This window comes from Micrococcus sp. HMSC067E09, from assembly GCF_001812555.1.
In the GTDB taxonomy this organism is placed as follows: Bacteria; Actinomycetota; Actinomycetes; order Actinomycetales; family Micrococcaceae; genus Micrococcus; species Micrococcus lylae.
On record NZ_KV809438.1, the window covers coordinates 122,175 to 179,184 of the forward strand.

The following is a 57,010-nucleotide window of genomic DNA, read 5'->3' on the forward strand; positions in this document are numbered from 1 at the left end:
GGAGGTCCACCCCTCCGGAACGTCCGGGGCGACGGCGGGGACGCCCTCGGCGGCGCGGATCTGCTCGGCCGTCTCGGCCACGTCGATGCGGTCCTGGCGCTCCGGGGCCGGCGGAGGCGGGGCCAGCAGCAGGAAGGCGGCCACCACGGCCATGAGGAACAGGGTGGACAGCAGCATGGCCACGGAGCTGGAGGTCGCCCGCTTGGCCTGCTTCTCCGTCAGCACCGGACGCGGCGCCGCCTGGAGGCCGGCCTCCGAGGAGTCTGCGGGCGCCGCGGCGCGGCCGCCGTCCGGCCCTGCACCGCCTGCGGGCGCGGTGCGGGCGGGGACGGTCACGTCGGGATGGTTCTCGCTCGAGCTCACCCGTGCATTCTGCCACCCCGGGCACGGCAGGCCCGTAGGATGGAGGCGGGGCAGAGTGGCCCCGGCGCCGACCCGCGAGCAGGACCGGCGCACCGCGATCTGGATCGGAGAGACATGGGCACCGCGTCCACGCAGAACACCGGGTACGAGAACCACGTGCCGGACCGCAACCTCGCCATGGAGCTGGTGCGGGTGACCGAGGCCGCGGCGATCGCGGCCAGCCCCTGGGTCGGCTACGGGGACAAGAACAAGGCCGACGGCGCCGCCGTGGATGCGATGCGCTCCTTCATGGACACCGTCAACATGGACGGCGTGGTGGTGATCGGCGAGGGCGAGAAGGACGAGGCGCCCATGCTGTTCAACGGGGAGAAGGTCGGCGACGGCACCGGTGCCCCGGTGGACGTGGCCGTGGATCCGATCGACGGCACCCGCCTGACCGCCATGGGCTACAACAACGCCCTCTCCGTCTTCGCCGTGGCCGAGCGCGGCACCATGTTCGACCCGTCCGCCGTGTTCTACATGGACAAGCTCGTGGTGGGCCCGGAGGCCGCCGACTTCGTGGACATGCGCCTGCCGGTGAAGCAGAACGTGAACCTCGTGGCCAAGGCCCTGGACAAGCCGGTCTCCCAGGTGACCGTGTGCGTGCTGGACCGTCCCCGCCACGATGAGCTGGTCGCACAGATCCGCGAGGCCGGCGCACGGGTGAAGTTCATCCTGGACGGCGACGTGGCCGGCGCGATCGCGGCCGCCCGTCCGGGCACCGGCGTGGACATGATGATGGGCATCGGCGGCACCCCGGAGGGCATCGTCACCGCCTGCGCCATCAAGGCCACCGGCGGCGTCATCCAGGGCCGGCTGGCTCCCACCGACGATGCGGAGAAGCAGAAGGCGATCGACGCCGGCCTCGACCTCGACGCCGTGCTGACCACCGAAGAGCTCGTGACCTCCGAGCACTGCTACTTCGCCGCCACCGGCATCACCGACGGCGACCTGCTGCGCGGCGTCCGCTTCCAGGACGGCCGCGTGCACACCCAGTCGATCGTGATGCGCTCCAAGTCCGGCACCGTCCGGACCGTGGACGCCGAGCACGACGTGGCCAAGTGGTCCAAGTGGCTGCAGAACGCCCGCTGATCCACATCTGAACGGCTCCGCCGGCCGGATCACGACGACGGCCCGGTCCCCTTCGCGGGGACCGGGCCGTTGGTCTGTGCCCACCCCTTCTCAGACGGAGGCGGGCCGGGCGGGCGAGGGTGCGGGCCGTCGTCGGGAGGGAAAGAGGTCAGTCGGCCGGCATCGACGCGACGTAGACCGTGGTGTTCTCACCGTCGCCGGAGCGCACCTCGAACGGGGCGGCGGCGGTCTGCGCGGCGGAGAGGAACACGGCCTCCCCGGGGGCGAGCGTGGTGCGCTCGTCCCCGCAGCAGACCTCGGCGGTGCCCTTGGTTCCGACGGCGATGGCCGGGCCGTGCAGGACGGCGGGGGCAGGGGCGTCGGCCCCCTCGGCGGTGAGCTGGGTGAGGGCGAACTCCTCGAACGGCGGGCGGTAGCGCACCGTGCCCTGGCCCACCGGCTCCGGGTTCGTGTAGGGGACCGGCAGCGGGTCGAAGGTGACGATGCGGGTCAGCTCCGCGACGTCCACGTGCTTCGGTGTCAGGCCGCCGCGCAGGACGTTGTCCGACGCGGCCATGATCTCCACGCCCAGGCCGTGCAGGTAGGCGTGCACGTTGCCGGCCGGCAGGTGCACGGCCTGGCCCGGCATGAGGTCCACGCGGTTCAGCAGCAGGGTGACGAGCACGCCCGGGTCGTCCGGGAAGTGCTCGGCGGCCTCGAGGGCGGTGACGATGGCGTCGTCGTGCAGGATCAGGTCCTGCATGCCTGTGAGGGCCTCCACGAGTTCGGCGGTGCCGCCGCGGGACCAGATCGACTCGGGGTCGAGGATCTCGGCGAACGCGCCGGTCACGTCCCCGTCGGCGAGCAGCACGGCCAGGTGACGGGCGGCCAGGGCCACCTCGGTGGCGTTGCCGTCCGAGTACTCCGTCATCACCTGGGCGATGCGCTCGAACGTCAGCTGCGACTCCTCCGGACGGCGGAAGCCGCACAGCGCGGAGAACGGCGTCAGCGCCACGACCATCTCGGGCTTGTGATTGTCGTCCTTGTAGTTGCGCTCCGGGGCGTCGAGGGGTGTGCCGGCCGCCTCCTCGGCCGCGAAGCCCTCCCGGGCCTGCTCGAGGGTCGGATGCGCCTGGATGGACAGCGGGCGGCCTGCCGCCAGCAGCTTCATCAGGTACGGCAGGCGCCCGAAGCGGGCCGCCTCGCCCAGATGGCGCTCCGGGCCCTGGGCGATCAGACGGTCCAGGGTCACCCGCTCGCCTGTACCCGTCTCGACCTCGGACGGGGCCGCCGGGTGGGCGCCCAGCCACATCTCAGCCTCGGGTGCGCCCGAGGGCTCGCGGCCCTGGAGGGCGGCGAGCAGGGTGGTGGAGCCCCAGGCGTAGTCGCGGATGGGGGAGTGCAGTCGAAGCATGGTCCCCAGGGTAGCCGACGCCGCGTCGGGGGTCTCCGTGACCGCCGGGGCGCCGGGGCGCCGGGCCGCCGGGACCGGCGTGACCGCCGGGGCGCCGTCCGGGCGACCCGGAGCGGTCAGCGGCCGGGGGCGCACAGGTGGTTGGTCGAGGAGGCGTGGAGGAGCGCCTTCTCGAGGCCGGCGTCCTCCCACTGCATGAGGGTCTCCTCGGTGATCTCCATCCCCTCGTAGTCAGTGGGGGCGGCGGGCCAGGTGTCCGGGTCGTCCTCGTCCACCTCCGGGGCCACGGAGGGCTCCGGGGCGGTGCCGGTGAGCAGCGGCAGGGCGGCGCCGGCCGGAGACTGCGCCTCGGCGCCGGGCTCCACAGGAGTGCCGTCCTCCTCCATCATCTGCCCCACACGCTCATGGATCTGCTCGAAGTCCGGGAAGGTGGAGAACTTGTCTCCGGCGTCGCCGAAGTCCGGGGCGCCGATGGTGAGGCGCTGCATCTTCTTGCCCCGCGCCTTCTCGCCCAGGTCCACGAAGGTGCCGAGCTGGGACTGCGGCAGGTTCGTCTCCACGATCTGCTCGCCGGCGTCCATGATCTCCTCGAAACGGGCGAGGACGGTGCGGGGGGAGAACTGCTGGAGCATCGCCTGCTGCATGCACTGCTGGCGGCGGATGCGGGAGTAGTCGGTGGAGTATTTTCGGGAGCGGGCGAAGGCCAGGGCGTTCTTGCCGTCCAGCTCGTGCGTGCCCGGTGCCCACCAGGCGTTGCCCCACTGGCCGTCCGGGCGCTCGCCGCGGTGTGTGACCCAGCCGCCGGAGGTCAGGGTGATGCCGCCCATCGCGTCGATCAGCTGGGAGAAGCCGCCCATGTCCACGAGCACGTAGCCGGACATGTCCAGGCCGAGGATTCCGCCGGCGGCGTCCACCATCGCCTCGGCGCCGGGGTCCTCGGCGCCGGGGTAGAGGTCGCTGTGATTGTTCGTGACGTCCACGTAGAGGGCGTTGATGATGCACTCGTCGCCGCAGTTGTAGCCGTCCGGGTAGACGTCCCAGAGCGGCGAGTCCTCGGTGAACTGGGCGTTCTGGAAGTTGCGGGGGATGGAGAACAGCATGGTGGCGCCGGTCCGTGCGTTGATGGAGACCACGTGGATCGAGTCCGGGCGCAGCCCGACGCGGCCCTCGCCGGCGTCGCCGCCCATCACCAGGAAGTTGTAGCGGCCGTCCTGGGAAGGGACCTTCGGGCCGTCGCCGAAGATCTTGCCGGTCGAGGTGCGGCCTGCGTTCGTCAGGTAGGCGCCGTACGTCAGGCCGCCGGTGGTGACGACCAGCGCGAGGATCGTGGCGGCCACCGTCAGGATCTTCGCACCGGGGGCGAGCTGGCCCACCTTGAGCAGGCGGAACGTGTCCACCCAGAGCACCAGCCAGGCGAGGGCCAGGACCAGCAGCACCACGGCGAGGACGCCGAGGACCACAGAGTTCGCCAGCATGTTCAGCAGCCAGCCACGGGCCACGAAGGAGATCAGCAGGCAGACCAGCAGGGCCGCCCAGACCGTCATCGTCACGCGCAGTGCCGCACGCCCCAGCCGCCGGTTGCCTGCCACCACCTGGGCACCGCCCGGGACCAGCAACGTCAGCAGCAGGAGGATCGCGGAGCGCTTCGTGCGCTCCGGGGCGGTGGCCGTAAGGGGGTCGCGGACCGGGTCGCGGTCCGTCCCCAGGGTCTCGGGCCAGTCGGTCAGCTGCGCGTTCACGAGCCGGTCGCCACCTCGTCATGCAGGCGGGCGCCCTTCGCCTGCGCCTGGGCCTTCAGGTCCGCGGCGAAGGCCACCAGCCGCTCGCGCAGGGCGGCGGCCTCCTCGCCCTCGCCGGCCCCCAGCATGCGGGCGGCCAGCAGGCCTGCGTTCTTGGCGCCATCCACGGACACCGTGGCCACGGGGACCCCTGCGGGCATCTGCACGATCGACAGCAGGGAGTCCAGGCCGTCCAGGTTCTTCAGGCGCACCGGCACGCCGATCACCGGCAACGGTGTGACGGAGGCGAGCATGCCCGGCAGGTGGGCGGCTCCTCCGGCACCGGCGATGATCACACGAATGCCGCGCTGGTGCGCCGTCGCGCCGAACTCGACCATCTCATGGGGCATGCGATGGGCGGAGACCACGCCGACCTCCACCGGGACGCCCAGCTCGCCGAGCACGTCCGCGGCGGCGCGCATCACGGGCCAGTCCGAGTCCGATCCCATCACCACGGCCACCTGGGCCGGGGTCTCCTGCAGGGGACGGGTGTAGCTGTTCTCGGCGGCGGTCATGTCAGGCCTCCTGTGCTGCAACGGTCGAGGGGACGGACGGGGTGCCGGCGCCCGGGGTGCCGCCGTCACGGATCCGGGCGACGGCCGCCTCGGCGGCCTCCACGGCGTGCGGCAGGTCCGCGGCGGTGCGGACGACCACGTTCACGTGGCCGAGCTTGCGGCCCGGGCGGACGCCCTTGCCGTACAGGTGCACCTTGGCCTCCGGGAAGGAGCCCAGCGCGTGGGGCACCTCGGCATACAGGTCCTCGTTGGCGCCGCCGAGCAGGTTCTTCATCACCACGGCCTCGCCGTGGAGGGAGACGTCCCCCAGCGGCAGGTCCAGGACCGCGCGCACATGCTGCTCGAACTGGCCGGTGACGGCGCCGTCCATGGACCAGTGGCCGGAGTTGTGCGGGCGCATCGCCAGCTCGTTGACCTGGAAGCCGTCTGCGCCCTCGCCGGTCTGGAACATCTCCACGGCCAGCATGCCGGTCACGCCGAGTCGCTCGGCGATGGCCCTGGCGGCGGAGGCGGCGGCCTCGGCCAGCTCGTCGGAGAGGTCCTGGGCCGGGGCGGTGACCAGGTCGCAGACGCCGTTCGTCTGCACCGAGTCCACCACGGGGTAGGACCTGAGCTCGCCGGAGGGCGTACGGGCGACCTGGGCGGAGAGTTCGCGGGTGAAGGGGACGAACTCCTCGGCCAGCAGCGGGGCGATGCCGGCGCCGAGCCAGGTGCCCAGGGTCCCGTCCGCGGCGGAGGAGCGGACGTCCTCGGCGGAGTCGAGCCTGAGCACGCCCTTGCCGTCGTAGCCGCCGCGCGGGGCCTTCAGGATCATCGGCCAGCCGTGCTCGGCGCCGAACGCGAGGATCTCGTCCACGTCCGAGACCGGGGCCCAGGCCGGGTTCGGCAGGCCGAGCTCCTCGATCGCGGCGCGCATGGCCAGTTTGTCCTGCGCGTACTGCAGGGCGTCCGGCCCGGGGCGCACGGCGACGCCCTCCTTCTCGAGGGCGCGCAGGTGCTCGGTGGGGACGTGCTCATGGTCGAACGTGATCACGTCGACCGTCCGGGCGAAGGCGCGCAACGCCTCCAGGTCCGCGTGGTCGCCCACCGTGTGCGGGGCCACCTGGGCGGCGGAGGCGTCGGGGGCCTCGGCCAGGACGCTGAAGCGGACGCCGAGTTCGGCGGCCGGGCCGGCCATCATCCGCGCCAGCTGGCCGCCGCCGATCACACCGAGTCGAGGAGAAGTCGGAGAAGTCACGCCCCCCAGGCTAGCGGCGTCGGCTGGGAATCCGATCACAGCGACGGGGTCGGCTCCGGGTGTCCGGGACAGGCGGCACGGGCGGCACGGACGGAAGGCCGGCGGCCGTCGTCGTGACCTGGGGCGCGGTGCCGCGTGAGCGGCGTCGCGTGTTGTCTGCGGATGTGCTGGGAGTCTGCCCCCATGAAGGGCAGGTCATGCCCGCGCAGGTCCTTCGACGGCTTACACTCGTCCACACGCCCGCGACCGAACGGCCCTGCGCCGGATCGGCCAGAGCCCTGGCGGTGAGCGGGTGCGACGCGGAAGGGGCGTCGCCGGCCGAGGACCGACTCCGCCGACGGACACGCCCCACTGCGGAACACTGCTGTCGACCTGAGGACCCCTCCTTCCATGCTGACGAACCTGTGGCGCCGCTTCACCGGCCTTGTGTCCCTGCTCTGGCGCGAGGTCGCCAAGTTCGGCACGGTCGGCGCCGCCGCCTTCGTTGTGGACTCCGCCGTCTTCCTCTGGATGATGTCCGGCCCCCTGGAGGGCTCCAACGTCAAGGCCAAGATCGTGGCCGGCGTGGTCGCCACCCTGTTCAGCTGGGTGGCCAACCGCTTCTGGACCTTCCGCCACCGCCGCCAGAACAACGTGGTGCGTGAGCTCGTGATGTTCCTGATCATGAACGCGATCGGCCTCGGCATCCAGGCCGGCTGTGTGTTCATCGCGCAGTACGGCATGGGCCTGACGGACAGGACCAGCCTGTTCATCGCCGGCAACGTGGTGGGCCTGTTCTTCGGCACCGTCTTCCGCTACTTCGCCTACCGCTTCTGGGTGTTCCGCGAGGAGCTGGACACCGAGCCCGGCTACGAGCGCGACATCGCCGTCATCACCGGCCAGATGCCGTATGTGACCCAGCAGCCTGAGGACGTCCCGGCCGCGACCGCCGAGAACCCGCACGCCGTGGAGCGGGACCCCTCGCGGGCGACCGCGAACCGCCCCCAGCGCCCAGCGGCCTGAGCGGCGGGGCGGCTCAGGCCGAGAAGCCGGCCTCGCGGGCCGCGGCGGCGAGGTCACCGGCGCAGACCACCACGGCTCGGCCCTCGTCCCAGGCCTGCAGGGCGGCGGCCAGGTGACGGGCCTGGAGCGGGCCGCGGGCCAGCACGGCAGCGCCGGGCACGTGCAGGACGTCCTCGGCCTCGGCGGCGGGGCCCGCGAGGGACGTCGCAGCGGGCACCCGGGGTGTGTCCGCGAAGCGGTCCGCCTCGCCGAGCAGAGCCTCGGCCATGTCCACGTCCGCGGCGGACACCTCGTCCGGGTGCGCACGCACGGGGGAGAGATCGCGTGGCAGGGCCAGGCGCAGCCCGAGCGCACCGGCCGGCACCGGAGCGGCGGCGTCCTCGGCGACCACGGCGTCCACGTCCTCCGGGGCCTGGCCGTCGATGCCGGTGAAGGCCGGCTGAACGCCGGCGCAGACGGCGCCGAAGGCGACCGCCAGGGACATCCAGTGCACGGGCAGGTCCAGGCGGAGGCGGGTGCCGTCGTCGAGGTCCTCGGCGGCGCAGAGCGCGGCCGTCTTGGCGGCCCACGTCATCAGCACCGATCCGGAGACCTCGATGCGGGCATCCACACCGGAGTCCGCGTCGGCCGAGCCCGGAAGATGGATCAGCACCGGCCTGGCGGTGGCCTCCAGTCGACGGGCGAGCGGGGCGTTCGAATCGGGGCGTGACAAGGCGATCATGTGGCCAGTGTGGCATGTCCGGAAGGGTCCGCCACAGGGGTTCGGGGGTGCTGGTCGAGGCCCGGCCCCGGCTTGACGAACGGGGAGTTACACCGGTGTAATTGTGGACGTCGAGAGGCGATCCGGCCGGGTGTTCCCGGTGTCGATGCCGGCATGCAGATGCCGTGTGGTGGTCGCCCGCCAACCACACACGTGCAAGCCTCCGGGAGGGTCCTGTCATGGAGAACACGCAACGAGTCGAGGACGTCCGGCGCAGCGTCTCTGCGCCCGCCGCGTCCCCCGACCGGAGCGTCCCCGCTGACTGGTTCATCGACCCGGCGGATCCGCACGCCGCACGGTGGCAGGAGGCCTCGCTCGAGGACCAGGCCACCGCGTTCCTCACCGCCCACGGGCTGGACGAGGACGGCGAGGACGCGCAGCAGGGGCAGGAGCCGCAGGCCGGCACCGTCACTGCCCTGTTCCCGACTTCCGCCCCGCAGCAGCCGAAGGGCGCCCCGTCCCTGAAGGACGACCCGTGGCAGGTGCTGCCGCTGGCCATGGAGCCGGCCGAGATCGAGGGCGAGCTCGCCTGGCAGGTGGACGCCCTGTGCGCGCAGACCGACCCGGAGGCGTTCTTCCCGGAGAAGGGCGGCTCCACCCGTGAGGCCAAGAAGGTCTGCGGTGCGTGCCCGGTGCGCCAGGAGTGCCTGGACTACGCGATGGCCAACGACGAGCGCTTCGGCATCTGGGGCGGCCTGTCCGAGCGTGAGCGCCGCCGGCTGCGGAAGATGCAGCAGGGCTGATCTCTGCCCCTCAGCTCCCGCTCCTCCCTTTGCGTTTTGGGGATACAACACGGTGTTGAGATCGAAGAACGTGACCGTGTCTGTTCCTCACTCTCGCCGCGCCGGTGCCGGGGGCCGCGCTCGTCATGGGGTCGGTTCCTCCACAGCCGACCGGTCCTCCACAGCCGACCGACCGCCGGGATCCATCCACAGATGAGGCTGCCCCCGAGGCGCAGCCGCCTGCCTGCCCGCCACTGTGTGGAGCATGGGCAGTTTTCCACGACCTCTCGACAACGGCCTTCCGGCGATCATCACCAGCCGTGACGTGCGGGCGTCCGGGCTCAGCCCCGAACGGCTGCGCGCACAGGACCTCGAACATCTGGACCACGGGATCTACCTGCGCCGGGACGCGACTCTCCGCAGCTGGCAGAGCCTGGGCCTGCCGGAGCCGGGGCACCGGACCCTTCCGGACTTCCTGGCGGCCCTGCTCACCCTTCATCCTTCGGGAGTGCTCTCCCATGAGACTGCGGCACACCTGCACGGGATCCCGATGCCCCATGCTCCGTGGCTCCACCGAGACCCGAGCGGCTACCGGACCAGCGATCTCCCGCCCGTCCACATCACCCTGCCGAAGGGCACGAAGCGGATCCGCCGCAGTGGTGTGGTGGACCACCGGAGGAAGCTGGATGCCCGGCACGTCACCGAGGTCCACGGACTGCGGGTCACCACTCTCGAGCGCACGTGGCTGGACCTCTGCGCCCTCGGCTACCCGTGGTTGCTGGACGACCTCGTGGCAGCCGGAGACCACCTGGTGAAGCATCCCTGGCATCCGGGTGGACGTCTGCCTCCGCTCAGCACCGTGGAACAGATCAGGCAGGCGGTCGATCAGGTGGGACAGTTCAAGGGGAAGCGTCTTGCCAAGGACGCCCTGGAACTCGTGCGAGTCGGCGCCGATGCTCCGCCGGAGACGAAGCTGCGGCTCGCCCTCCTCCGCGCAGGCCTTCCCGAACCCGAACTGCAGTGTCCGATCGACCCGGACGATGAGGACTCCCCGGAGACCGACCTCGGCTACGAGGACTGCAGGCTCGCCATGCAGTACGAGGGCGCCGGACACCGCACGGCCGAGCAGCAGACGCGTGACGTTCGGCGTGACCGGTACGCCGCCGAGAGAGGATGGCGGACGCTCAAGGCCAACGTGGACGACCAGCGCGAGGGCTTCCGATCGTTCATCCGGCAGGTGCGGCGGCATCGGGATTCGTGGGGGAAGACGTGAGGGCTTCGGCCGGACCCGCGAGCGGGAGAGGCCACGGGGTCTCCCAGGCCCGGCATCACTCAGACCACGTGAAAGTGAGGGGCAGACACGGTCACGTTCTTCGATCTCAACACCGTGTTGTATCCCCAAAGTGGTCCCCCACAACGTCCCCCACACCACAAGGGCCCAGCTCAGAGGCTGCCCCAGCCCGGGTCGAGCTGCTCCGGGTCCCGGCCGATCTCCTCCGCGCACCGGGCCAGCACGGTCGCGTACACCGCCGTGTCCAGCTCGTCCGACTCCACGGCCGAGAGGATGGGCCGCTCATGCAGGGTCACCACCAGCGTGCCGTCGCCGCGCCGTCCCACGCTCGCCCACAGCCGCTCCGGCCCGGGCGGCATCCCCGCCCTCAGCTCCCGCAGCAGCCCGTCCGCGTGGTCCGGGATCCGCTGCACCCGCACCACCATCCCGATCAGCGCCGGCTCGCCGAGCCCGCCGATCTTCTCCACGGCCTTCTCCACCGCCGTCTCCAGCCGGTCCTGCCGGGTCCGCCGCGCCCGCCGTCCCAGCGGCAGCGGGTGGCGCAGCCCGCGTCCGTGCCGGTCCCGGGACCTCCACGGCACGCCGCCGCCCGCACCGTCCCCGCCGGCCGCAGACTCCTCCCCACCGGCCGCAGGCTCCTCCCGCGGCTGCGCGGAGAACTCGAGCGGCGTGAACGGCGAATCGGACATGGCCACAGGCTAGGTCATCCGCGCCGCGCCCGATCCCGAGTAGGGTGGTGCGCCGTGGGAGCCATGCGTCGATGCAGCAAGACGGGGTGCCAGCGGAACGCGCTGGCCACCCTGACGTACAACTATGCCGACTCGGCGATGGTCATCGGCCCGCTCTCGCGCCGCGCCGAGCCGCACACCTATGACCTCTGCGGCGAGCACGCCGCGGCCATGACGGCCCCGAAAGGCTGGGAGATCCTGCGTCTGGAGCTGCCGGAGCGCTACGAGCCGGTCCCGGGCCCGGACGACCTGCTCGCGGTCGCCAACGCGCTGCGCCCGCAGCGCACCGCCCGGCCGCTCACGCCCACGGCGTCCTCGGCCGTCCCGCCGCGCGGTCAGGACCAGCAGGAGACCCACGACGACGGCCCCGCCTCCTCCGCCACGTCCGTCACCGATGCCGCCCCGTCCCGGCCGGCCGCATCCCGGCCGACGGCGGACGGCGAGCAGGCTCCGCGCCCCTCGCTGGGCGGCCCGGACGGTCCGGCCCGTCCCGGCCGTGGCGGGCTGCGTGTGATCCGCGGCTCGGAGGAGACCGACTGAGTCCGCGCCCCGCGCGTTCACAGGCGCCTCGGACGTAGGCTGGTCCGTATGACTGAGACCACCGCTGCCACGCCTGACGTCGACCCGCAGTACTCCAACCGCACCACCGTGCCCGGTGCGGACTTCGACTTCGTGGTCCGTGACCTCGCGCTCGCCGAGGCAGGCCGCCACCAGATCCGCCTGGCCGAGCACGAGATGCCGGGCCTGATGGCCCTGCGCGAGGAGTACGGCGAGTCCCAGCCGCTGGCCGGCGCCCGCATTGCCGGCTCCCTGCACATGACCGTGCAGACCGCCGTGCTCATCGAGACCCTGACCGCTCTGGGCGCCGAGGTCCGCTGGGCCTCCTGCAACATCTTCTCCACCCAGGACGAGGCCGCGGCCGCCGTCGTCGTGGGCTCGGGCACCCCCGAGGACCCGCAGGGCGTGCCGGTGTTCGCCTGGAAGAACGAGTCTGTGGAGGACTACTGGTGGACCGCCTCCCAGATCCTGACCTGGCCGGGGGCGGCGGAGGACCCGCAGCTGGGCCCGAACGTGATCCTGGACGACGGCGGCGACGCCACCCTGCTGCTCCACAAGGGCGTGGAGTTCGAGGCCGCCGGTGCCGTGCCGTCCGCCACGGAGGACGATCCGGAGGAGTACCGGATCATCCTCCAGACCCTGCGCCGTCGCCTGGCGGAGGACCCGCAGCACTGGACCCGCACCGCGAAGACGGTCCGCGGCGTGTCCGAGGAGACCACCACCGGTGTGCTGCGCCTGTACCAGCTGGCCCAGGACGGGCGGCTGCTGTTCCCGGCCATCAACGTCAACGACTCGGTCACCAAGTCCAAGTTCGACAACAAGTACGGCATCCGCCACTCCCTGCCGGACGGCATCATGCGGGCCACGGACGTGCTGATCGGCGGAAAGGTGGCCGTGGTCTGCGGCTACGGCGACGTGGGCAAGGGCGCCGCCGAGGCCCTGCGCGGCCAGGGTGCCCGTGTGATCGTCACCGAGATCGACCCGATCTGCGCGCTGCAGGCCGCCATGGACGGCTTCCAGGTGGCCCGCCTCGAGGATGTGGTGTCCGCCGGTGACATCTTCATCACCACCACCGGCGGCAAGGACATCATCATGGCCGAGCACATGACGGCGATGAAGGACAAGGCGATCGTCGGCAACGTGGGCCACTTCGACAACGAGATCGACATGGCCGGCCTCCACCGCCTGCCGAACACGGTCAAGACGGAGATCAAGCCGCAGGTGCACGAGTGGACCTTCGACGCCGGCTCGGACGCTGAGCGTTCGATCATCGTGCTCTCCGAGGGCCGTCTGCTGAACCTGGGCAACGCCACCGGCCACCCGAGCTTCGTGATGTCCGCGTCCTTCACCAACCAGGTGATGGCGCAGATCGAGCTGTTCGGCGGCTCCGCCGGCACCGGCGCCCTGACCGGCGACCACTACGAGAAGCAGGTGTACACCCTGCCGAAGATCCTGGACGAGAAGGTCGCCCGCCTGCACCTGGACGCCCTGGGCGTGGGCCTGACCGAGCTGACCAAGGTCCAGGCCGAGTACCTCGGCGTGGACGTGGCCGGTCCGTACAAGGCCGACCACTACCGCTACTGAGCCCCCGACCCGCTTCCACTTCCCCAGGAGGGATCCCCATGAGCTCCACCGCATCCGGCGGCCGTCGGCCGTTCGGCAAGAAGAAGGGCGAGCAGACCGCCGAGTCCTCCGAGTTCGAGTCCGGCCTGGACTACGGCGCCTTCATCGAGGACGACGCGGACCAGGACCCGAACCGCACCGTGGCCCTGCCGCGGGAGGACCACGACGACGGCTCGGTCGCCTCCGGCGGCGACCGCACCGACCGCTCGGCGTCCGGTGACGAGGAGACCGTGGCCCTGCGGCGGGAGGGCGCCTCCGGCGAGGAGAACGAGACCATGGTGCTGTCCCGTGAGGACCGCGAGGACGGTTCCGGGTGGGCCGACGAGGCGGACCACCAGTCCACGGCGTCCCTGAGCCGCGAGGACATCGACGAGCTGCGCCGTCAGGACACCGCGGACCGCGCCGCCGGCGAGCGTGACGTGGTGGCCACCCGTCCGGTGGCGGCCTCGGCCCCGGTGCCGCCGGAGGGTGGCTCTGGCTACCCGACCGGGGTCATGGACACCGTGGACGAGCGCCGGGACGGCCGTGACGTCCACGCCGAGCGCGACGTCCGTGCCGAGCGCACGGAGCGTCCGTGGGCGACCTCCACTGACCGTGACGAGCCGTACTCGCAGGACCAGCTGGCCGAGCGCGGCGCCTACGACCGCGGGGGCGCGCACGCCCCGATGGCCGTCGCCGGCGCCGGGGGAGTGGCCACCCAGGCGTTTTCCCGCACCCAGCGCGACCCGGACGGCCGTCTGCCCGTCACCGGCCCGCGCATCGCGCAGACCCTGCTGGCGATCCTCGCCCCGATCGTGCTGCTGATCGGCGTGGTCCGCCTGGTGGCCTCGCCGGTGTTCCTGTGGCTGGAGTACCACCGCCCGGGCTTCCCGGAGGACCAGTACGGCTTCTCCCTCCAGGACCGTCTGCACTACGGCTCGGCCGGCCTCGACTTCCTGTTCAACGCCGCCGGCGCCCGCTACCTGCACCAGCTGCAGGCGGACGGAGACCCGGTGTTCACCGAGGCGGAGGTCGCGCACATGGTGGACGTGAAGGTGGTCATGCTGGTCACCATGGCCGTGGGCGTCGTCCTGGCGGTCGTCTGCGCCCTGCTGATCGCCTACCTGGTGAAGAACTCCCCGGGCGGCGTGCGCCGTGCCCTGTTCGCGGGGGCGCTGTGGTTCATCGTGGCGGTGCTGGTGCTCGCCGTGCTCGGCGTCCTCGGCTGGGAGGGCCTGTTCGCCGGCTTCCACCAGCTGTTCTTCGCGGACGGGACGTGGACCTTCGCGGCCAACGACGGTCTGATCCGCCTGTACCCGGGCCAGTTCTGGATCGACGCGGCGATCGCCATCGCCCTGGTCTCGCTGCTGGTCGCCGTGGTCACGCTGATCGTCACGGCCCCGACCCGTCGCCGCCGCGAGGCCGCCTGGGACCGCCGCCTGCAGCTGGAGGCGACCCGCGGCCGCTGGTACCGCGAGGACAACGCGGAGGTCGGCTGACCTTTCGACGCCGTCCACCCGGCGCCGGCCGGCAGCCGGCCCCGCACACGATCAGGCCCCGCACACGATCAGGCCCCGCACCGAGACGATCGGTGCGGGGCCCGCTTCTTTCTGCATCAGGCCCTCTTGCGCGGGCCGTAGAGGGCCTCCACGTCCGCCTTGAAGTCCTCCATCACGGTGCTGCGCTTGAGCTTCATGGACTGGGTCACATGGCCGGAGCCCTCGGACAGCTCGTGGTCCAGGATCACGAACTTGCGGATGGACTCGGCGCGGGAGACGCCCTCGTTGATCCGGTCCACAGCTGCCTGGACGGCGGCACGGACCTGCTCGTCCTGGGCGGCCTCGGACACGCTCATCTCGCCGCGGCCGTTGTCTTTGCACCATTCGGCCAGGGCCTCGGGGTCCAGAGTGATGAGGGCACCCACATAGGGGCGGTTCTCACCCACCACCACCACGTGGTTGACCAGGCGATCGCGGCGCAGCCCCTCTTCCATGGGGGTGGGGTAGACGTTCTTGCCGCCGGCGGTGACGATGAGCTCCTTCTTGCGGCCCACGATGGACAGGTAGCCGTCCTCGTCGAGCGTGCCGAGGTCCCCGGTGAGGAAGTAGCCGTCGTCGTCGAAGCACTCGGCGGTGGCTTCCTCGTTCTCCCAGTAGCCCTTGAACACGATGGGCCCCTTGACGAGCACCTCGGAGTCCTCGGAGATGCGCACGGTGGTGCCGGCCACGGGCAGGCCCACCGTGCCCATGCGCATGGCGGTCGGGATGTTCACGGTGGCCGGTGCGGTGGTCTCGGTGAGGCCGTAGCCCTCCATGATCGGCAGGCCGGCGCCGCGGAAGAAGTGGGCCAGCTCCGGGTCCAGGGCGGAGGCTCCGGACACCGAGTACTCCACAGCCCCGCCGAGCGCCGCGCGCAGCTTGGAGAACACGAGGCGGTCGAACACGGCACGCTTGGCCCTCAGTGCCAGGCGCGGCCCGGCACCCGTGCCGCGTGCGGCGTCCTCTTGGGCCTTCGAATAGGCGATCGCGGTGGCGCGGGCGGCGTCGAAGACCTTCCCCTGCCCGGCGTTCTTGGCCTTGGTGGCCACACCGGCCTCCAGCTTCTCGAACACGCGCGGAACGGCCAGTAGCCAGTTCGGGCGGAAGGAAGCCAGGTCCCGGGTGAGCGTGCCCATGGAGGGGGTGTGGGCGATCTGGATGCGGCCGACGAGGCAGATGACCTGCACGGCGTGGGCCAGCACATGGGCCAACGGCAGGAACATCAGTGTGCGGGAATTGTGCCCGGACTCCTTCCAGGCCACGACCTCGTAGGCGAACGCGAGCACGTTCAGGCCTCCCGCCGCGAAGTTGCGGTGGGTGATCATGGCGCCCTTGGGCTTGCCGGTGGTCCCGGAGGTGTAGACCAGCGAGGCGACGTCGTCCAGGTCCGCGGTGGAACGGGCGGCCTCCAGGGTCGCCTCGTCCACGTCCGTGCCGCCGGCGGCGAGTTCGTGCAGTCCGGTGCCGGACAGCTGGAAGGTGGAGACCTCCAGGCCGCCGTCGTGGGCAGCGCGCTGGGCGGTCTTCTCGTGCGAGGCGCTGCCGCAGGCGACCAGCGTGGTCCCGGAGTCGGAGAGGATGTGCTCGACCTGGTGCGCGGAGGAGGTCTCGTAGATCGGTACGGAGATCGCTCCGGCGAACCAGATCGCCTGGTCCAGGACGGCCCACTCGTAGCTGGTGGGGGCGAAGATCGCCACACGGTCGCCCGGCTCCACACCTTGGGCGATGAGGCCGCGGGCGACGCTGCGTACCTGGTCCAAGAAGGCGGAGAAGCTCACGTCCAGCCAGCCGCCGGCGCCGTTGCGCACCGCGTACACGGGGGCGTGGGGGGCCTCTGCCTGGGAGGACAGGACGAGGTCCGTGATGTTGCTGTCCTCCGGCAGGTCGGCGGCGAGGGCAGTCGAGGTCTCGGTCAGGCTAGTGGGCTTCTGCACAGGTACAGAGCCTACAGACACCCGGAGCGATCTGCGTAGCAGGGACGGCCCCGGAGGGGCTCAGATCCAGCTGGCGAACCACATGCGCCAGCGCCAGTGCTCGTAGGGGAGGACCTCGCCGGTCCAGAGGGGCAGGAAGAACACGGAAACGGCGAGCACCAGGAGTGTGTACGCGAGGATGAGCAGGGCGCCGCCCCGCTGCCCGAGCCGGCCGCCGGGACGCAGCAGCACAGACAGCATCAGGACCACCATGAGCACCAGGAACGGCTCGTAGGCCACCGTGTAGAAGAAGAACATGGTGCGCTCCGGCCACAGGAACCAGACCACCTGGCCGGCGAGATACGCCCCCAGCAGGGCGCCGGCGCGCCAGTCCCGCCGCGCGATCCAGAGCCACAGGCTCACCAGCACGGCCGCCAGACCGGACCACCAGAGGAGGGGGTTGGCGATGTCCGTGATGGCGGAGGAGCACGTGACGTCCATGCCGATGCAGGGCCCCTCGCCCGGATCGCCGCCTTCGTAGAAGTAGCTGACGGGCCGTCCCATGAAGGGCCACGTCCAGGGGCTGGAGGCGTAGTCGTGGGGGCTGGTGAGGCCCTCGTGGAAGTTGGTGGATTCCTGGTGGTAGTGGATGAGCGAGCGCAGCGCGTCCGGTAGCAGGTGCTCCCACCAGGCGCTCGGGGGGTTCTCTGCGCCCCACTGACGGTAGTAGCCGTCCGTGCTGAGGAACCACCCGGTCCAGGACGCCAGGTAGACGGCCAGGCCGCCGCCCACCACCGCGAGGAATGCACCCAGGCCGTCGTGGGTGACGCCGGCGCGCAGCCAGTGGCGGATGCCGGCGGTGCGGCGGGCCTCCATGTCCCAGAGCACCGTCATCAGACCGAACACGGCCATGAACGCCAGGCCGGAGAGCTTCACAGCGCAGCCGGCGCCGAGCAGCAGGCCGGCCGCCAGCCGCCACGGACGCCAGCCTAGCAGCGGGCCGGAGGCGAGGAGCCGTCGTCGGCGAGCATGGTCCCCCGCCGCGCCGAGCGAGGAGGCGAGGCGGCGCGCCAGCTGTGCCCGGCCGTCGTCGCGGTCCTTGAGCAGGGCCCAGAAGGCGGCGACCACGAAGAAGGAGAGGAAGATGTCCAGCAGCCCGATGCGGGACAGGATCAGGTGGTGGCCCTCGGTGGCCAGCAGGACGCCGGCCAGCGCGCCCAGGGTGAGCGAACGGAACAGGCGGCGGCCGATCAGCACCGTCAGCAGCACGGAGAGCGTGCCGGCCAGGGCTGCGGCCGAGCGCCAGCCGTAGCCGTTGTCCAGGCCGAACACCAGCATGCCGAGGCCGATCAGCCACTTGCCCAGCGGCGGGTGCACCACATAGGCCGGGTCCGGGTCCGGGGTGGCGGTGCCCTCGGCGAAGGCGTCGTTCACGTCGTCCGGCCAGGAGCGCTCATAGCCGAAGTGGAGCAGGGACCAGGCGTCCTTGGGGTAGTAGGTCTCGTCGAAGACCAGCCGGTCCGGGAAGTCCAGGGCCGTGAACCGCATGACGCCCGCCGCCAGCGCGATGAGCAGCGGGACGATCCAGTCCCATCTCGTCATCGCCGCCGTCCGCACGTCGAGGCGGGCGCGCAGCGCTGCCTCGGAGAACGGGTCGCCGGCGCGCGCGCCGGTCAGGGCACGGGAGGGCGGGGCGACGGAGGTTCGGGGCACCCTGCCATGCTACGGGGCCGGGTCGGTGTGGCGGCTAGAGTGCGGCGCAGACAGTGTTGGACGACGACGGCACGCGCCTGTGCCTGCCACGACGCCGTGGGTGCAGGCCGGCCCTGCCGGCGACAGGGGAGGAACACGCATGACCGGACAGCTGATCCTCGCGGCCACGCCGATCGGGAACCTCGGCGACGCCACCGACCGGCTGCGCGAGGTGCTCGCCACCGCGGACGTGGTGGCGGCGGAGGACACCCGCATGGCCCGGCAGCTGTGCCGGAAGCTCGGCGTGACGCCGGCCGGGCGGCTCATGGCGCACCACGAGCACAACGAGGCCGCCTCCGCCCAGGGGCTGCTGGCTCTGGTGCGGGACGGGGCCACCGTGGCCGTGGTGACCGACGCCGGCATGCCGACCGTCTCCGATCCGGGCCACCGGCTGGTGGCCGCCGCCGCGGCCGAGGGGCTGGCCGTGACCTGCGCGCCGGGGGCCAGCGCCGTGACGACGGCGCTGGCCCTGTCCGGGCTCCCGACGGACCGCTTCGCCTTCGACGGCTTCGTCCCGCGCAAGGCGGGGGAGCGGACCCGCGCCTTCGAGCAGATCCGCACCGAGCAGCGGACCGTGGTGTTCTTCGAGTCCCCGCAGCGGATCACGGCGGCGCTGGAGTCCCTCGTGGAGGTGCTCGGAGCGGACCGCCCCGCGTGCGTGGCCCGCGAGTTGACGAAGCTGCACGAGCAGATCGTCCGCGGCACCGTCGGCGAGCTGCTGGCCTGGGCCCGTGAGCGTCAGGCGGGCGAGGGCATCCGCGGTGAGATCGTCCTCGTCGTCGGCCCCGGCGGCGAGGCGGAGGCGACGAGCCTGCAGGAGCTGGTGGCCGTCGTCGAGCAGAGGGTTGCCGACGGCGAGCGGATGAAGCAGGCCGCCGCCGAGGTGGCGGCCGCCCACGGCGTGCGCAAGAACGAGCTGTACGACGCGGTGCTGGCGGCCCGGAAAGGCTGATCCGGTCCCCGCGGCGTCGGGTGTGCCCGAGCGTCGGACAGCCGTGGGGCACAGGCCCTGTCGGTCAGTAGGATGCGCGGTAGAGGCCCCGGAGGGAGCGGGCGCAGGGAATGAGCCCGGCCCGGCCCACCGTTGGAGCTGACAGGCAAGCGGCCGCCGCGGCAGGCGAGCCGACGACCCCGTGTGAGAGAGGTGCACCATGACCGTGACCGCCGAACGTGAGAAGGCCCTGCTGGAGTCCGTCCCGAAGGGCCTGCTGATCGACGGAGAGTGGCGTGAGGCCTCCTCCGGCACGACCTTCGACGTGAAGGACCCGGCCACCGGCGAGGTCCTCGCCTCCCTGCAGGACGGCGGCTCGGACGACGCGATGGCCGCCTTCGACGCCGCCTGCGCCGCACAGAAGGACTGGGCCCGCACCCCGGCCAAGGAACGGGCGGACATCCTGCGCCGCGCCTACGACATGATCAACGAGCGCGCCGAGGACTTCGCGCTGCTGATGACCCTCGAGATGGGCAAGCCCCTGGCCGAGGCCCGCGGCGAGGTCACCTACGGCAACGGGTTCCTGCGCTGGTTCTCCGAGGAGGCCGTGCGCCACTACGGCCGTACCGTGAACGGCCCCGAGGGCACCCTGAAGATGCAGGTGAACCACAAGCCGGTCGGTCCCTGCCTGCTGATCACCCCCTGGAACTTCCCGCTGGCCATGGCCACCCGCAAGGTCGGCCCCGCCGTCGCCGCCGGCTGCACCATGGTGCTCAAGGCCGCCAAGCTCACCCCGCTGACCACCCAGCTGTTCGCGCAGGTCATGCAGGAGGCCGGCCTGCCCAAGGGCGTGCTCAACGTGGTCTCCGGCTCCTCCGCCTCCGCGATCTCCGGCCCCATCCTCGAGGACCCGCGCCTGCGCAAGGTCTCCTTCACCGGCTCCACCCCGGTGGGCGTGAAGCTGATGCAGGACGCCGCCAAGAACGTGCTGCGCACCTCCATGGAGCTCGGCGGCAACGCCCCGCTGATCGTGTTCGAGGACGCCGACCTCGACGCCGCGGTGGAGGGCGCCTTCGCCGCCAAGATGCGCAACATGGGCGAGGCCTGCACCGCCGCCAACCGCTTCCTCGTCCACGAGGACGTGGCCGAGGAGTTCACGAAGAAGTTCGTGGCCAGGCTCGAGGCCCTCAAGCCGCTGCGCGGCACAGACCCGGACTCCACCCTCGGCCCGATCGTGGACGAGGGCGCCCGCGATGACATCCACGCGCTCGTCACCGAGGCCGTGGAAGCCGGCGGCGAGGTGCTCACCGGCGGCGACAAGGTCGAGGGCCCGGGCTACTTCTACCAGCCCACCGCACTCAAGGTGGACAAGGGCAACCCGATCCTGAAGCAGGAGATCTTCGGCCCCGTGGCCCCGATCGTCACCTTCTCCACCGAGGAGGAGGCCATCGAGATGGCCAACGACACCGAGTACGGCCTGGCGTCCTACATCTTCTCCAAGGACTACACCCGCATGTACCGGGTCTCCGAGCAGATCGAGTTCGGCCTGGTGGGCTACAACGCCGGCGTGATCTCCAACCCGGCGGCCCCGTTCGGCGGCGTCAAGCAGTCCGGCCTCGGCCGCGAGGGCGGCGCCGAGGGCATCGAGGAGTACACGACCGTCCAGTACATCGGCATCGCCGACCCGTACGCGGGCAAGTGATGCGCTGACCGGCTGCGCTGGTGCGCCGACCCGCCGCACAGCAACCGAGACCACGGCCCCCGGAGGAGACTCCGGGGGCCGTGGCCGTCCTAGAGTGGGCCGCATGCCCACTGAACTGAGCCCCGACCACGCCGAGCCGCCCTCGGTCCCCGAGGCCTACCTGCCCCGGCAGGCCGAAGCCCCGGCCGGCGACGGTCCCCGCCGCGACGAGAAGGACGAGAAGACGGGCCGGAAGCGCCGCCTCGAGTATCCACCCGCCCCGGAGCCGCTGCCGGTGCCCGTGGTGGACAACCACACCCACCTGGACTTCCGCGACGGCCTGGTGACCGTCACGCCGTCGCAGGCGATGGACGCGGCCGAGGCCGTGGGCGTCCGCGGCGCCGTGCAGGTGGGCTGCGATGTGGAGTCTGCCCGCTTCACCGTCGAGTCCATCGAGGCGGACCCGCGGCTGCTCGGCGCCGTGGCCATCCACCCCAACGACGCCGCACGGCACGCCGAACGCGGGTCCCTGGACGAGGCGCTCGCCGAGATCGAACGCCTCGCGGCCCATCCGCGGGTCCGCGCCGTGGGGGAGACCGGCCTGGACTACTTCCGCACACGCGATGAGGCCGGTCATGCCGTCCAACAGGAGTCCTTCCGCTGGCACATCCGGCTCGCCCGCACCCTGGGCAAGGCACTGCAGATCCATGACCGCGACGCCCACGACGACGTCGTCCGCATCCTGCTGGAGGAGCAGGGCGCAGGAGGGCTCCCGGAGAAGGTCGTGTTCCACTGCTTCTCCGGTGGGGTCGACCTGGCACGCATCTGCAACGAACACGGCTGGCACATGTCCTTCGCCGGCCCGGTGACGTTCAAGGCCAACGACGCCCTGCGCGAAGCCCTCCTCGAGGCCCGCGAGGACCTGCTGCTTGTCGAGACCGACGCACCCTTCCTGACGCCGCACCCGTACCGGGGGCGCCCCAACGCCCCCTACCTGGTGCCGTACACCCTGCGGCACATGGCGCAGGTGCGCGGGACGGACGTGGACGACCTCGCCCGTGCGATCGACGCGAACACGACGGCGGTGTACGGAGAGTTCTGACGGGCCGGGGTCCGTCCGGCGCACCGGTCGAGGGCCCTGGGACGTTCCGCCCAGGGCCCTCGGTGCTTCCGTCACCGGCCGGGCATCAGTCCCTCTTCCGCTCCTTCTTCGCCTCGTCCATCGCCTCGACGACGGCACCGGCCGCCGCCGAGACCGCGGCGGGATCCGTGGGGGCCGGGCTGGTGGACGGCGCGTAGCGGGCCCACTGGACCGCGGACCGGACGGTGTCCATCTCCTCCTGGCGCTCCGGCACGAGGGCCACCCACGCGGCGGCCGCCTCGGCCTCGGCCTGGGAGGGGCCCTGCCGGACCTTCGAACGGGCTGCGGTGTCCCGCACCTCGGCCCAGGCGGCCAGCACGCGGGCACGCGCCTGGTCCTCGCCCTCCCACGGGCCCTCCAGACGACGCCGCCGACGGCGCCTGCGCCACCACGCAGGCCCGAAGACCGCCGCGGCGACCACGGCCATGAGCAGGAGGACGCCGAGCACGATGCCGACCACACGGAACACGTCGGCGGCCGAGACACCGGGCTTCTGCGGCTCGTCCCCGGCCTGCTCGGTGGACTCCGGCGACGCGGTCGGGCTCGCAGCCTCGGTGGGCGAGGGAGAGGCCGATGTGGAGGCCGAGGGCAAGATCTCGGTCGGGCTCGGCGAGGCCGGTTCGGAGGCAGACGGCGAGGCGGACTCGGACGGCAGGGCGCCGGCACCGGCACCGGCCTCCGGGTCGGTGTAGTCCGGGGCATCGGCCACGCCGGAGGTCGGCTCGAAGGCGATCCAGCCGACTCCGTCGAAGTAGACCTCCGGCCACGCGTGGGCCCGGTTCGAGGGGATGTCGGTGGGTTCACCGGCCTGACCGGTCTCCGGGGCGTAGCCGATGACGATGCGGGTCTGCAGCCCCTGCGACTCCGCCATCAGGGCGAAGGCCGAGGCGAAGTGCACGCAGTAGCCGGTGCGCTTCTGGAGGAACTGCTCCGTCATGGACAGCCCGGAGCCGTCGTAGTCGTCGTCGACGGGGGCCGTGGTGGAGTAGTCGAACTCGTCCGAACGCAGCCAGGCCTGCAGGGCGTTGGCCTTCTCCCAGTCGGAGGCGCCGCCGCCCATGACCTCCTCGGCCTGGCGGGCGAGCTCGGAGTCCTGGAGCTGGGCACGCTCGTCCGCGCTCATGCGGTCCCGGTCCGGCCCCTCCTGGTCTGTGCCTGCCGCCTGCTCAAGGTGGGTGGGCATGTCCTCGGGGGAGGCCGCGATCGCCGAGTCGATCAGCGTGAGGCCGCCGGACAGACGGGTCGGCGTCGGCCGCGCGATGACGGTGTCTTGCAGCAGCGGCACCCAGTCGTCCTCGGCCGCCGGAACACGCTGGGCGCCGTTCGGCACGGGGATCCAGTCGGGGGAGAACCGGTCCAACGTCACGGTCACCTGTTCCGTGGTCTGCGGCAGCCCGGGCTGCGGGAAGGCGATCTCCTGGCGGGCGAAGGGGGCGTTGTCATCCGGACGGCGCAGGTGCCACGTGTCCGCCATGATGTCCTCCACCACGCCGGTGCGCAGGTACCGGCCGGTCCCGTCCTCGGTGGTGAGGGAGATGCCCGTGGGGCCGGGGGTGCGGCGCAGGTCCTCGCCGAGGTTCACCTCGGTGTTCAGCTGGGGGCCGGAGCTCTGGCCGGACGTCCACCGCTGGCCCTCCGGAAGCAGGCCGGAGGTCAGCTGCGGCAGGGTCGCCGCGGCGACCAGCAGGGCCAGAAGGGCCGCCGCGGCGGTGCCCGCCGAGCCCAGGGCGCTGCGGACGCGCCGGGTCGGGTGCGCCAGCCACATCAGCCCCATCCAGGCGGCGGCGGCCAGCAGCATCGCCGGCAGCGGAGTCACTCCCGCGGTCACCACCGCGCCGATGACGACCAGGGTCAGCGCCGGTGCGCCGGCGAGGGTGGGCTGGTCCAGGGAGCGGGCGAGCAGCAGTGTCAGCGCGAGCGCGAGCAGCAGCACCGCGCAGGTGCTGGCGACTGCGCCTGCGGATGCGGTGATGGGCGGGGTCTCCTGCGCGATCGTCCGGCCCAGGAGGGAGATCTCCTCCTGCAGGGCTCCGAACGTCTGTCCGGTCGGGAGGGCGCCGAGCAGCAGGGTCTCGGACCAGCCGATGCGCAGCCAGAAGACTGCGGCGACCACGGCACCGGCCAGCACGCCCAGCAGCCCTGCGGTGTCGCCGGAGGCGTCACGGTGTTCGAACCAGGCGGTCACCGGCGTCCAGGCGACGGCAAAGGCGATGCACGGCAGGAACGCGGCCCAGAACCAGGGTCCGGCGAAGAGGGCGTCCGCGGCCTGCGCCGCGGCACCGATCAGGACCAGGGACAGCAGTGCGACCGCGGCGCAGCCGAGCAGGGCACGGGGGAACGTCGGGGGCGCGTCGGCGGCCGACGCGTCGTCCTGGACCGGGGCGGAGACGGTGGGTGCGGCGGACATCATCGGTCTCCTCCCGTGCTCGTCAGGACGTTCCAGCCGGCAGAGCGCCAGCGGTCTGCCTCGGCGGCCGCGGCCTCGGTCACCAGCACCACGGCTCCGCGCTGCGCAGGCGCCGCAGGAGGATGCGGCGTCGAGGCGCCGACGACGGCCACGAGCATCACGGCCGCACCGTCGATGGCGTCGCGGCGCAGTGACCAGGGCGCCCCTTCACGGTCCGCACCGTACATGTCGGTCCAGGCCGAGGCGGGGTCGAAGCGGTCGCCGGTGTGGTCCACCACGTCCACGTCCAGGTCCGTCTGGGACCGCAGGGAGTTCTCGACGGCGGCGGCGGTGGCCACGACGGCCTCCAGGGCATCGTCCGTGCTCACCTCGTGGCCGGACGGGGACACGTGCCTCTGCGGCTCACCCGAGCCGAGGGTGCGGTCCACGAGCAGCTGGACCGGCGCCCGGTCCTCGGGCTCCTCGGCGCGCACCATGAGCTGGCCGGCGCGTGCGGTGGCGCCCCAGTGCACGCGGTGCAGGGCGTCGCCGGCCGTGTGCTCGCGCAGCCCGACGTCGTCCGGGCGCTGGGTGCGTCGATACCCGATGGCGCGCGCCACCTGGGCCATCAGCACCCGGTCCAGGTTCGCCGGGAGAGGCCTGCGGCGCGGGCCCACTGGCAGCTCGGCCTCCTGGGGGACGGCGATCCGCTGACGTGCGCTCCACAGGCCGAACGGTCCGGTGACGCGGCAGCGGACGGCGTCCAGCTCGTAGCGACCTCGCCAGTGGGGGAACAGGGAGAGCGCCGAGCCGCGCAACGGGGTCCACCCGCCGGCCCGGGCGGAGCGCCACAGACGGCGGAGGCGTCGAGACCGAGGCGAGGGGCCGTCGTCGGGACGCAGGGACTCGGGGAGGTACACCTCGAGGCCGGCGCCGCCGGACAGGGAGTCAGCGCGCGTGTGCACGGTGAGGTCCAGGGGCTCGAGCCGTTCGTGCAGTCCGTGCAGGCTGTCCGTGCGCGGAGCGGCCAGACCGATCCAGGAGCGCTCCCAGGCGCGACGGGTGAGGACGAGCTCGACGAGTGTCAGGACCAGGGCGGCCAGCACGAGGATCAGCAGGAACAGGCCCACCGCGATCGCCTCACGTCGGCCCAGTACCGGGCCGAGCGCCAGGAGCACGACGCCGAGGATCATGAGCCCCACGGCGTCGGCACGGGGACGGAACCGGGGCAGCCGGGTCAGCGGCGCGCTCATCGGGCGGCTCGAGCCTCGGCGCGGGAGGCGAAGGGGGCCTGGACCTGGGAGAGGACCTCGTCCACGATGCGGCGCGCCTGCGGCGAGGTGGTGTCATGGCGGACGGGTCCGTCCAGCAGCAGGCGGTGGGCCAGGACCACATGGGCCACGGCGCGCACGTCGTCCGGGACCACGTAGTCGCGGCCGCTCAGTGCGGCTTCGGCGCGGGCGGCCGACATCCACTGCACCAGCGCGCGCGGGCTCGCGCCCACGCGCACGTCGGCGTGCCGGCGGGTGGCCTGGCCGAGCGCCACGAGGTAGCGGCGCACCGGCTCGCCGACGGCGACCAGGGAGGTGGCGGCGATCAGGCTGCGGGCGGTGTCCACATCCATGACGGGCTCGACGTCGTCCTGGACCGCCGCGTCGGGGCGGTCCGGGTCATGGGTGTGGTGGGCCAGCATCAGGACCTCGGCGTCCGTGTCCGGGTAACCCATGGAGATGCGGGCCATGAAGCGGTCCCGCTGGGCCTCCGGCAGCGGGTACGTGCCCTGCGAGTCGGAGGGGTTCTGGGTGGCGACCACCATGAACGGGTCCGGCAGGCGGTGCGTGGTGCCGTCCACGGACACCCGGTGCTCCTCCATGGCCTCCAGGAGGGCCGCCTGCGTCTTGGCCGAGGCACGGTTGATCTCGTCCGCGATCACGAGGTGGGCGAACACCGGGCCGGGGCGGAACTGGAAGTCGTGGCGCTCCTGGTGGAACACGGAGACGCCCGTGATGTCCGCCGGCAGCAGGTCCGGGGTGAACTGGATGCGGTTCACATCGCCGCCGAGGGCGCCGGCCAGGGTCCGGGCGAGCAGGGTCTTGCCGACGCCGGGCACGTCCTCCACCAGCAGGTGGCCGCCGGCCAGCTGTACCAGGACCGCGGTCCGGACGGCCTCGGGCTTGCCTTCGACCACCTCCTGGATCCTCGCGATGAGGGCGTCGGTGAGCTCGGTGAAGGCGGGAGTGCCAGGGCGCATGGACGTGAACTCCTGTCAGGCGGGGCCGGGGAGGTGACCGCCCGCGGGATGCGCACGGCCTCTGTTCCGGCCAGCCTACGCCCCGTGATGTGGAACAGTTCGGACGGTGCGGTTCGTCACCGATCCTTGATCTGCCGTGACCAAGTCGTTATCGTCGATCCCGTTCATCTCGTGATAGGTCCCTACGTCGGCGTGATCCGCCGCAGCTGCACGGCTGAGATGCCGTGGCCAGTGTGTGACTGTCCGAGTCCCCTTGAGGAGAGAAGGCTTCATGCTGTCTGCCCCGAATCTGCGTTCGACCCGTCCCGGCCGTCTGGCCGCCGTCGCTGCGATCGCCGCCCTCGGCCTGACCGGATGCGCCGGTCAGGACGATGCCGCCCAGGCGAAGCAGGAAGACGTGACCCTGGAGCGCGTGGCCCAGGTGGAGAAGGACGAGGCGGACAAGGGCGGGGACGTCGAGCGTCAGGCCGAGGAGTCGGAGAAGGCCCGGAAGGCTGAGAAGAAGGCCGCCGAGCAGTCGGAGAAGGCCGAGGAGGCCGAGAAGAAGGCCGCCGAGCGCCGCGCTGCTGCCGAGAAGGCTGAGCAGGCCGAGAAGAAGAAGGCCGTCGAGCGCCGAGCCGCCGAGCAGGAGGCTGGGAAGAAGGCCGCCGAGCGCGAGGCCATGGAGAAGGCCTGGGCCGAGAAGGCAGCCGAGCGCCGCGCCGCCGAGCAGAAGGCCGCCGAGCAGGAGGCCGCGCAGCAGGAGGCCGCGGAGGAGGCCTGGGCGAAGAAGGTTGCCGAGCGTGAGGCCGCGGAGAAGGCGTGGGCCGAGAAGGTTGCCCAGCAGCGCGCCGCTGAGGAGAAGGCCGCGCAGCAGAAGGCCGCCGAGGAGGCTGCCGAACAGAAGGCTGCCGAGGAGGCCAAGGCGAAGCAGGCCGCCGAGCAGAAGGCTGCAGAGCAGGCCGCCCAGCAGAGCGTCGCCACCGAGCGCGTCGCCGTCGAGCGCACCGCCTCCACCACGTCTGACGACTCCGTGTGGGACCGCCTGGCGCAGTGCGAGTCCGGCGGCAACTGGTCCATCAGCACCGGCAACGGCTTCTACGGAGGCATCCAGTTCAAGCAGGACGTGTGGGTCGCCAACGGCGGCACCCAGTACGCCCCGATGCCGCACATGGCCACCCGTGAGCAGCAGATCATCATGGGCAAGAAGATCCAGGCCATGTCCGGCTGGGGCGCGTGGCCCAGCTGCGCGGCCCAGCTGGGTCTGTCCTGACCCGACGTGCGCATGACGCCGCGGCCCGGTCCCTCCACAGGGGCCGGGCCGCGGCGCGTCTGCGGTCGATAGACTCGTGACCATGCCCGACCACGCCGACGACACCTCCGCCGCGCCCGGAGTCGCTCCGCTGCTCAGCGCCGCGGACATCCGGCGCATCGCCGCGGAGCTGGACCTGCGCCCCACCAAGTCCTGGGGGCAGAACTTCGTGATCGACCCGAACACCATCCGCCGCATCGTCGCCGCCGCCGAGCTCGCCGAAGACGAGCACGTCCTCGAGGTCGGCCCGGGACTGGGATCGCTCACCCTCGGCCTCATGGACGCCGCGGCCGCCGTGACCGCCGTGGAGATCGACCCGACGACGGCCGCCCGCCTCCCCGCGACCGCCTCCGCGATGCGTGCGGGCGCCTCCGAACGCCTCGCCGTCCTCCACGGCGATGCGATGACGGTGACGCCCGAAGAGGTCGACGCGGTCCGACCGGCTGCGGCGCAGAGCGGCCCGACCGCGCTCGTGGCGAACCTGCCGTACAACGTGGCCGTGCCCGTGCTCCTGCATGTGCTCGAGCACTTCCCGGACATCCGCCACGGGCTCGTCATGGTGCAGGAGGAGGTGGCCGACCGGCTCGCCGCCGGACCCGGCTCGAAGGTCTATGGGGTGCCGTCGGCCAAGGCCGCCTGGTACGGCCCCGTGCACAAGGTCGGCACCATCGGCACCCAGGTGTTCTGGCCGACGCCCCGCATCCACTCCGGACTCGTCGCCTTCGAGCGTGCCGCGCAGCCGCCGGTGGCCGGCGTCGAGCGTGAGGACGTGTTCGCAGTGGTGGACGCGGCCTTCGCCCAGCGCCGCAAGACCCTGCGCGCCGCCCTGTCCGGCTGGGCGGGCGGCGCTTCCGCCGCGGAGGACGCGCTGCGCACCGCCGGCGTCGAGCCCCAGACCCGCGGTGAGACCCTCCGCATCGCGGACTTCGCCCGCATCGCCGCGGCCCGTGGTGCCCGGGTGACTGAGGAGACCGCATGAACACGCACGCGCGCCATGATGTCCACGGCGACGTCGCCCGCCGCCACGTCACCGCCACCGCGCCGGGCAAGGTCAACGTCTCACTCCGGGTCGGCCCGCTGCGCCCGGACGGCTACCACGACGTCGCCAGCGTGTACCTGGCCGTGTCCCTGACGGAGACCGTCACCGCGGTGGCCAGGGACGACGGCCGCATCACCGTGGGGCCCTGCCCTCGCCACGTGAGCCTCGTGGACGCCCACGATGTCCCGTGGGACGAGTCCAACCTCGCCCACCGTGCCGCCGTGCTGCTGCGCGAGCGCATGGGGCTGGACCCCGAGACCCACGGCGTGGACCTCCAGGTGGCCAAGCAGGTCCCCGTCGCCGGCGGCATGGGCGGGGGGTCGGCCGACGCCGCGGCGGCGCTCGTGGCCTGCTCCGCCCTCTGGGACACCGGACTGACCCGCTCGGGACTCGCCGAGCTCGCCGCGGAGCTCGGCGCGGACGTCCCCTTCTCCGTGGTCGGAGGAGCCGCGGTCGGTCTGGGCACCGGCACCGACCTGACCCCCGTGGCAGCCCGGAATCCCGTGCATCTCGTGGTGGTCCCGGCGGACGGCGGACTCTCGACGCCGGTGGTGTTCGAAGCCCTCGACCGCCTCCGGGCCGAGGGCACCCTGGACTCTCCTGGGGGCGTAGAGGTGAACCAGGACGTGGTCCGCGCCCTGGCCCTCGCCGACCCGCTGGCGCTTGCCCTGGCCATGGACAACGACCTGCAGACGCCGGCCGTCTCCCTGTTCCCGGAGCTGTCCGATGTCCTCGACCTCGGCCTGGACGAGGGGGCGCTGCGCGGCATGGTCTCCGGCTCCGGTCCCACGCTGCTGTTCGTGGCCCGGGACGAGCAGGAGGCCGAACGCCTGGCGACCGCGGTGAAGGAACGGACCGGCATCGAGGCGATCCCGGTCCACGGCCCCGTCCACGGTGCCGGCCTGCTCTGACCGGCGCGCCACACGGGCCGGCTCCGGCCCCTCTGACGACTCCCTGACCCCACCCGGCGTCCGGCACGGACGCGGAAGGACTGACACCACCGCTCATGGCACATCTGCTCGGCGCTGAGAACATCGGCATCTCCTTCGGCACCCGCACCGTCCTCGAGGGTCTCTCCCTCGGCGTGGACGAGGGCGACCGCATCGGACTGGTCGGCCGCAACGGAGACGGCAAGTCCACCCTCATGCGGATCATGGCCGGCCTGCAGACCCCGGACTCCGGCCGTGTCACCCGGCGCGGCGGCGTGCGTGTGGGCGTGCTGGACCAGCGTGACGACCTCGACCCCGCCCACACCGTCAAGCAGGCCGTCGTCGGGGAGGTGGACGACCACGTCTGGGCCTCGGACGCCAAGGTCCGCGACGTCTTCGACGGTCTCCTGTCCGGCCTGGACCTCGAGCGGACGGTGGAGGGGCTCTCCGGCGGACAGCGGCGCCGCGTGGCCCTGGCCGCACTGCTCGCGGACGACCATGACGTCCTCTTCCTGGACGAGCCCACCAACCACCTGGACGTGGAGGGCGTCGCGTGGCTCGCCCAGCATCTGAAGGGCCGCTGGCGCCCCACCGACGGCGCCCTCGTGGTGGTGACCCACGACCGTTGGTTCCTGGACACCGTCTGCACCCGCACCTGGGAGGTCCACGACGCCACGGTGGACCCGTTCGACGGCGGCTACGCGGCGTGGATCCTCGCCCGTGCCGAGCGTGCCCGCCAGGCGGCCGTGGCCGAGCAGAAGCGGCAGCAGCTGATGAAGAAGGAGCTCGCCTGGCTCCGCCGCGGTGCTCCGGCGCGCACCTCGAAGCCGAAGTTCCGCATCGAGGCGGCCAACGCGATCATCGCGGACGTCCCCGAACCCCGGGACTCGGTGTCCTTGGCCAGGATGGCCACCGCCCGACTCGGCAAGGACGTCCTGGACCTCGAGGACGTCTGCCTGGCCCTCGGCGCCAAGACCGTCCTGGACCACGTCACCCTGCGCCTGGCCCCGGGCGAACGCCTCGGCATCGTGGGCGTCAACGGTGCCGGAAAGTCGACCCTGCTCAAGCTGCTGGACGGCCGTGTCCAGCCTGACGCCGGCCGTGTCAAGCGGGGCAAGACCGTGGTCACGGCGACGCTCACCCAGGACGTGCAGGAGCTGGACGAGGTCGCGCACCTGCGCGTGGCCGAAGTCATGGCCCGTGAGGGCTCGAGCTTCCGGGTGGGAGAGAAGGAGATGTCCTCGGGCCAGCTTCTCGAGCAGCTCGGCTTCGGCACGGACCGTCAGTGGACACCGGTCGCCGAGCTCTCCGGCGGCGAGCGACGCCGGCTGCAGCTGCTCCGCCTCCTGGTGGGAGAGCCCAACGTCCTGCTCCTCGACGAGCCGACCAACGACCTGGACACGGACACCCTCGCCGCCGTCGAGGACCTGCTGGACGGTTGGCCGGGCACGCTGATCGTGGTCTCCCACGACCGCTATCTGCTCGAGCGCGTGACGGACCACCAGGTCGCCCTGCTCGGCGACGGCAAGGTGAGGGGCCTGCCCGGGGGAGTGGACCAGTACCTCGAGCTGCGCTCTGCGATGCCGGCATCCGGATCCGCCGTCGAGGCCAGTGCGCGGGCCGACGGGCCGGTGTCGGCGGCCGCAGGAGCCGGATCGGCCGACGGGGCGGCTCCTGCGGGACCGACAGCCGCCGAACGCAGGCAGGCGCGCAAGGACATGGCCCGCCTGGAGCGGCAGCAGGAGAAGCTGAGGGAGCGCGCCGCCGGCCTGGAGGCACGGCTGGCCGAGCTCAGCGACGCGCAGCGCTTCGGCGAGCTCGGACCGGTCGACGCCGAGCTCCAGCAGGTGAACGCCGAGCTGGAGGCGGCGGAGGAACAGTGGCTCCTCGCTGCCGAGCTGGCGGAGTGATCCTGTCCATGTCAGCGTTCTCACATGCGTATGTGATGAGCTCCTCGGTGCCGAACGTCTAGCCTGGACCGCCTGGGTCTGCTTACCATTCACGGCATAGGAAATGCTCAGGATCCTGGCCGCAGGAGCCTGACCGTCGGGCCGCCCTTCGTCGACTCCGACGTCCGCGGACCGCAAGCAAGAGGGAGAACGTGGCAACCACCTTGAAGACATCGGCAGCGCATGCCCGGCCTGCACGGCCGCCCCGGCCCCAGGGAGAACGACTGCTCGGTGCCTCCTGGCATCAAGGGATCCCGCGACTGCTCGTCCTGGTGGACAGCGTGCTCATCCTGCTCAGCATGCTCATGGCAGAGTTCCTCCGATTCGGGGGGCTCGGCGCCCGCATCGTCGGTATGGATGTGTTGAACTACACCGCCCTCACGGTGTTCCTCGCCGCCGGGTGGGTCGTCACCCTCGCCATCGTCGGTTCGCGCGACATCAAGGTCTTCGGTGTGGGCGCGGAGGAGTACAAGCGGGTCCTCAAGGGGACTCTCTACTTCTTCGGCGCCGTCGCCATCGTCTCCTATGTGACCCGTACGGATACCGCCCGCGGCTACGTGGCCGTCGCCCTGCCGGTCGGCCTGCTTGCCGTGCTGCTGGGCCGCTTCGCTGTCCGCACCTGGGTCGCGCGCCAGCGCGCGAAGGGCCGCTACCGCCGCCGCATGCTCCTGGTCGGCGGTCCAGGCGGCGTCGCACACGTCCATGGTGTCCTTGTCTCAGAGGCTGGGTCGGGCTATGAGCCAGTCGCGGCGGTCATGCCCGGATACCGGCCCCGGGGTGAGGGGTTCCTGCCGATCCCGAGCCGTACGGATCTGAGCACCATTGGTGAGATCGTGGACTTCGCCGTGGACAATCAGGTCGAGGCCATCACCCTCACCTCAGGTGATCCGTTCCCGCCGCATGACGTGCGCCGCCTCGGGTGGGAGCTGCAGGAGCGCGGCATCTCGCTGATCATGGCGCCGGCCCTCGTGGACGTGGCCGGTCCCCGGATTCACATGCAGCCGTTGGCCGGCATGCCGCTCATCCACGTCAGCACGCCTCGCCTGTCCAGGGGTAAGGCGGCCACCAAGCGCGCGTTCGATGTCCTTGCAGCCGGCGTCGGGATCGTCCTGATCTCCCCACTGCTGCTCGGCGTCGCCCTCGCGGTGCGCCTGGACAGCCCCGGCCCCATCCTGTTCCGTCAGGAGCGCGTCGGCCTCCACGGCAGACGGTTCACCATGCTGAAGTTCCGTTCCATGGTCCCGGACGCGGAGAGAATCAAGTCCGCCCTGTCCTCGGACTCGGGCGATGCGAACGTCCTGTTCAAGATGAAGGACGACCCGCGCATCACCAGGGTCGGCCGCTTCATCCGGCGCACGAGCATCGACGAGCTTCCCCAGCTCATCAACGTCCTGCGTGGGGACATGTCCCTGGTGGGCCCACGCCCGCACCTTCCCCACGAGGTCGAGCAGTACGAGGACTACGTCCACCGCAGGTTCCAGGTGCAGCCGGGCATCACCGGCCTCTGGCAGGTCTCAGGTCGCTCCGACCTCTCGTGGGAGGATGCCGTTCGCCTCGATCTCTACTACGTGGAGAACTGGTCCCTCCTCGGGGACATCGTCATCCTCGGCCGCACGGTCCGCGCTGTCACCGCCGCGGACGGCGCCTATTGACCGCGGCCGCCATCGCGCTTCGGCCGGGGCGCCCGTGGGCGGAAGTCCGCCGTGTGGAAGAATGACGACGCGTCGCCGCGCCTGCCGGTGCGGCCGACGGTCCGCCCTGGTGTAATGGCAGCACGCCGGCCTTTGGAGCCGTGCAGTCTAGGTTCGAATCCTAGGGGCGGAACACCGGGCCGCCTCCGTCAGGCGACCGGCCCTCGACCGCCATCCCAGGAGAAGCGCAGGAATGTCCGAGACCACCGCACCCCGACCGTCCGCCGTGATCGTGCTGGCCGCAGGCCAGGGCACCCGCATGAAGTCCGCCACCCCCAAGGTGATGCACACCATCGGCGGCCGCTCCCTCGTGGGCCATGCCCTCCACGCCGCCGCGTCGCTGGACCCGGAGCACCTCGTCGCCGTCGTGCGCCACGAGCGGGAGAAGGTCGCCGCGCACATCGAGGAGCAGCTTCCGGGCATCGCCATCGCGGACCAGGACGAGATCCCGGGCACCGGCCGCGCCGTGGAGCTCGGCCTCGAGGCCGTGCCGGCCGAGACCGAGGGCACGGTGGTGGTCACCTACGGCGACGTCCCGCTGCTCACCCCGGAGACCCTCGCGAACCTCGTCTCCACGCACGAGGCGGACGGCAACGCCGTCACCGTGCTGACCGCCACCCTGGAGGACCCCACCGGCTACGGCCGCATCGTCCGCGACGCCGCGGGTCTCGTCGAGCGGATCATGGAGCACAAGGACGCCGTCGCCCACGCCGAGTCCACCGGCGACTCCTCGTTCGTGGAGATCGCCGAGGTCAACTCGGGCATCTACGCCTTCGACGCCGCCCTGCTGCGCCGCACCCTGCCGACGCTGTCCACGGACAACGTCCAGGGCGAGAAGTACCTGACGGACGTGCTGGGCCTGGCCCGTGCCGAGGGCGGTCGAGTGGCCTCCGTCGGCACCGACGACGTCTGGGAGGTCGAGGGCGCGAACGACCGCCGCCAGCTCTCCGACCTCGGCCGTCAGCTCAACGACCGCGTGCTGCGCCACTGGATGAAGGAGGGCGTCACCGTGATCGACCCCTCCTCCACCTGGGTGGACGTCACGGTGCAGCTGTCCAACGACGTGCTCCTCAAGCCGGGCACCCAGCTGCACGGCACCACCACCGTGGGCGCCGACGCCGTGATCGGCCCGGACACGACCCTCACGGACACCGAGGTCGGCGCGGGCGCCACCGTGAAGCGGACGGATGCCACGGGCGCCGTCATCGATGCGAACGCCACCGTGGGCCCCTTCACCTACCTCCGCCCGGGCACCGTCCTGGGCGAGGACGGCAAGATCGGTGCGTTCTATGAGACGAAGAACGTGACGGTGGGCCGCGGTGCGAAGCTGTCCCACCTCGGCTATGCCGGGGACGCGGAGATAGGCGAGTACACCAACATCGGCTGCGGCAACATCACGGCCAACTACGACGGAGTGAACAAGTACCGGACCACCATCGGCGCTCACGTGCGCACCGGCTCCAACACCGTCTTCACCGCCCCGGTGACGGTCGGGGACGGCGCCTACACCGGTGCCGGCGCCGTCGTCCGCGAGGACGTCCCTGCCGGCGCGCTCGCACTGAACAGGGTGGAGCAGCGCATCATCGACGGCTGGGTGGTGGCCAAGCGCCCGGGCACCGGCTCGGCGGACGCCGCCGAGGCGGCCGGCGCAGACCGCGACTGAGGCACGCGACAGACCAGGACATAGGATGGCTCCGGGCCGCCAGGACGGCCCGGAGCCGCAGATCCCGAGAGAGCAGGGGAGCGAGAATGACGGAACTGAGCCGCAGCGAGGACAAACGACTGGTGCTGGCCGCCGGCCGGGCGCACCCGGAGCTGGCCACGGAGATCGCGGAGGAGCTCGGCACCGAGCTGTTGCCGATGAGCGCCTATGACTTCGCGAACGGGGAGATCTACGTCCGCTCGGGCGAGTCCGTCCGCGGCAAGGACGTCTTCGTCATCCAGTCCCACCCTGCTCCGCTGAACAACCACCTCATGGAGCAGCTCATCATGATCGACTCCATGAAGCGGGCCTCGGCCCGCCGCATCACCGTGGTCTCGCCGTTCTACCCTTACGCCCGCCAGGACAAGAAGGGGCGCGGTCGCGAGCCGATCTCCGCCCGCCTCGTCGCGGACCTGTACCAGGCCGCCGGTGCATCCCGCGTGATGTCCGTGGACCTGCACACGGCACAGATCCAGGGCTTCTTCGACGGCCCGGTGGACCACCTGTTCGCCATTCCGCTGCTGGCGGACTACATCCGCACCCGCCTGGAGGGTGAGGAGGTCACCGTGGTCTCCCCGGACACCGGCCGCGTGCGTGTGGCCGAGCAGTGGGCGGACCGTCTCGGCGGCGTGCCGCTGGCGTTCGTGCACAAGTCCCGTGACCTCACCGTCCCGAACCAGGCGGAGTCCAAGACCGTGGTCGGGGACATCGAGGGCCGCGTCTGCGTGCTGATCGACGACATGATCGACACCGGCGGCACCATCGCCGGCGCCGTGCGCGTCCTCAAAGAGGCCGGCGCGAAGGACGTCATCATCGCCGCCACCCACGCCGTCTTCTCGGATCCGGCCGCCCAGCGCCTGGGCGAGTGCGGCGCCCGCGAGGTGGTCGTCACCAACACCCTGCCGATCCCGGAGGAGAAGCGGTTCCAGAACTTGACCGTCCTCTCGATCGCCCCGCTGATCGCCCGTGCGATCCGCGAGGTCTTCGAGGACGGTTCGGTCACCAGCCTCTTCGACGGCGACGCCTGAGCCATGGCGAGCACCTCAGCCAGCACGGAGGACCACCACGACGGCGTCTCCGAGGGCCCGTCGGCGAGCCGTGGCCGGCAGCGCCGTCAGCTGCCGTTCGCCGTCTCGGTCCTGCTCAACGTACTCGTGGCCCTGGCGGTGGTGGCCGTGGTGCAGGCATTCCTGGTCAAGGTCTACTCGGTGCCCTCGGGCTCCATGGAGAACACCCTCCAGGTGGGGGACCGGATGCTCGTCAACCGGCTCGCCTACGCTGGGGACGGCACTCCGGAACGCCAGGACGTCGTCGTGTTCAACGGCGATGAGCACTGGGCTCCGCCGCTGGAGGACTCCGGTGCGCTGGACACCGTCGTCCGCACGTTCGGGGACATCACGGGCATCGGCGTCTCCCATGACCAGGCGGTGGTGAAGCGCGTGATCGGCCGCGGGGGCGAGGAAGTGGAGTGCTGCACGGACGAAGGCAAGGTCATGGTGGACGGCAAGCCCCTGGAAGAGCCGTACATCTATCAGGACCTGCCGTATGCCAAGGACGAGCTGGACTGCTCGAGCGAGCCGCGCTCCCAGCGGTGCTTCGGCCCGATCTCGGTGCCGGAGGGGAAGCTGCTCGCCGTCGGCGACCACCGTTCGAACTCCTCGGACTCCGTCATCGGCTGCCGCGGCCTCTCTGCAGAGGAGGCAGGCCCGGACTGCGCCCGGTTCGTGGACGAGGAGGATGTGGTCGGCGAGGTCTTCGTGACCGTCTGGCCGCCCGCGAACTGGTCCACGCCGTGACCGCAGGAGCCTGCCGGCCCCGGAATTCCCGACGACGGCCGCTGCCCTGACATACGAAGGTCCCCGCACGGTCGGGGACCTTCGTCGTGTCGGGGATGTCCGGCTCAGCGCCGGAGCAGTCCTCGCTCGGTGAGGTCGTCGAGGCCCTGCACCACGATCTGCTCGGCGTCGTCCGGCACGTCCGTCTCCTCGGCCAGTCGTTCGACGAGCTCGGCGGGGGTGCGGGCGACGTCCAGGTGCAGCCAGAGAGCGGCGCCGAGGCCGCTGAGCACGGTGAGCTCGGTGCCGTGCAGCAGCAGGAGCCGTCCGTCGTCGGTGAGGACACCGTCGTCCACCTCGGTGCGTGCACGCGCCCCCACGGCGCCGGGCAGCGAGGCGGTCAGCTCCTCCTCGGTGAGCGCGTCCCAGGCCGGGTCGATCGGTGCGGCGGGGGAGGAGAGGAGGTCCTGGACCACTGGGAGCAGGTCCTCGGCTTCACGGTAGACCAGGCGCACCGCCCCGCCCTGGGAGTCCAGCAGCGTGCACAGCGTCACCAGGCCGCGCGGCAGGCGGCCGAGGGAGGAGGACTGCGGGGTCAGTTCGGTCACGGCGGTGACGATGTCCATCGGCTCGGCGCGGGCGAGGACCTCCTCATCGCCCTCGCGGACGCGGTCCAACACCGCGATGCGGGCGAGTTCGGCGTCCTCGAGGGTCGGGCCGAGGCCGAGCTCGTCCGGCCCGTGCTGATGCTTCGGCCGCACTCCCGAGGAGCCGTAGAGGGACAGGGGTTTGGCGTAGGGGGTGATCCGGCGGGTCTGCGGATCCACGATCGTGGTCTCGTCCGTGAGATAGGCGAGGTGTCGGCCCAGGCGCCGCGTGGCGGTGGACTTGCCCGTGCCGGAAGCCGCGGTGAGTGCCAGGGCCTGCTTGGTCCTCGGAAGGGCCAGCGCGGCCGCGTGGAGCATGATGTGGGTGCCTCGACCGGAGGCGATGGCGGCCTTCGTGGCGTCGTAGACGATCTGCTCGTGGAACGCGGTCCAGTCCGCAGACGTACGGGTCAGCCGCGGCACCTGGTCCGCCGCGCAACGGTGTTCGTCGTCCTCATCTGCGGCCGCCGGCGGTTCGTGGTCCCGGACGTCGCAGCGGGACCAGTGACGCCGGATCTCCGTCTCTTCCTGCGGGGCGAGTCCGTCCACATCGATGTGGCCCAGGCCGACGTGCAGCCGCAACATCTGAGTCTCCTGTCGTGTGGCGGCCAGGGATTGGGGCGGTGGCCGCAGGGGAACGGTGTCAGCAAGGTACCAAAGTCCGGCCACCGGATCTGATCGGTCCCTGTGGCGGGGAGAAGGCGACGAACGTGTCGGTGGGTCCAGCATCGCTGGTACGCTTCTCTTCGTTGCCCAGGCGAGGGAGTCGAGGACTCCGTGATCGACGAGGCCGCCGGACGCCGTCCGCACCGCTCTGATCTGAGCCGTGCCTGACGCTCCGGCCCCCTTCCCTGGAGACACCCGCGTCCCGCACGGGTCGCGGCCGAGAGAACCAGAGGAGGACGTCATGTCTGACAAGATCAAGATCAAGGTCACCCGCCGCACCGACTTCGGCAAGGGTGCCGCCCGCCAGGCCCGCCGCGCCGGCCAGATCCCCGCCGTCGTCTACGGCCACGGCCAGGACCCCGTGCACCTGCTGCTGCCGGCCCAGGAGACCACCCTGGCCGTCCGCAACCCGAACGCCCTGATCACCGTCGTGAACGAGGCCGGCGAGGAGCACCTGGTGCTGCCGAAGGACATCCAGCGTCACCCGATCAAGATGACCGTGGACCACCTGGACCTCATCGAGGTCCGCCGCGGCGAGAAGGTCATCGTCGAGGTGCCGGTCGAGGTCGAGGGCGAGGTCGCCCCCGGCACCACCTACAACCTGGACCAGGCCGTGGTGTCCGTGGAGGCCGAGGCCACCAACCTGCCGGAGTCCGTCACGGCGAACATCGAGGGCCGTGAGGCCGGCGACCACCTGTACGCCTCGGACCTGCAGCTGCCGGCCGGCGTTGCCCTGGACATCGAGGAGCCGGCCGAGTACGTCATCGTCTCCGTGTTCGAGCCGATCGAGCAGGACCTGGGCGACGAGTCCGTCCAGGAGGAGCAGGCCGCAGAGAGCGAGGAGTCCGAGGGCTCGGACGACGCCGAGGGCTCCGAGGACTGATCTGCCTCATGACGGGAACCACGCTCATCATGGGCCTCGGCAATCCGGGGCCCCAGTATGAGCGCACCCGTCACAACATCGGCCAGATGGTGGTGGGGGAGCTCGCCTCCCGCATGGGGGTCGGGTTCACCCACCACCGGGCCGGTGCCCAGGTCGCCACGGGACGGCTGGGGATCGGCGGCCCCCGCGTGGTGCTGGCCGCCTCCACCGGATACATGAACGTCTCCGGCAGGCCCACCGCGGCGCTCTGCCGTTTCTACGGGCTCGGCGCCGAGGATCTGATCGTGGTCCACGACGAGCTCGACATCCCCTTCGACACCCTGCGCATGAAGGTCGGCGGGGGAGAGGGCGGCCACAACGGGCTGAAGTCCATCACCGCCTCGCTGGGCACCAAGGACTACCGCCGCGTCCGCGTCGGCATCGGTCGTCCGCCAGGGCGCATGGACGTCGCCGACTATGTCCTGAAGCCCTTCACCAAGGCCGAGCAACAGCTGCTGCCGTTGCACGTGGACCGGGCGGCCGACGCCGTCGAGGCTCTGCTCACGGACGGGCTGCAGGCTGCCCAGACACGTTTCCACTGACCACCGCACGCACGGCCGCCGGCTTCAGTGCTGTCGGTTACTGCCTTGAGGCGCCGTCTGGGGGGCGGGTGGCCCTGTCCAAGGCGTCGGTGAGGACGTCCAGGACCGGTTCGAGGGTGGACGCCATCTCCAGATAGTCGTCCTCCGCCTTGCCGAAGGGGTCGGCCAGGTCCAGTCCGTTCAAGGCGTTGCGCGCCTGGGAGCGGTGCTGGGCCGCCACGCGGCTCATCGCGGACACACCCATCCCGGGCTGCAGCCATGAGCCGTCGGTCTGCTCGTCGAGCATCGGCAGAAGCGTCCCGATCTCGAGCATGGTGAACGTCCGCTTCAGCGCGGTGGGCGTTTCTCGGAGGACGAGGTCGAGGTGGTCTGCCGTGGCCGTGATGATCAGGTCGGCGCCCTCGACGGCTCGGCGGTCCAGCGGCGCAGGCCGGTGGTCCTCCAAGCCGGTGATGCCCTGTGCGAGGCCCCTGCGCACCAGGGGCCGGGGTACGGTCAGAGCCTGGTTCGGGTGCGTTCCGCGGCTGCCGACCGCGATCCGGTCCTCCAGCCCTGCGCCGCGCAGACGGTGGCTCAGCCCGTGCTCGGCATAGGCCGAGCGGCAGATGTTCCCGGTGCACACGAAGAGCACGGCGGCCCTGTGGGCCTCGTCGGAGGAAGGTCGGCTCGGAAACCCGGGACGGCGAAGGTGAAGCATGGAGGCGGCTGTCCGTTCTCAGCTCTGCCGGCTGCGGCCGTCCAGCCAGGCCTGGAGCTCGCGCGCCTGACGGGTGACGACCTTGCCCACCATCGGTTCGGCCTTGGCGGCCAGGGTGGAGCCGACCAGCGGGATCTTGCAGACCAGGGTGCCGTCCACGGCGTACTCCGTGCCGGCGCCGGCGACGCGCAGGGCGGTGGAGGCCTCCGCGGTGGCCTTGGCCTTCGCCACGGTGATGGTGGTGGTGCCGGTGCGGGAGCCGTCGGCCGCCGGGGCGTTCCACCGCTCGACCTGCTCGATCTGCAGGTTGTCTCCCACGAACTTGCGGGCCTTCTCCGGGACCTTGTCGGTCGGGGCGGTGCGGACCGTGGTGACGGTCATCGCGCCGGTCGGGTCGCCCTCGCGGGAGAAGGAGACGAGCGAACCGCCGAGGGACTCGATGACGCTGCGGTGGAAGTCCTCGCTGCCGAGGGCCTCGGCCACCTCGCCGGGGGTGCGGGCGATGGTGTGCTGGGCGGAGAAGGCCATTGTTCACTCCTGGTGAGACGGTCCGACGGGAATCATGGTCAGCCTATATGCTGGACCAGCCCGTCGGCCCGGCCCGCACCAGTCGCCCCACGCCGGGACGTTGCTCGGACCGCGCCCCTCCCCGGCCGGAAGGTACCCCCATGTCAGCACTCTGGGCTCTCGCGGTCATCCTGATCGCCAGCGGACTGGCCAAGCTCCAGGCACCCCAGGAGACCGCCGCCACGTTCACCCGCCTGGACGTGCCGGCGACGCTCTCCCACCCGTCGCTGGTGAAGGCCTTCCCCTTCCTGGAGGTCCTGCTCGGCATCGCACTGCTGCTGCCGTTCACCGTCCTGCGGCCCCTGACGGCGCTGGCCGCGGTGGCCCTGTTCATCGCCTTCACCTGGCTGGTGGTCCGGGCGAAGGACAAGGGCGTCTCCTGCGGCTGCTTCGGCCCCACGGCCCGGCCCATCACCGGCTGGACCGTCCTGCGCAACATCATCCTCGTGGTGCTCGCACTGCTCGGCCTGTTCGAGGCGGTCATCACCCTCACCGTCACGGGCGTCCGCATCGCCTGGTGGCCGCTTGCCGGGTTCTTCCAGGGCTACGTGGAGTGGTCCGTCCTCGTCACCGCCCTGCTGACGGCGGCCGCCTATCTCATCGGCCGGGACACCGCCCCGCTGGAGCAGGAGGCGAACGTCGCGGCCGGACCGGGTGCTCCGACCCCGGCCGCCGAGGCCCCGCAGGCCCTCGAGCCGAACGCTGACGCCCACACCGACGGCGAGCCCGCACGCCATCCGATCCCCGACGCCGTCCTCGGCACGGACCGGGGTTTCGAACGCCTGCAGGACATGGCCGCACGCCAGTCGATGCTCCTGCTGCACGTGTCCGCCGGCTGCGGGTCCTGCCGCCGCGTGATGGACCACATCGAGCACATGGACCCGCAGATCGGTCCGGTGGCGCTCCGCGTCCTCAAGCCGATCCACCAGACCGACGCCGCCGCTCCGGCCGGTGTGGGCGCCGTGCCCCGGGACATCGTCCTGACCGATCCTGCCGGCAGCGCGGTCCGTGACCTGGGCATGCAGCGGTATCCGTCCGCGGTCCTGGTCGGCACCGACGGCCTGACGGCCGGGGGCCCGGTCACCGGCGCGGACGACGTCATCGACCTCATCGAGGAGGTCCGGCAGATCATGGCGGAGGCCGGACATCTCCAGCAGCCCGCCACCGACGAGACCGCCCAGGAGCCCACCGCATGACCGAGACGCCGGTTCTCGCCCCGCTGTTGCCCACCGTCCTGACGGACGAGGCCCTCGCCGCGGCCCGGGACTCCGCGGCCCGGCCGGGGGACCGCACCCCGGACCTGCAGATCGGCCTTCCCGACGGCGGCCGCGCACCTCTGCTGGCGTCCCTCGCCGACTCTGTGGCCGCCTCCGGCGGGGACGACGCCGTCGTCCTCGTCGTCACGGCGACCACGCGTGAGGCCGAGGACCTGGCCGGCGACCTGGCGGCATGGACCGCCCCGGAGTCGGTGGCCCTCTTCCCGTCCTGGGAGACGCTGCCGCACGAGCGGCTCTCGCCGCGTTCGGACACCGTGGGCGTCCGCCTCGAGGTGCTGCGTCGGCTGACGCATCCGGGCGAGCACGGGGCGGCGCCGCTGCGGGTCGTCATCGCCCCGGTGCGTGCCGCATTGCAGCCCCTCGTCTCCGGACTCGGGGACCTGGAACCCGTGCGTCTGGAGGTGGGGCAGGAGACCGACTTCGACGGCGTCGTCGCCGCGCTGGCCGGTGCCGCCTACGCACGCGTGGACATGGTCTCCAAGCGCGGCGAGTTCGCGGTGCGCGGCGGGCTGATCGACGTCTTCCCGCCCACCACCGCCTACCCGGTGCGTGTGGAGTTCTTCGGCGACGAGGTCGAACAGATGCGCTGGTTCTCCGTGGCGGACCAGCGGTCGCTGGAGGACACCTCGGCGGACGGATCCGGCCACCCGACGGTGCTGGACGCACCGCCGTGCCGCGAGCTGCTGATCACCGAGGCGGTGCAGGAGAAGGCCCGCGCGCTCAGCCCGAGCATGCCTGCCGCCGCAGACATGCTGGACCGGATCGCCGAGGGCATCGCCGTCGAAGGCATGGAGTCCCTGTCGCCGCTGCTGGCCGAGTCCATGACCTCCCTGCCGGCCATGCTCCCGGCCGGCTCGCTCACGGTCCTGGCCGAGCCCGAGCGCATCCGCCACCGCGCGGACGACCTGCTGGCCACCAACGAGGAGTTCCTCCATGCGGCCTGGGCCGGCGCCGCCCACGGCGCCTCCGCCCCGGTGGACATCGCCTCTGCGGACCAGGAGGACGCCGGAGGGTTCCTCACCCTGGCCCGGCTGCGCGAGGAGACTCTGGAACACGGGCAGGGACACTGGTCCACCACGGCGCTGAACCCGGACGACGAGCTGCTGCCCGAGGCCTCCACGCTGCGGGCCGGCATGGGCGTGCCGCGCACCTTCGGCGGAGACATCGCCGCCCTCGTGGAGGCCCTGCAGGAGCGCACGCGGGACGGCTGGTCCGTCGTCGTGCTCACGGACGGACCGGGATCGGCGCGACGTCTTGCCGAACTCGCTTCCGAAGGCGGTGTGACGGCCTCGATCTTCGAGGGCACTGTGCCGGAGCAGCTGCCGTCCGGCCAGGTGCTGCTGGGCGCGGCCGCCGTGGGGACGGGCTTCACCCTCCCGGGGGCCAAGGTGGCCCTGGTCACCGAGCAGGACCTCTTCGGCCGTCAGCGCACCGCCGGCACCCGGGCCGCCGGAGCGAAGCTGGCGCGCAAGCGCAGGAACGCCGTGGACCCGCTGGCGCTGACACCGGGCGACTTCGTGGTCCACGCCCAGCACGGCATCGCCAGGTTCGTCGAGCTGCAGCGCCGCAAGGTCGCCGGGGCCGCCCGCGGCGCCGCCGAGGACTCCTACCGCGAGTACCTCGTCCTCGAGTACGCCTCCTCCAAGCGCGGTGCCCCGGGAGACCGCCTGTTCGTGCCGACCGAGCAGCTGGACCTGATCTCCCAGTACGTCGGCGCGGAGACGCCCACGCTGTCCAAGATGGGCGGCTCGGACTGGGCGAACACCAAGTCCAAGGCCAAGCGGGCGACCAAGCAGATCGCCGGGGAGCTGATCCGCCTGTACTCGGCCCGCATGGCGTCCAAGGGCCATGCCTACGGCCCGGACACCCCGTGGCAGAAGGAGCTGGAGGAGGCGTTCCCCTACATCGAGACGCCGGACCAGCTCACCACCATCGACGAGGTCAAGAAGGACATGGAGGCCGTGGTCCCCATGGACCGGCTGGTCTCCGGCGACGTCGGCTTCGGCAAGACCGAGGTCGCCGTGCGTGCCGCCTTCAAGGCCGTGCAGGACGGCAAGCAGGTGGCCGTGCTGGTGCCCACCACGCTGCTGGCCCGTCAGCACCACCAGACGTTCTCCGACCGCTTCGCCGGCTTCCCGGTGCGCGTCGGTGCGCTCTCGCGCTTCCAGACGGCCAAGGAGTCCAAGGACGTCCTCAACGACCTGGCCTCCGGAGAGCTGGACGTGGTGGTCGGCACCCACCGGCTGCTGGGTCAGGGCGTGCAGTTCAAAGACCTCGGCCTGGTGATCGTGGACGAGGAGCAGCGCTTCGGCGTGGAGCACAAGGAGGCGCTGAAGAAGATGCGCACCAACGTGGACGTGCTCGCCATGTCCGCGACGCCGATCCCGCGCACCCTCGAGATGTCCCTGACCGGCATCCGAGAGACCTCCACCCTGGCGACGGCACCGGAGGAACGGCACCCCGTGCTGACCTCCGTGGGCCCCTACACGGACCAGCAGGTCACCGCCGCCATCCGCCGCGAGCTGATGCGCGAAGGCCAGGTCTTCTACGTCCACAACCGCGTCACCAGCATCGACGGCGTCGCCCGCCGCATCGCCGAGCTCGTGCCCGAGGCCCGCGTGGCCGTGGCCCACGGCAAGATGGGCGAATCTCGCCTCGAGCAGATCATGGTGGACTTCTGGGAGAAGAAGTTCGACGTCCTGGTCTCCACCACCATCGTGGAGACGGGCCTGGACATCGCCAACGCGAACACGCTGATCATCGAGGACGCCCATCGCTACGGTCTGGCCCAGCTGCACCAGCTCCGCGGCCGCGTCGGCCGTGGCCGCGAGCGCGCCTACGCCTACTTCCTCTACGACCCGCTCAAGCCGCTCGGAGAGGTCGCGCTGGAGCGCCTCAAGGCCGTGGCCACCCACAACGAGCTCGGTGCCGGCATGCAGCTGGCCATGAAGGACCTCGAGCTGCGCGGTGCCGGCAACCTGCTGGGCGGCGAGCAGTCCGGTCACATCGCCGGTGTGGGCTTCGACCTCTACCTCCGCATGGTCGGCGAGGCCGTCGCCGACTTCAAGGGTGAGGAGGACACCTCGCCGGCCGAGGTCAAGGTCGAGCTGCCGGTCAACGCCCATCTGCCGCACGACTACGTGCCAGGGGAGAGGCTGCGCCTGGAGATGTACCGCAACCTCGCCGCCGCGCACGACGACGCCGCCGTGGATGCCGTCGTCGAGGAGCTCCAGGACCGCTACGGCGAGCCTCCGGCGCCGGCCCAGGCGCTCATCGCGGTCGCCCGGTTCCGCAACCGCGCCCGCGCCGCGGGCGTGACCGAGGTGATGATGCTCGGCAAGAACGTGAAGTTCGGCCCGGCGGCGGACCTGCCGGAGTCCCGTCGGCTGCGCCTGTCCCGCATGTATCGCGGCGCCCAGGTCAAGCCGGCGCTGAACGCCGTGCTGATCCCGCGCCCCATGACCAAGCCGGTCGGCGGTCGCGAGCTGACGGACGCCCCGCTGCTGGAGTGGGCCGATCAGGTGCTGACGGCGATCTTCGGTACCGCAACGGGCTCTTGATCGGACGGAGGAAGCCACGGCACAGTGGCCCCGGTGCTGCCCCCGACGCCCTCCTGCCGACCACGATCGGTGTCGTCCACCCCCCTCAACGGGGCGACGTGCTCTGGTGGGGTGGCAGGTCACCTGTCGTTCTATACTGGGCCAGGCGGGTCATGGGCCTCCGGGGCCGTTCTGGAGACATCCTCCCGACCTTCCCCAGTGGTTCGAATTTGAGCGGGCACCATAGGAAAGGGACAGCGCAGCATAGACTGGTCGTCATCGGGCAAGGGTATGTGGGGCTTCCGGTCTCCATGCGGGCTGTCGAGGCGGGTCTTGACGTCGTCGGTCTGGACCTCAGCGAACACCGCATCTCGGACCTCGCAGCCGGGCACTCCAAGGTCGAAGACATCAGCGACGGCGAGTTGCGGTCGGCCCTGGACACGGGACGTTTCCTCCCTTCGCGGGACTACGCGGACGCGGAGGACTTCGACGTCGCCGTGATCACCGTCCCCACGCCGCTGCGGGACTCTGTGCCGAACCTCGCCTTCATCGAGTCTGCAGGCCGGTCTCTCGCCCCGTACATCCGGCACGGTTCCACTGTGGTCCTGGAGTCCACTACCTACCCGGGCACCACGGATGAGCTCTTGGTGCCTCTGCTTGAGGACGGCTCAGGCCTGCGAGCCGGCCAGGACTTCCATGTCGGATACTCCCCGGAGCGCATCGATCCGGGGCGCAAGGACTGGACGTTCAAGACCACCCCGAAGGTCGTCTCCGGCCTCTCGGACGCGTGCCTGGAGAAGATGCTGGCATTCTACGGAACCATCATCGACGAACCCGTGCCCGTGAAGGGCACTCGCGAAGCCGAACTGGCGAAGCTGCTGGAGAACACCTTCCGTCACGTCAACATTGCCCTCGTCAACGAGCTCTCCGTCTTCGCCCACCAGCTGGGCGCGGATGTGTGGGACGCCATCCGGGCGGCAGACACCAAGCCCTTCGGCTACATGCGTTTCACTCCCGGTCCGGGAGTCGGCGGCCACTGCCTGCCGGTCGACCCGAGTTACCTGTCCTGGGCCGTGCGCAAGGACCTTGGTCAGACCTTCCGCTTCGTGGAGCTCGCCAATGACGTCAACGATGCTCAGCCGCGGTATGTGGTCGAGCGCACTATGGAGTTGCTGAACGAGGACCGGAAAGCTCTGAACGGAGCCAAAGTGGCTCTCGTGGGACTGTCGTACAAGCGGGATTCCTCGGACATCCGCGAGGCCCCGTCAGCGGATGTGATGAAGCGCCTGTCCGAGTTCGGAGCCGAGCTCTCGGCTCTCGACAATTGGGTGCTGGAGCGCTCCTGGCCTGAGGGGGTCCGACGGCTTTCCGCCGAGGCCGACCTGGGAGACCAGGACGTTGTGATCGTCCTGACAGATCACTCGGATGTGGACTACCGCGCACTGGCGGACCTGGGCGTACGGGTGTTCGACACGCGGAACGTCGTTCCCGCCTCAGACACCGTGTCCGTGCTCTGACGCGTCAGAGCGTCGGTCCGACGGCGGCGGTCATCGGGAACGGAGGCGTTCGGTGCCTGCGGGAACCGGCGCCTGGAACGGGTGGAACTGACGGGGCACACCCGTCAGCAGCCGGGACAGCGGTGTGGAGAGCAGCACCAGACCGATGGCCCAGCTGAGCAGCAGGGTGCACACGAATTTGGGGAACGGATCCGTCACACCCAGCTCCATGAGCTCCATGAGCACCTCGCCGTGGACCAGCACCACCACGGTCCCCGTGCGCACGAGTGCGGAGATCGCCGTGCGCACCACCCGCCCGGTACCGGTGCGCTCGGCCAGCAGGCGCAGGAGACGGTTGACGAAGGAGCCGAACACCAGCACCGCGCCGGCGGCCATCATGACGCCCACCAGCGGGGTCAGCAGCGGCGTGCCGAAGCCGCCGAACTTGATGTTGTGCGGCTCCAGGCCCAGCGCCACGGCGCCCAGGCCGAGCCCGATCAGCACGGTGCCGATCAGGGCCCGGTGCCGGACCACGTTCGGCTCGATCCGGCGGCGGAACAGCTCGCCGGCCAGCAGGTAGAACAGGCAGGGGAAGGCCAGGCCGAATCCCAGGGGGGTCTTCGCGATCCACGAGTCCGCGGTCGTATAGGCGACCCCGAGCCCGGCGCCGCTGAGCACCCAGGCGGCCCAGGAGGGGAAGCGTTCCAGGAAGCGGCGCAGCACCGTGGTGAAGAACAGGACCGAGATGAACCAGAAGGCCCACCACGGCGGATCCTGGTCCGCACCGCCGTACCAGCCGCTGCGCATGAGCTCCCAGAACCGGTCAGGGTCCTGGTGGTTCCAGCGCCAGGCGGCCACGGACATGAGCACGGCCCAGACCAGGTACGGGACGGCCAGGGACTTCCAGCGGCCGCGCACGTCAGGGACGAACGGCCGGCCCCGGGTCCAGAAGTAGCCGCTGAGGAAGAAGAACAGCGGCATCCTCCAGACCTCGAGGTACTGGCTGAACTCGAGCTTGGAGAGGTAGGAGTGGCCGAGCACCACGGCGGCGATGGACACAATACGGAGGGCGTCCACGCCGGTGTTCCGGGTGGACGCCCTCCGTACAGGTGTCGCGGCGCGCGAGGTCATCGACCGCCGGGAGCCTTCAGTTCAGGGCTGGCTCAGTGGCCGCGCTCGACCGCATGGGAGGCCGGGGTGTGGATGGCGACCTCGTCCACCGAGTCGCCGCGTCCGAGGATCTGCTTCGGGATGAGGAAGGCGAGGACGGCGCAGACCAGGACCGCGATGCCCGGGACCCACACGTTCTCCAGGGTCCAGAAGCCGATGGCATAGCAGACGCCCACGAACAGGCCGAAGCTCACGATGAAGGCGACGAGGCTGCCCCAGAGCCCGCCGACGTTCGAGTGGTCAATGGGCTTGCCGTTGCGGATCACGACATACTCCTTCGTCAGTCAGATGGACGCGGCACGGTGCGAGGACGCGTCAGTCACCAGCCAGGATACCAAGGGTGGCGGAGGCGCCGATGCGTGTGGCGCCGGCCTCGATCATCGCCAGCGCGTCCTCACGGGTGCGGACGCCGCCGGAGGCCTTCACGCCGATCTCCGGGCCCACGGTGCGGCGCATCAGGGCCACGTGCTCGGCGGTCGCGCCGGCGGTGGAGAAGCCGGTGGAGGTCTTCACGAAGTCCGCGCCCGCCTCCACGGAGGCCTCGCAGGCCAGGACGATCGCGTCCTCGTCCAGCAGGGCGGTCTCCACGATCACCTTGAGCAGTGCGCCGCCCTGCCCGGCGGCGCCGTTCTCATGGGCGGCCTCGGCCACGGCCCGGATGTCCTCGACCAGGCGCTGACGGTCGCCGGCACGGGCGGCGGCCACGTCGATGACCATGTCCACCTCGTCCGCGCCGTCGGCGATCGCCTGGCGGGCCTCGAACGCCTTCACGGCGGAGGAGTTCGCGCCGAGCGGGAAGCCGATCACGGTGCAGGTCAGCACGTCCGAGCCCTCCAGCGCCTGCGCCACGGTCGGCACCCAGCGCGGGTTCACACACACGGACTTCACGTTCGCCTGCAGGGCCTCGGCCACGATGCGCCGGATGTCCTCGGCGGAGGTCTCGGCCTTCAGGGCGGTGTGGTCGATGTACGTGGCCAGCTCGGCGGAGGTCAGGTCTGCGGTGGTCATCGTCGGCGTTGCCTTTCGGTCGGTTCGGGTCTGGTCGGTCTCGGTGCGGGCAGGACGTCACCCGGCCACGAGGGCGGCGATCTGGTCCCGCACGGCCGCGAGGCGCGTGCGGGCGGTCTGCGGGTCCTCGTCTGTGGTGCCGAGGTAGCACTTGAGCTTCGGCTCGGTGCCGGAGGGACGGATCACCACGCGGGTGCCGGTGTCCGTGGAGAAGAGCAGGCCGTCGGTGGGCGGCAGGTCCTCCGAGCCGGCGGCGAGGTCCACGGACGCGGTCACCGGGTCCCCGGCGAGCTCGGCGATGCCCTCGGAGCGCAGGCGGGCCATGGCGTCCGCGATGATCTGCACATCCTCCACGCGGACGGACACCTGGGCGGACGGCATGGCGCCGGTGGTGGCGTCCAGGTCCGCGAGGGCGTCCCACACGCTGCGGCCCTCGGCCTTGAGCCCGGCGGCGAGGTCCGCGGCCACGAGGGCGGCGGTCATGCCGTCCTTGTCCCGCACGAGGTCCGGGGCAACGCAGTAGCCCAGGGCCTCCTCGTAGCCGTAGCCGATCTGTGGGGCGCGGCTGATCCACTTGAAGCCGGTCAGCGTGGCGTGGTGGGGCACGCCGGCGTGCTCGGCCAGGCGGGACAGCTGCGGGGAGGAGACGATCGAGCAGGCGGTCGAACGGCCCAGGGCCTCCAGCCGTGGCAGCAGGTGCGCACCGAGCAGGGCGCCGACCTGGTCCCCGGAGAGCATGCGCCAGGTGCCGTCCGCCTCGGCCGCGGCGAGGGCGAGGCGGTCGGCGTCCGGGTCGTTGGCGATCACCAGGTCCGCGCCGAGCTCTGCGGCGGCGTCGAAGGACAGGTCCAGGGCGCCGGGCTCCTCCGGGTTCGGGAAGGCCACGGTGGGGAAGTCCGGGTCCGGCTCGGCCTGCCGGGCCACCACGTGGACGTCGGTGAAGCCGGCGCGCTCCAGCAGTCCGGGCAGCACCGCTGCGCCCACCCCGTGCATCGGGGTGTAGACGATCGTCAGCGCGTCCCGGCCGGTGGCTTCGCGGCGGTCCTCGTCCAGTACGCCGAGTGCGGCCTCGGAGTACGCTTCAACGAGCTCCTCGTCCGCGACGTCCCAGCCGGAGTTCGCCATCGGTATGTCCGCGAACCAGGCCTCGTGGTCGATGCGCGCGGCGATCTCCGCGTCCGCCGGGGAGACGATCTGCGCGCCGCGGCCGACGGCGTCGGTCATGCGGCCGCCGAGGTACACCTTGTAGCCGTTGTCCGCCGGCGGGTTGTGGCTGGCGGTGACCATCACGCCGGCGTCGGCGTTGAGGTGGCGCACCAGGAAGGCGAGCACGGGGGTCGGCAGCGGGCGGGGGAGCAGGGTCACCTGGGCGCCGGCGGCGGTGAACACGCCGGCGGAATCGCGGGCGAAGGACGCGGAGCCGTGGCGGGCGTCGTAGCCGATCACCACGGACGGCGGTGCCTCGTCCTCGCCGAGGGTGTCCAGCAGGTACCGGGCGATCCCCGCGGCGGCACGGCGGACCACCAGCCGGTTCATGCGGGACTCGCCCGGACCCTCCTCGGCGCGCAGACCGGCGGTGCCGAAGGTCAGCGGACCGGAGAAGCGGGAGCGCACGGCCTCGGCCGCGGCCACGTCCCCGCCCTCGGCGGCCTCAAGCTCGGCGGTCAGGGTGGCGGCATGCTGGGCGTTCGGCTCCTCGAGGGCCCAGCGGCGGGCGCGCTCGAGCAGCTGCGGGTCCAGTGCGGCGGTGTCACGGGGTGCGGTCATGGGCGGAACCTCGGGGTGTGTCAGAGGAGAGGGGAGAAGAAGGCGGGATTCCCGACGACGGCAGCTCGCCGTCGTCGGGAAGCCGTCAGGGACGTCAGAGGCGACCGATGATGTCCGCCAGCAGCGCCGAGATCCGCGGGCCGGCGGCCCGGCCGGCCTCCACGACCTCCTGGTGCGACAGCGGCTCCTCCTGGATGCCGGCGCCCAGGTTGGTCACCAGGGAGATGCCGAAGACCTCGAGGCCGGCATGGCGGGCGGCGATCGCGTCCAGGGCGGTGGACATGCCCACCAGGTCGCCGCCGAGGACCTTCGCCATGCGGACCTCGGCGGGGGTCTCGTACTGAGGGCCGGAGAACTGCACGTACACCCCCTCGGTCAGGGACGGGTCGATCTCCTTGGCGATCCGGCGGATGCGCGGGGAGTACAGGTCCGTCATGTCCACGAAGGAGGCGCCGACCAGCGGGGTGGCGCCGGTGACGTTGATGTGGTCTGCGATAACCACCGGAGTGCCGGGGGCGATCTCCGGGTTCAGGCCGCCGCAGCCGTTGGTGAGGATCACGGTCTTCGCGCCCGCCGCCGCGGCGGTGCGCACGGTGTGGGCCACGGCCTGGGCGTCGCGGGACTCGTAGAAGTGGGTGCGGGAGCCGAACACCAGGGCGGAGGTGCCGTCGGCCAGCTTCACGGAGCGGATGGACGCGTTGTGGCCCGGCACCTTCGGAGCATGGAAGCCCGGGACGTCCGCCAGCGGGACGGAGTGCTCGGTCTCGCCGATCAGCTCGGCGGCACCGCCCCAGCCGGAGCCGAGGACCACCGCGATGCGGTGCTCGGCCACGCCGGTCGCCTCGGCGATCACGGCTGCCGCAGCACGGGCCTCGTCGAATCCGGGGTGGCCGCCCTGCAGGGCGGGGGTCTGCGCGGTGGTTCCGTTCTGGTCTCTCACGCAGGACAGTCTAGGCGGGCGGCCCCTGTGGCGCCGGTGCGTGCTCTGCCACAATGGACGCCGTGAGCACCTCGAACAGCACCTACACCCCGTCCCTGACCATCATCGGCGGAGGCCCCGGCGGCTACGAGGCCGCCATGGTGGCCGCGAAGCTGGGCGCGAACGTCACCGTGATCGAGCGGAAGGGCATGGGCGGCTCCGCAGTGCTCACCGACGTGGTGCCCTCCAAGACCCTCATCGCCACCGCAGACTCCATGCGCCGCGTGGGCACCGCCCAGGACCTCGGCGTGGACCTGGGCGCCGGCGCCGAACCGCGCGCCGTGATGGCCCAGGTGGACCGCCGCATCCTGGAGATCGCCGGCGAGCAGTCCCAGGACATCCAGCAGGTGCTCGAGCGCCGCGGCGTGCGTGTCATCCACGGCGTCGGCAAGGTCGTGGGACCGCACGAGGTGGAGGTCCGCCGCCATGACGACGCCGACGGCGAGCCCGAGGTCATCACCTCGGACGCGATCCTGCTGTGCGTGGGCGCCAGCCCGCGAGAGCTGCCCTCCGCCCAGCCGGACGGGGAGCGCATCTTCAACTGGACGCAGCTGTACTCGCTCGCGGAGGTCCCGGAGCACATGATCGTGGTGGGCTCCGGCGTCACCGGCGCCGAGTTCGCCTCCGCCTACGACCTGCTCGGCGCGAAGGTCACCCTCGTCTCCTCCCGCGACCACGTGCTGCCCGGCGAGGACCAGGACGCCGCGGAGCTGCTCGAGCACGTCTTCGAGTCCAACGGCGTGAACGTGGTGGCCCGCTCCCGTGCCGAGGGCGCCGAACGCACCGAGGACGGCGTGCGCGTGCACCTGTCCGGCGAGGGCGCCAAGGACACCCCGTACATCGACGGCTCCCACGTGCTGTTCGCCGTCGGCGGCATCCCGAACACCGCGGACCTGGGCCTCGAGGAGGCCGGTGTGGAGCTCACCGAGTCCGGCCACATCAAGGTGGACGGCGTCTCCCGCACCTCCGTGCCCTCCATCTACGCCGCCGGGGACTGCACCGGCGTGTTCGCCCTGGCCTCCGTGGCCGCCATGCAGGGGCGCATCGCCGTGGCGCACCTGATGGGCGATGCCGTGAAGCCCCTGCGCCCGCACCTGGTGGCGTCCAACATCTTCACCTCCCCGGAGATCGCCACCGTGGGCGTCACCCAGGCCCAGGTGGACTCCGGCAAGTATCAGGCGGACGTGGTGAAGCTGGACTTCTCCACCAACCCCCGCGCCAAGATGCAGGGCGTCACCGCGGGCTTCGTGAAGGTCTTCGCCCGCAAGGGCTCCGGCACCGTGATCGGCGGCGTGGTGGTGGCCCCGCGCGCCTCCGAGCTCATCTGGTCCCTCGCGCTCGCCGTGACCCACAAGCTCCACGTGGACGACCTCGCGGACACCTTCACCGTGTACCCGTCCATGGCCGGCTCGCTGGCCGAGGCCGCGCGCCGTCTGCACGTGCGCCTGTGAGCCCGCACGCAGAAGGGCCCCGGCAGGAGCTGGTCCTGCCGGGGCCCTTCTGCGTGGAGGGAGGCGTCGGTCAGCGGGCGGTGCGGCGCTCCCGGGCCGAAGTCACCTCGTGGAGGTCGGCGTGCTTGGTCTCCGGCGCCAGGAAGAGCGCGATGAGCGTCAGCAGCGAGGCGGCGGCCAGGTAGTAGCCCACGTAGGCCACGTCGAAGGTGGTCACGAGCCAGGCGGCGATGAACGGGGTCAGTGCGGCGCCGAGGATCGAGGACACGTTGTAGGCGATGCCCGAGCCGGTGTACCGGGTGTTGGTCGGGTACAGCTCGGGCAGGATCGCGGACATCGGGCCGAAGGTCAGGCCCATCAGCATCATGCCGATCACCAGGAACATCACCATGCGCGGCACGTCCACGTCCGCGGCGGTGCCCATGGTCTCCGGGTTGAGCCACCAGCCGAAGGTCAGGCCGAACAGGATCATCAGGCCGGTCACGGTGAGCAGCACCGGGCGGCGGCCGAAGCGGTCGGCCAGCATGCCGGAGACCGGGATGAAGGCTGCGAAGAACACGATGCCGACCAACTGCAGGACCAGGAACTCTGCGTAGGGGACGCCGAGGAAGCCGTCGCCGGTCTTGCCGATCGCGTAGGACAGGATCCACGTGGTCATGATGTAGAAGAGCACGTAGGTGGCGTACATGACGAAGGTGCCGAGGATCAGCTCCCACCAGTTGCGGCGGAAGACCTCGCCCAGCGGAGCGGAGACGCGCTGGTCGTTGGCCAGGGCGCGCTGGAAGACCGGGGTCTCCTCCAGCTTCACGCGGACGTAGAGGCCCACCAGCACCATCACGAGGGACAGCAGGAACGGCACACGCCACACCCAGGTGAGGAACACGCCGTCCATCTCCGGGTTGGTGGAGTCGTGGTCGAAGCCCAGCACGAGCAGCAGGAACAGGCCGTTGGCGAGGAAGAAGCCGATGGGAGCGCCCAGCTGCGGCCACATGGCGGCCCAGGCCCGCTTGCCCTCCTTGGCGTACTCGGTGGCGAGCAGGGCCGCACCGGACCACTCGCCGCCCAGGCCGAGGCCCTGGAAGAAGCGCAGGATGGTCAGCATGGCAGGCGCCCAGAGGCCGATCTGCTGGTACGTCGGCAGCAGCCCGATCAGGAAGGTCGCGATGCCCATGGTCAGCAGCGAGCCGATCAGGGTGGTCTTGCGGCCCACGCGGTCGCCCAGATGCCCGAACACCACCGCGCCGAGCGGGCGGGCGATGAAGGCCACGCCGAAGGTCGCCATCGAGGCGAGCAGCTTCGCCGTGTCATCGGCGCCGGAGAAGAAGATCAGCGGGAAGACCGAGACGGCCGCCGTGGCATAGATGTAGAAGTCGTAGAACTCGATCGAGGTGCCGATCAGCGACGCGGTGACCACGCGGGAGCGGGGCACCTCGTCTGCAGCGCTGATGGCCGCTGCAGAGCCGTCCGGGGAGGGGCCGGGGGAGACGGAGGACATGGGATCTCCTGGCGGTTCGGGCCGTCGGGATCGGCGGCTCAGGCGAGTGGGACGATGGTCACCGTAGGACCGTCGTCGAGCATCCTGTCTGTCGGGCGCCGGATTGTCCAGCATGCGGGACGGGGATGTCCATGGCGACGCCCCGCCTCTGATGCGCCGGGGCGTCGTCCGTGCTCGCAGGCCGGCCTGGAAGCGGCCACGCTGTCAGCCCGACTCCGGGAGGCTCACTCCGCGTCCTCGATGGTGACGATCGCGGTGCCCGCGGAGACGGCGTCGCCCGCGTTCACGGCAAGGCTCTTGACCACGCCGTCCCTGTGGGCGGTGAGCGGCTGTTCCATCTTCATGGCCTCCATGACCACGACCAGGTCGCCCTCACTGACCTGCTGGCCCTCTTCCACGGCCACCTTGACGATGGTGCCCTGCATCGGGGCGGTCAGTGCGTTCGACGAGGCGGCGGCACCGCCTCCGGAGCCGCGGCGGGCGCCGCGCGGTCGGCGGCGGCCGCCGGCGCGCTGGGCGGCGTCCTGCACGGTGTGCAGGGCGGTGGCGAAGGTCGGCAGGGTCACCTCCACGCGCTTGCCGTTGACCTCCACGGTGACGGTGTGGCGGCTCTCCGGCTCGTGCGGGGCCTGGGCATCGCCGCCGAAGGGGGCGAGCTGCGCGGTGAAGTCGGTCTCGATCCACCGGGTGTGCACGTCGAAGCCGGAAGGCTCCTCGGCGCCGGCAGTGAGCTCTGGCGCGAAGGCCGGGTCCTTCACCACGGCACGGTGGAACGGCAGCACGGACGGCATGCCGGAGATCTCCATCTCCTCCAGGGCACGCGCGGCGCGCTGGAGGGCCTGCAGGCGGGTGGCGCCGGTGACGATCACCTTGGCCACCATCGAGTCGAACGCGCCGGAGACGGTCTCGCCCTCGGTGATGCCGGTGTCCACACGGACGCCGGGGCCGGCGGGAAGGCGGAAGCGGGTCAGGCGCCCCGGGGCGGGGAGGAAGCCGCGGCCCGGGTCCTCGCCGTTGATGCGGAATTCGAAGGAATGTCCGTGGACCTGCGGGTCCGTGTAGCCGAGGGCTTCGCCGCGGGCGAGGCGGAACTGCTCGCGGACCAGGTCGATGCCGGTGACCTCCTCGGAGACCGGGTGTTCCACCTGCAGGCGGGTGTTCACCTCGAGGAAGGACAGGGTGCCGTCCGCGCCCACCAGGAACTCGCAGGTGCCGGCACCCACGTAGCCGGCCTCCTTCAGGATGGCCTTGGAGGACTCCACGAGACGGGCGTTCTGCTCGTCGGAGAGGAACGGCGCCGGGGCCTCCTCCACGAGCTTCTGGTTGCGGCGCTGCAGGGAGCAGTCGCGCGTGGAGACCACCACCACGTCGCCGTGCTCGTCCGCGAGGCACTGGGTCTCCACGTGGCGCGGCCGGTCCAGGAACCGCTCCACGAAGCACTCGCCGCGGCCGAAGGCGGAGATCGCCTCGCGGACGGCGGAGTCGTACAGCTCGGGGATCTCCTCGCGGGTGCGGGCCACCTTGATGCCGCGGCCGCCGCCACCGTGGGCGGCCTTGACGGCCAGCGGGAGGCCGTGCTCGTCGGCGAACTCCAGCACCTCGGCGGTGCCGGAGACCGGCTCGGTGGTGCCCGGGGCGAGCGGGGCGCCCACGGCGGTGGCGATGCGGCGGGCCGAGACCTTGTCCCCCAGGGCCTCGATGGCCGCCGGGGGCGGGCCGATCCAGACCAGGCCCGCGC

General features: G+C 71.5%; 46 protein-coding genes and 1 tRNA gene (2 of these 47 only partly in view). 25 read left to right on the forward strand and 22 right to left on the reverse strand.

Going from position 1 to position 57,010, the window contains the following annotated elements; all coding sequences use genetic code 11:
* A protein-coding gene (locus HMPREF2863_RS05990; protein WP_246828840.1) for a DUF4245 domain-containing protein crosses the window boundary here: on the reverse strand, positions 1-363 show its 5' portion. It extends 312 nt beyond the left edge of the window; 363 of the gene's 675 nt are visible here — the first part of the coding sequence; it begins with the start codon at positions 361-363; its stop codon lies off the left edge, out of view.
* 114 nt (positions 364-477) lie between these two features.
* Between HMPREF2863_RS05990 and glpX the strand changes: the two genes are divergently transcribed.
* The gene (gene glpX, locus HMPREF2863_RS05995) at positions 478-1,494 is read left to right on the forward strand and encodes a class II fructose-bisphosphatase (RefSeq protein ID WP_067188124.1); all 1,017 of its coding nucleotides are present in this window, start codon (positions 478-480) and stop codon (positions 1,492-1,494) included.
* A 148-nt stretch (positions 1,495-1,642) separates the two neighbouring features.
* On the opposite strand, the gene manA is transcribed toward glpX, so the two are convergent.
* The 4 genes from manA to HMPREF2863_RS06015 form a co-directional block, all read right to left on the reverse strand.
* The gene (manA, locus tag HMPREF2863_RS06000; protein ID WP_070638893.1) at positions 1,643-2,887 is read right to left on the reverse strand and encodes a mannose-6-phosphate isomerase, class I; all 1,245 of its coding nucleotides are present in this window, start codon (positions 2,885-2,887) and stop codon (positions 1,643-1,645) included.
* A gap of 116 nt (positions 2,888-3,003) precedes the next feature.
* Complete coding sequence (locus HMPREF2863_RS06005; RefSeq protein ID WP_246828841.1) at positions 3,004-4,626, reverse strand: LCP family protein; 1,623 nt, start codon at positions 4,624-4,626, stop codon at positions 3,004-3,006.
* The gene (purE, locus tag HMPREF2863_RS06010; protein WP_070638774.1) at positions 4,623-5,180 is read right to left on the reverse strand and encodes a 5-(carboxyamino)imidazole ribonucleotide mutase; all 558 of its coding nucleotides are present in this window, start codon (positions 5,178-5,180) and stop codon (positions 4,623-4,625) included. The genes HMPREF2863_RS06005 and purE overlap by 4 nt, the downstream gene beginning before the upstream one ends.
* A gap of 1 nt (position 5,181) precedes the next feature.
* A complete protein-coding gene (locus HMPREF2863_RS06015) occupies positions 5,182-6,417 on the reverse strand; it encodes a 5-(carboxyamino)imidazole ribonucleotide synthase (RefSeq protein ID WP_070638776.1) in 1,236 nt (411 codons plus the stop codon).
* Positions 6,418-6,807: 390 nt separating this feature from the next.
* Here HMPREF2863_RS06015 and HMPREF2863_RS06020 point away from each other — a divergent pair, with 390 nt between their 5' ends.
* Positions 6,808-7,419, forward strand: a complete 612-nt coding sequence (locus tag HMPREF2863_RS06020) for a GtrA family protein (RefSeq protein WP_082739470.1) — start codon at positions 6,808-6,810, stop codon at positions 7,417-7,419.
* Positions 7,420-7,432: 13 nt separating this feature from the next.
* Here HMPREF2863_RS06020 and HMPREF2863_RS06025 read toward each other — a convergent pair whose 3' ends face one another.
* On the reverse strand, positions 7,433-8,140 hold the full coding sequence (locus HMPREF2863_RS06025) for a hypothetical protein (RefSeq protein WP_070638778.1): 708 nt from the start codon (positions 8,138-8,140) through the stop codon (positions 7,433-7,435).
* A 218-nt stretch (positions 8,141-8,358) separates the two neighbouring features.
* Between HMPREF2863_RS06025 and HMPREF2863_RS12335 the strand changes: the two genes are divergently transcribed.
* Positions 8,359-8,922 (forward strand): WhiB family transcriptional regulator, encoded by a 564-nt coding sequence (locus tag HMPREF2863_RS12335; RefSeq protein ID WP_083315261.1) that lies wholly within the window; start codon positions 8,359-8,361, stop codon positions 8,920-8,922.
* A 244-nt stretch (positions 8,923-9,166) separates the two neighbouring features.
* Positions 9,167-10,174 carry a hypothetical protein gene (locus HMPREF2863_RS06035; RefSeq protein ID WP_070638780.1) on the forward strand — a complete coding sequence of 336 codons (1,008 nt, stop codon included), beginning with the start codon at positions 9,167-9,169 and terminating at the stop codon, positions 10,172-10,174.
* A 170-nt stretch (positions 10,175-10,344) separates the two neighbouring features.
* Here HMPREF2863_RS06035 and HMPREF2863_RS06040 read toward each other — a convergent pair whose 3' ends face one another.
* Entirely contained in the window at positions 10,345-10,881 is a 537-nt protein-coding gene (locus tag HMPREF2863_RS06040; RefSeq protein ID WP_141756376.1) for a hypothetical protein, read from the reverse strand.
* Positions 10,882-10,944: 63 nt separating this feature from the next.
* Here HMPREF2863_RS06040 and HMPREF2863_RS12405 point away from each other — a divergent pair, with 63 nt between their 5' ends.
* From HMPREF2863_RS12405 to HMPREF2863_RS06055, 3 genes are read left to right on the forward strand one after another with little or no spacing between them, the layout of a single operon-like run.
* The gene (locus tag HMPREF2863_RS12405; protein WP_082739472.1) at positions 10,945-11,460 is read left to right on the forward strand and encodes a DUF3499 domain-containing protein; all 516 of its coding nucleotides are present in this window, start codon (positions 10,945-10,947) and stop codon (positions 11,458-11,460) included.
* Positions 11,461-11,508: 48 nt separating this feature from the next.
* Positions 11,509-13,062 (forward strand): adenosylhomocysteinase, encoded by a 1,554-nt coding sequence (ahcY, locus tag HMPREF2863_RS06050; RefSeq protein ID WP_167635484.1) that lies wholly within the window; start codon positions 11,509-11,511, stop codon positions 13,060-13,062.
* A 38-nt stretch (positions 13,063-13,100) separates the two neighbouring features.
* The gene (locus tag HMPREF2863_RS06055) at positions 13,101-14,579 is read left to right on the forward strand and encodes a TIGR01906 family membrane protein (protein WP_070638784.1); all 1,479 of its coding nucleotides are present in this window, start codon (positions 13,101-13,103) and stop codon (positions 14,577-14,579) included.
* A gap of 116 nt (positions 14,580-14,695) precedes the next feature.
* Here the strand turns inward: HMPREF2863_RS06055 and HMPREF2863_RS06060 are convergent, their stop codons facing one another.
* Both HMPREF2863_RS06060 and HMPREF2863_RS06065 read right to left on the reverse strand, forming a co-directional pair.
* Complete coding sequence (locus HMPREF2863_RS06060; protein ID WP_070638786.1) at positions 14,696-16,552, reverse strand: AMP-dependent synthetase/ligase; 1,857 nt, start codon at positions 16,550-16,552, stop codon at positions 14,696-14,698.
* 60 nt (positions 16,553-16,612) lie between these two features.
* Positions 16,613-18,244, reverse strand: a complete 1,632-nt coding sequence (locus tag HMPREF2863_RS06065) for a dolichyl-phosphate-mannose--protein mannosyltransferase (protein WP_070638788.1) — start codon at positions 18,242-18,244, stop codon at positions 16,613-16,615.
* Positions 18,245-18,383: 139 nt separating this feature from the next.
* Here HMPREF2863_RS06065 and rsmI point away from each other — a divergent pair, with 139 nt between their 5' ends.
* The 3 genes from rsmI (at position 18,384) to HMPREF2863_RS06080 (ending at position 21,997) form a co-directional block, all read left to right on the forward strand.
* Positions 18,384-19,235, forward strand: coding sequence for a 16S rRNA (cytidine(1402)-2'-O)-methyltransferase (gene rsmI / locus HMPREF2863_RS06070; RefSeq protein ID WP_070638790.1), 852 nt, complete (start codon positions 18,384-18,386; stop codon positions 19,233-19,235).
* A 199-nt stretch (positions 19,236-19,434) separates the two neighbouring features.
* Positions 19,435-20,916 carry an NAD-dependent succinate-semialdehyde dehydrogenase gene (locus tag HMPREF2863_RS06075; protein ID WP_070638793.1) on the forward strand — a complete coding sequence of 494 codons (1,482 nt, stop codon included), beginning with the start codon at positions 19,435-19,437 and terminating at the stop codon, positions 20,914-20,916.
* A gap of 103 nt (positions 20,917-21,019) precedes the next feature.
* Entirely contained in the window at positions 21,020-21,997 is a 978-nt protein-coding gene (locus HMPREF2863_RS06080) for a TatD family hydrolase (protein WP_083315271.1), read from the forward strand.
* Between the two features lie 85 nt (positions 21,998-22,082).
* Here the strand turns inward: HMPREF2863_RS06080 and HMPREF2863_RS06085 are convergent, their stop codons facing one another.
* Genes HMPREF2863_RS06085 through HMPREF2863_RS06095 form a run of 3 tightly spaced genes read right to left on the reverse strand, consistent with a single transcriptional unit; the run spans position 22,083 to position 26,673 of the window.
* Entirely contained in the window at positions 22,083-24,443 is a 2,361-nt protein-coding gene (locus tag HMPREF2863_RS06085) for a transglutaminase TgpA family protein (RefSeq protein ID WP_070638795.1), read from the reverse strand.
* Complete coding sequence (locus tag HMPREF2863_RS06090; RefSeq protein ID WP_070638797.1) at positions 24,443-25,675, reverse strand: DUF58 domain-containing protein; 1,233 nt, start codon at positions 25,673-25,675, stop codon at positions 24,443-24,445. The genes HMPREF2863_RS06085 and HMPREF2863_RS06090 overlap by 1 nt, the downstream gene beginning before the upstream one ends.
* Positions 25,672-26,673 (reverse strand): AAA family ATPase, encoded by a 1,002-nt coding sequence (locus HMPREF2863_RS06095; protein ID WP_070638799.1) that lies wholly within the window; start codon positions 26,671-26,673, stop codon positions 25,672-25,674. The genes HMPREF2863_RS06090 and HMPREF2863_RS06095 overlap by 4 nt, the downstream gene beginning before the upstream one ends.
* A 271-nt stretch (positions 26,674-26,944) precedes the next feature.
* On the opposite strand from HMPREF2863_RS06095, the gene HMPREF2863_RS12340 reads away from it, so the two are divergent.
* The 9 genes from HMPREF2863_RS12340 (at position 26,945) to lepB (ending at position 37,070) form a co-directional block, all read left to right on the forward strand.
* Entirely contained in the window at positions 26,945-27,925 is a 981-nt protein-coding gene (locus HMPREF2863_RS12340; protein WP_070638801.1) for a transglycosylase family protein, read from the forward strand.
* Positions 27,926-28,007: 82 nt separating this feature from the next.
* A complete protein-coding gene (gene rsmA / locus HMPREF2863_RS06105; RefSeq protein WP_070638901.1) occupies positions 28,008-28,943 on the forward strand; it encodes a 16S rRNA (adenine(1518)-N(6)/adenine(1519)-N(6))-dimethyltransferase RsmA in 936 nt (311 codons plus the stop codon).
* A complete protein-coding gene (locus HMPREF2863_RS06110) occupies positions 28,940-29,914 on the forward strand; it encodes a 4-(cytidine 5'-diphospho)-2-C-methyl-D-erythritol kinase (RefSeq protein ID WP_067188172.1) in 975 nt (324 codons plus the stop codon). Before rsmA ends, HMPREF2863_RS06110 begins: the two co-directional genes overlap by 4 nt.
* A 95-nt stretch (positions 29,915-30,009) precedes the next feature.
* Positions 30,010-31,842 (forward strand): ABC-F family ATP-binding cassette domain-containing protein, encoded by a 1,833-nt coding sequence (locus HMPREF2863_RS06115; protein WP_070638803.1) that lies wholly within the window; start codon positions 30,010-30,012, stop codon positions 31,840-31,842.
* Positions 31,843-32,162: 320 nt separating this feature from the next.
* Positions 32,163-33,533, forward strand: a complete 1,371-nt coding sequence (locus HMPREF2863_RS06120) for a sugar transferase (RefSeq protein WP_306301684.1) — start codon at positions 32,163-32,165, stop codon at positions 33,531-33,533.
* Positions 33,534-33,633: 100 nt separating this feature from the next.
* A tRNA-Gln gene (locus HMPREF2863_RS06125) sits at positions 33,634-33,705 on the forward strand.
* A gap of 60 nt (positions 33,706-33,765) precedes the next feature.
* Positions 33,766-35,235: a bifunctional UDP-N-acetylglucosamine diphosphorylase/glucosamine-1-phosphate N-acetyltransferase GlmU gene (glmU, locus tag HMPREF2863_RS06130; RefSeq protein ID WP_067188182.1), complete on the forward strand. Its 1,470-nt coding sequence runs from the start codon at positions 33,766-33,768 to the stop codon at positions 35,233-35,235.
* An 86-nt stretch (positions 35,236-35,321) separates the two neighbouring features.
* A complete protein-coding gene (locus tag HMPREF2863_RS06135) occupies positions 35,322-36,302 on the forward strand; it encodes a ribose-phosphate diphosphokinase (RefSeq protein WP_067188185.1) in 981 nt (326 codons plus the stop codon).
* 3 nt (positions 36,303-36,305) lie between these two features.
* On the forward strand, positions 36,306-37,070 hold the full coding sequence (lepB, locus tag HMPREF2863_RS06140) for a signal peptidase I (protein ID WP_070638806.1): 765 nt from the start codon (positions 36,306-36,308) through the stop codon (positions 37,068-37,070).
* A gap of 104 nt (positions 37,071-37,174) precedes the next feature.
* Here the strand turns inward: lepB and HMPREF2863_RS06145 are convergent, their stop codons facing one another.
* Positions 37,175-38,281 (reverse strand): PqqD family protein, encoded by a 1,107-nt coding sequence (locus tag HMPREF2863_RS06145; RefSeq protein ID WP_070638808.1) that lies wholly within the window; start codon positions 38,279-38,281, stop codon positions 37,175-37,177.
* A gap of 322 nt (positions 38,282-38,603) precedes the next feature.
* On the opposite strand from HMPREF2863_RS06145, the gene HMPREF2863_RS06150 reads away from it, so the two are divergent.
* Both HMPREF2863_RS06150 and pth read left to right on the forward strand, forming a co-directional pair.
* Entirely contained in the window at positions 38,604-39,245 is a 642-nt protein-coding gene (locus HMPREF2863_RS06150) for a 50S ribosomal protein L25/general stress protein Ctc (RefSeq protein ID WP_067188193.1), read from the forward strand.
* An 8-nt stretch (positions 39,246-39,253) separates the two neighbouring features.
* Entirely contained in the window at positions 39,254-39,826 is a 573-nt protein-coding gene (gene pth, locus HMPREF2863_RS06155) for an aminoacyl-tRNA hydrolase (RefSeq protein ID WP_067188195.1), read from the forward strand.
* Between the two features lie 37 nt (positions 39,827-39,863).
* Here the strand turns inward: pth and HMPREF2863_RS06160 are convergent, their stop codons facing one another.
* Positions 39,864-40,457 carry an arsenate-mycothiol transferase ArsC gene (locus HMPREF2863_RS06160; RefSeq protein WP_070638903.1) on the reverse strand — a complete coding sequence of 198 codons (594 nt, stop codon included), beginning with the start codon at positions 40,455-40,457 and terminating at the stop codon, positions 39,864-39,866.
* Positions 40,458-40,541: 84 nt separating this feature from the next.
* Entirely contained in the window at positions 40,542-41,051 is a 510-nt protein-coding gene (locus HMPREF2863_RS06165; RefSeq protein WP_070638810.1) for a DUF2505 domain-containing protein, read from the reverse strand.
* A gap of 140 nt (positions 41,052-41,191) precedes the next feature.
* On the opposite strand from HMPREF2863_RS06165, the gene HMPREF2863_RS06170 reads away from it, so the two are divergent.
* From HMPREF2863_RS06170 to HMPREF2863_RS06180, 3 genes are all read left to right on the forward strand, one after another.
* Positions 41,192-42,286, forward strand: coding sequence for a MauE/DoxX family redox-associated membrane protein (locus tag HMPREF2863_RS06170; protein ID WP_070638812.1), 1,095 nt, complete (start codon positions 41,192-41,194; stop codon positions 42,284-42,286).
* Entirely contained in the window at positions 42,283-45,927 is a 3,645-nt protein-coding gene (gene mfd, locus HMPREF2863_RS06175; protein ID WP_070638814.1) for a transcription-repair coupling factor, read from the forward strand. Before HMPREF2863_RS06170 ends, mfd begins: the two co-directional genes overlap by 4 nt.
* 209 nt (positions 45,928-46,136) lie before the next feature.
* Positions 46,137-47,423: a nucleotide sugar dehydrogenase gene (locus HMPREF2863_RS06180; RefSeq protein ID WP_256388813.1), complete on the forward strand. Its 1,287-nt coding sequence runs from the start codon at positions 46,137-46,139 to the stop codon at positions 47,421-47,423.
* 30 nt (positions 47,424-47,453) lie between these two features.
* Here the strand turns inward: HMPREF2863_RS06180 and HMPREF2863_RS06185 are convergent, their stop codons facing one another.
* The 5 genes from HMPREF2863_RS06185 to HMPREF2863_RS06205 form a co-directional block, all read right to left on the reverse strand.
* On the reverse strand, positions 47,454-48,533 hold the full coding sequence (locus HMPREF2863_RS06185) for an acyltransferase family protein (protein ID WP_256388811.1): 1,080 nt from the start codon (positions 48,531-48,533) through the stop codon (positions 47,454-47,456).
* A gap of 32 nt (positions 48,534-48,565) precedes the next feature.
* On the reverse strand, positions 48,566-48,838 hold the full coding sequence (locus HMPREF2863_RS06190; RefSeq protein ID WP_067188208.1) for a hypothetical protein: 273 nt from the start codon (positions 48,836-48,838) through the stop codon (positions 48,566-48,568).
* Positions 48,839-48,887: 49 nt separating this feature from the next.
* Entirely contained in the window at positions 48,888-49,580 is a 693-nt protein-coding gene (deoC, locus tag HMPREF2863_RS06195) for a deoxyribose-phosphate aldolase (RefSeq protein ID WP_067188210.1), read from the reverse strand.
* Positions 49,581-49,637: 57 nt separating this feature from the next.
* Positions 49,638-51,347, reverse strand: a complete 1,710-nt coding sequence (locus tag HMPREF2863_RS06200) for a phospho-sugar mutase (RefSeq protein WP_070638818.1) — start codon at positions 51,345-51,347, stop codon at positions 49,638-49,640.
* Positions 51,348-51,441: 94 nt separating this feature from the next.
* Positions 51,442-52,287 (reverse strand): purine-nucleoside phosphorylase, encoded by an 846-nt coding sequence (locus HMPREF2863_RS06205; protein ID WP_070638820.1) that lies wholly within the window; start codon positions 52,285-52,287, stop codon positions 51,442-51,444.
* A 53-nt stretch (positions 52,288-52,340) separates the two neighbouring features.
* Here HMPREF2863_RS06205 and HMPREF2863_RS06210 point away from each other — a divergent pair, with 53 nt between their 5' ends.
* Positions 52,341-53,777, forward strand: a complete 1,437-nt coding sequence (locus HMPREF2863_RS06210; protein WP_067188216.1) for an NAD(P)H-quinone dehydrogenase — start codon at positions 52,341-52,343, stop codon at positions 53,775-53,777.
* Between the two features lie 70 nt (positions 53,778-53,847).
* On the opposite strand, the gene HMPREF2863_RS06215 is transcribed toward HMPREF2863_RS06210, so the two are convergent.
* A complete protein-coding gene (locus HMPREF2863_RS06215) occupies positions 53,848-55,272 on the reverse strand; it encodes an MFS transporter (protein WP_070638822.1) in 1,425 nt (474 codons plus the stop codon).
* Positions 55,273-55,496: 224 nt separating this feature from the next.
* Positions 55,497-57,010, reverse strand: the 3' portion of a protein-coding gene (locus tag HMPREF2863_RS06220; protein ID WP_070638824.1) for an acetyl/propionyl/methylcrotonyl-CoA carboxylase subunit alpha. It continues 340 nt past the right edge of the window; only the last 1,514 of its 1,854 coding nucleotides appear in the window; its start codon lies beyond the right edge, outside the window — the gene reads right to left on this strand; the stop codon is at positions 55,497-55,499.

Coding starts and splice junctions, on each gene's coding strand:
- glpX (WP_067188124.1), top strand. CDS start 478: ATGGGCACCGCGTCCACGCAGAACACCGGGTACGAGAACCACGTGCCG.
- manA (WP_070638893.1), bottom strand. CDS start 2,887: ATGCTTCGACTGCACTCCCCCATCCGCGACTACGCCTGGGGCTCCACC.
- purE (WP_070638774.1), bottom strand. CDS start 5,180: ATGACCGCCGCCGAGAACAGCTACACCCGTCCCCTGCAGGAGACCCCG.
- HMPREF2863_RS06020 (WP_082739470.1), top strand. CDS start 6,808: ATGCTGACGAACCTGTGGCGCCGCTTCACCGGCCTTGTGTCCCTGCTC.
- HMPREF2863_RS06025 (WP_070638778.1), bottom strand. CDS start 8,140: ATGATCGCCTTGTCACGCCCCGATTCGAACGCCCCGCTCGCCCGTCGA.
- HMPREF2863_RS12335 (WP_083315261.1), top strand. CDS start 8,359: ATGGAGAACACGCAACGAGTCGAGGACGTCCGGCGCAGCGTCTCTGCG.
- HMPREF2863_RS06035 (WP_070638780.1), top strand. CDS start 9,167: ATGGGCAGTTTTCCACGACCTCTCGACAACGGCCTTCCGGCGATCATC.
- HMPREF2863_RS06040 (WP_141756376.1), bottom strand. CDS start 10,881: ATGTCCGATTCGCCGTTCACGCCGCTCGAGTTCTCCGCGCAGCCGCGG.
- HMPREF2863_RS12405 (WP_082739472.1), top strand. CDS start 10,945: ATGCGTCGATGCAGCAAGACGGGGTGCCAGCGGAACGCGCTGGCCACC.
- ahcY (WP_167635484.1), top strand. CDS start 11,509: ATGACTGAGACCACCGCTGCCACGCCTGACGTCGACCCGCAGTACTCC.
- HMPREF2863_RS06055 (WP_070638784.1), top strand. CDS start 13,101: ATGAGCTCCACCGCATCCGGCGGCCGTCGGCCGTTCGGCAAGAAGAAG.
- rsmI (WP_070638790.1), top strand. CDS start 18,384: ATGACCGGACAGCTGATCCTCGCGGCCACGCCGATCGGGAACCTCGGC.
- HMPREF2863_RS06075 (WP_070638793.1), top strand. CDS start 19,435: ATGACCGTGACCGCCGAACGTGAGAAGGCCCTGCTGGAGTCCGTCCCG.
- HMPREF2863_RS06080 (WP_083315271.1), top strand. CDS start 21,020: ATGCCCACTGAACTGAGCCCCGACCACGCCGAGCCGCCCTCGGTCCCC.
- HMPREF2863_RS06085 (WP_070638795.1), bottom strand. CDS start 24,443: ATGTCCGCCGCACCCACCGTCTCCGCCCCGGTCCAGGACGACGCGTCG.
- HMPREF2863_RS06090 (WP_070638797.1), bottom strand. CDS start 25,675: ATGAGCGCGCCGCTGACCCGGCTGCCCCGGTTCCGTCCCCGTGCCGAC.
- HMPREF2863_RS06095 (WP_070638799.1), bottom strand. CDS start 26,673: ATGCGCCCTGGCACTCCCGCCTTCACCGAGCTCACCGACGCCCTCATC.
- HMPREF2863_RS12340 (WP_070638801.1), top strand. CDS start 26,945: ATGCTGTCTGCCCCGAATCTGCGTTCGACCCGTCCCGGCCGTCTGGCC.
- rsmA (WP_070638901.1), top strand. CDS start 28,008: ATGCCCGACCACGCCGACGACACCTCCGCCGCGCCCGGAGTCGCTCCG.
- HMPREF2863_RS06110 (WP_067188172.1), top strand. CDS start 28,940: ATGAACACGCACGCGCGCCATGATGTCCACGGCGACGTCGCCCGCCGC.
- HMPREF2863_RS06115 (WP_070638803.1), top strand. CDS start 30,010: ATGGCACATCTGCTCGGCGCTGAGAACATCGGCATCTCCTTCGGCACC.
- glmU (WP_067188182.1), top strand. CDS start 33,766: ATGTCCGAGACCACCGCACCCCGACCGTCCGCCGTGATCGTGCTGGCC.
- HMPREF2863_RS06135 (WP_067188185.1), top strand. CDS start 35,322: ATGACGGAACTGAGCCGCAGCGAGGACAAACGACTGGTGCTGGCCGCC.
- lepB (WP_070638806.1), top strand. CDS start 36,306: ATGGCGAGCACCTCAGCCAGCACGGAGGACCACCACGACGGCGTCTCC.
- HMPREF2863_RS06145 (WP_070638808.1), bottom strand. CDS start 38,281: ATGTTGCGGCTGCACGTCGGCCTGGGCCACATCGATGTGGACGGACTC.
- HMPREF2863_RS06150 (WP_067188193.1), top strand. CDS start 38,604: ATGTCTGACAAGATCAAGATCAAGGTCACCCGCCGCACCGACTTCGGC.
- pth (WP_067188195.1), top strand. CDS start 39,254: ATGACGGGAACCACGCTCATCATGGGCCTCGGCAATCCGGGGCCCCAG.
- HMPREF2863_RS06165 (WP_070638810.1), bottom strand. CDS start 41,051: ATGGCCTTCTCCGCCCAGCACACCATCGCCCGCACCCCCGGCGAGGTG.
- HMPREF2863_RS06170 (WP_070638812.1), top strand. CDS start 41,192: ATGTCAGCACTCTGGGCTCTCGCGGTCATCCTGATCGCCAGCGGACTG.
- mfd (WP_070638814.1), top strand. CDS start 42,283: ATGACCGAGACGCCGGTTCTCGCCCCGCTGTTGCCCACCGTCCTGACG.
- HMPREF2863_RS06185 (WP_256388811.1), bottom strand. CDS start 48,533: ATGACCTCGCGCGCCGCGACACCTGTACGGAGGGCGTCCACCCGGAAC.
- deoC (WP_067188210.1), bottom strand. CDS start 49,580: ATGACCACCGCAGACCTGACCTCCGCCGAGCTGGCCACGTACATCGAC.
- HMPREF2863_RS06200 (WP_070638818.1), bottom strand. CDS start 51,347: ATGACCGCACCCCGTGACACCGCCGCACTGGACCCGCAGCTGCTCGAG.
- HMPREF2863_RS06210 (WP_067188216.1), top strand. CDS start 52,341: ATGGACGCCGTGAGCACCTCGAACAGCACCTACACCCCGTCCCTGACC.
- HMPREF2863_RS06215 (WP_070638822.1), bottom strand. CDS start 55,272: ATGTCCTCCGTCTCCCCCGGCCCCTCCCCGGACGGCTCTGCAGCGGCC.